The organism is Chromobacterium sp. S0633, assembly GCF_024158805.1.
Classification (GTDB): Bacteria; Pseudomonadota; Gammaproteobacteria; order Burkholderiales; family Chromobacteriaceae; genus Chromobacterium.
The window spans coordinates 1-57,536 of sequence record NZ_JAMZGH010000008.1 but is presented as its reverse complement, the minus strand read 5'-3'; the positions used below and the strand labels follow the sequence as shown (position 1 = coordinate 57,536).

The 57,536-nt window shown below is 64.6% G+C and carries 49 protein-coding genes and 1 tRNA gene (1 of these 50 running past the window's edge); 23 read left to right on the top strand and 27 right to left on the bottom strand.

The genetic code is table 11. The annotated features are described in order from the left end of the window. The 3 genes from NK214_RS07980 to NK214_RS07970 form a co-directional block, all read right to left on the bottom strand. A protein-coding gene (locus NK214_RS07980) for a hypothetical protein (protein WP_253314169.1) crosses the window boundary here: on the bottom strand, positions 1–413 show its 5' portion. It extends 799 nt beyond the left edge of the window; 413 of the gene's 1,212 nt are visible here — the first part of the coding sequence; its start codon is at positions 411–413; its stop codon lies off the left edge, out of view. Between the two features lie 153 nt (positions 414–566). Beyond that, entirely contained in the window at positions 567–755 is a 189-nt protein-coding gene (locus NK214_RS07975; protein WP_107800784.1) for a YbdD/YjiX family protein, read from the bottom strand. Next, the gene (locus NK214_RS07970) at positions 755–2,815 is read right to left on the bottom strand and encodes a carbon starvation CstA family protein (RefSeq protein ID WP_253314168.1); all 2,061 of its coding nucleotides are present in this window, start codon (positions 2,813–2,815) and stop codon (positions 755–757) included. Before NK214_RS07970 ends, NK214_RS07975 begins: the two co-directional genes overlap by 1 nt. Before the next feature lie 245 nt (positions 2,816–3,060). On the opposite strand from NK214_RS07970, the gene NK214_RS07965 reads away from it, so the two are divergent. The 4 genes from NK214_RS07965 to NK214_RS07950 all read left to right on the top strand — a co-directional run bounded on the left by NK214_RS07965 (position 3,061) and on the right by NK214_RS07950 (position 7,340). Next, positions 3,061–3,780 (top strand): response regulator, encoded by a 720-nt coding sequence (locus tag NK214_RS07965; RefSeq protein ID WP_081549203.1) that lies wholly within the window; start codon positions 3,061–3,063, stop codon positions 3,778–3,780. Positions 3,781–3,783: 3 nt separating this feature from the next. Further along, complete coding sequence (locus tag NK214_RS07960) at positions 3,784–5,130, top strand: ATP-binding protein (RefSeq protein WP_253314167.1); 1,347 nt, start codon at positions 3,784–3,786, stop codon at positions 5,128–5,130. 338 nt (positions 5,131–5,468) lie between these two features. Further along, a complete protein-coding gene (locus tag NK214_RS07955; RefSeq protein WP_107800787.1) occupies positions 5,469–6,290 on the top strand; it encodes a carboxylesterase in 822 nt (273 codons plus the stop codon). Positions 6,291–6,749: 459 nt separating this feature from the next. Next, entirely contained in the window at positions 6,750–7,340 is a 591-nt protein-coding gene (locus NK214_RS07950; protein WP_227105341.1) for a porin family protein, read from the top strand. 65 nt (positions 7,341–7,405) lie between these two features. Here the strand turns inward: NK214_RS07950 and NK214_RS07945 are convergent, their stop codons facing one another. Further along, entirely contained in the window at positions 7,406–8,026 is a 621-nt protein-coding gene (locus NK214_RS07945) for a glutathione S-transferase N-terminal domain-containing protein (RefSeq protein ID WP_253314166.1), read from the bottom strand. 97 nt (positions 8,027–8,123) lie between these two features. Between NK214_RS07945 and hemF the strand changes: the two genes are divergently transcribed. The 8 genes from hemF to NK214_RS07905 all read left to right on the top strand — a co-directional run bounded on the left by hemF (position 8,124) and on the right by NK214_RS07905 (position 16,436). Continuing rightward, positions 8,124–9,035 (top strand): oxygen-dependent coproporphyrinogen oxidase, encoded by a 912-nt coding sequence (hemF, locus tag NK214_RS07940; RefSeq protein ID WP_253314165.1) that lies wholly within the window; start codon positions 8,124–8,126, stop codon positions 9,033–9,035. Positions 9,036–9,162: 127 nt separating this feature from the next. Next, on the top strand, positions 9,163–10,833 hold the full coding sequence (locus tag NK214_RS07935) for a glycosyltransferase family 39 protein (RefSeq protein WP_253314164.1): 1,671 nt from the start codon (positions 9,163–9,165) through the stop codon (positions 10,831–10,833). 28 nt (positions 10,834–10,861) lie between these two features. After that, the gene (locus tag NK214_RS07930) at positions 10,862–11,233 is read left to right on the top strand and encodes an SMR family transporter (RefSeq protein ID WP_107800792.1); all 372 of its coding nucleotides are present in this window, start codon (positions 10,862–10,864) and stop codon (positions 11,231–11,233) included. A gap of 154 nt (positions 11,234–11,387) precedes the next feature. Beyond that, a complete protein-coding gene (locus NK214_RS07925) occupies positions 11,388–12,515 on the top strand; it encodes a DegT/DnrJ/EryC1/StrS aminotransferase family protein (protein ID WP_107800793.1) in 1,128 nt (375 codons plus the stop codon). Positions 12,516–12,521: 6 nt separating this feature from the next. Beyond that, on the top strand, positions 12,522–13,469 hold the full coding sequence (locus tag NK214_RS07920; protein WP_107800794.1) for a glycosyltransferase: 948 nt from the start codon (positions 12,522–12,524) through the stop codon (positions 13,467–13,469). Beyond that, entirely contained in the window at positions 13,466–14,368 is a 903-nt protein-coding gene (locus NK214_RS07915) for a formyltransferase (protein ID WP_253314163.1), read from the top strand. Before NK214_RS07920 ends, NK214_RS07915 begins: the two co-directional genes overlap by 4 nt. A gap of 68 nt (positions 14,369–14,436) precedes the next feature. Continuing rightward, on the top strand, positions 14,437–15,480 hold the full coding sequence (locus NK214_RS07910; RefSeq protein ID WP_107800796.1) for a bifunctional UDP-4-keto-pentose/UDP-xylose synthase: 1,044 nt from the start codon (positions 14,437–14,439) through the stop codon (positions 15,478–15,480). A 56-nt stretch (positions 15,481–15,536) separates the two neighbouring features. After that, complete coding sequence (locus NK214_RS07905) at positions 15,537–16,436, top strand: 4-deoxy-4-formamido-L-arabinose-phosphoundecaprenol deformylase (RefSeq protein ID WP_107800797.1); 900 nt, start codon at positions 15,537–15,539, stop codon at positions 16,434–16,436. Positions 16,437–16,638: 202 nt separating this feature from the next. Here NK214_RS07905 and NK214_RS07900 read toward each other — a convergent pair whose 3' ends face one another. From NK214_RS07900 to NK214_RS07880, 5 genes are all read right to left on the bottom strand, one after another. Then, positions 16,639–19,020: an ATP-binding protein gene (locus NK214_RS07900; RefSeq protein ID WP_158274356.1), complete on the bottom strand. Its 2,382-nt coding sequence runs from the start codon at positions 19,018–19,020 to the stop codon at positions 16,639–16,641. 2 nt (positions 19,021–19,022) lie between these two features. Then, positions 19,023–19,679 (bottom strand): response regulator transcription factor, encoded by a 657-nt coding sequence (locus NK214_RS07895; RefSeq protein ID WP_146176722.1) that lies wholly within the window; start codon positions 19,677–19,679, stop codon positions 19,023–19,025. Between the two features lie 74 nt (positions 19,680–19,753). Next, positions 19,754–21,007 carry an EAL domain-containing protein gene (locus NK214_RS07890; protein ID WP_227105357.1) on the bottom strand — a complete coding sequence of 418 codons (1,254 nt, stop codon included), beginning with the start codon at positions 21,005–21,007 and terminating at the stop codon, positions 19,754–19,756. An 883-nt stretch (positions 21,008–21,890) separates the two neighbouring features. Then, positions 21,891–22,901: a nucleoid-associated protein gene (locus tag NK214_RS07885; protein ID WP_253314162.1), complete on the bottom strand. Its 1,011-nt coding sequence runs from the start codon at positions 22,899–22,901 to the stop codon at positions 21,891–21,893. 77 nt (positions 22,902–22,978) lie between these two features. Then, positions 22,979–23,872, bottom strand: coding sequence for a LysR substrate-binding domain-containing protein (locus NK214_RS07880; protein ID WP_235086081.1), 894 nt, complete (start codon positions 23,870–23,872; stop codon positions 22,979–22,981). 140 nt (positions 23,873–24,012) lie between these two features. On the opposite strand from NK214_RS07880, the gene NK214_RS07875 reads away from it, so the two are divergent. Next, positions 24,013–25,125 carry an S-(hydroxymethyl)glutathione dehydrogenase/class III alcohol dehydrogenase gene (locus NK214_RS07875; RefSeq protein WP_370445221.1) on the top strand — a complete coding sequence of 371 codons (1,113 nt, stop codon included), beginning with the start codon at positions 24,013–24,015 and terminating at the stop codon, positions 25,123–25,125. A 19-nt stretch (positions 25,126–25,144) separates the two neighbouring features. Next, positions 25,145–25,978 carry an S-formylglutathione hydrolase gene (gene fghA, locus NK214_RS07870; protein WP_253314226.1) on the top strand — a complete coding sequence of 278 codons (834 nt, stop codon included), beginning with the start codon at positions 25,145–25,147 and terminating at the stop codon, positions 25,976–25,978. Between the two features lie 50 nt (positions 25,979–26,028). Here fghA and NK214_RS07865 read toward each other — a convergent pair. Then, positions 26,029–26,113: transfer RNA gene (locus NK214_RS07865), tRNA-Tyr, on the bottom strand. A gap of 195 nt (positions 26,114–26,308) precedes the next feature. Here NK214_RS07865 and NK214_RS07860 point away from each other — a divergent pair. Then, on the top strand, positions 26,309–28,558 hold the full coding sequence (locus NK214_RS07860; protein WP_253314161.1) for a M9 family metallopeptidase: 2,250 nt from the start codon (positions 26,309–26,311) through the stop codon (positions 28,556–28,558). A gap of 350 nt (positions 28,559–28,908) precedes the next feature. Beyond that, on the top strand, positions 28,909–29,694 hold the full coding sequence (locus NK214_RS07855; RefSeq protein WP_253314160.1) for an AraC family transcriptional regulator: 786 nt from the start codon (positions 28,909–28,911) through the stop codon (positions 29,692–29,694). A gap of 189 nt (positions 29,695–29,883) precedes the next feature. Here the strand turns inward: NK214_RS07855 and NK214_RS07850 are convergent, their stop codons facing one another. Further along, positions 29,884–30,501 carry a TetR family transcriptional regulator gene (locus NK214_RS07850; protein ID WP_107800805.1) on the bottom strand — a complete coding sequence of 206 codons (618 nt, stop codon included), beginning with the start codon at positions 30,499–30,501 and terminating at the stop codon, positions 29,884–29,886. A 153-nt stretch (positions 30,502–30,654) separates the two neighbouring features. On the opposite strand from NK214_RS07850, the gene NK214_RS07845 reads away from it, so the two are divergent. Then, positions 30,655–32,031 (top strand): MATE family efflux transporter, encoded by a 1,377-nt coding sequence (locus tag NK214_RS07845; protein WP_227105367.1) that lies wholly within the window; start codon positions 30,655–30,657, stop codon positions 32,029–32,031. A gap of 444 nt (positions 32,032–32,475) precedes the next feature. Next, positions 32,476–33,555 (top strand): calcium:proton antiporter, encoded by a 1,080-nt coding sequence (locus tag NK214_RS07840; RefSeq protein WP_107800807.1) that lies wholly within the window; start codon positions 32,476–32,478, stop codon positions 33,553–33,555. A gap of 219 nt (positions 33,556–33,774) precedes the next feature. On the opposite strand, the gene NK214_RS07835 is transcribed toward NK214_RS07840, so the two are convergent. The 3 genes from NK214_RS07835 to NK214_RS07825 form a co-directional block, all read right to left on the bottom strand. Then, complete coding sequence (locus NK214_RS07835; protein ID WP_227105369.1) at positions 33,775–34,197, bottom strand: nuclear transport factor 2 family protein; 423 nt, start codon at positions 34,195–34,197, stop codon at positions 33,775–33,777. Between the two features lie 39 nt (positions 34,198–34,236). Beyond that, on the bottom strand, positions 34,237–34,941 hold the full coding sequence (locus tag NK214_RS07830; protein WP_305883547.1) for a DsbA family protein: 705 nt from the start codon (positions 34,939–34,941) through the stop codon (positions 34,237–34,239). Between the two features lie 181 nt (positions 34,942–35,122). Next, a complete protein-coding gene (locus tag NK214_RS07825) occupies positions 35,123–36,004 on the bottom strand; it encodes an MBL fold metallo-hydrolase (protein WP_043635428.1) in 882 nt (293 codons plus the stop codon). Between the two features lie 128 nt (positions 36,005–36,132). On the opposite strand from NK214_RS07825, the gene NK214_RS07820 reads away from it, so the two are divergent. Next, positions 36,133–37,047 carry a LysR family transcriptional regulator gene (locus NK214_RS07820; RefSeq protein ID WP_107800809.1) on the top strand — a complete coding sequence of 305 codons (915 nt, stop codon included), beginning with the start codon at positions 36,133–36,135 and terminating at the stop codon, positions 37,045–37,047. A 932-nt stretch (positions 37,048–37,979) separates the two neighbouring features. Next, positions 37,980–38,429, top strand: a complete 450-nt coding sequence (locus tag NK214_RS07815) for a hypothetical protein (protein ID WP_253314159.1) — start codon at positions 37,980–37,982, stop codon at positions 38,427–38,429. A gap of 370 nt (positions 38,430–38,799) precedes the next feature. On the opposite strand, the gene NK214_RS07810 is transcribed toward NK214_RS07815, so the two are convergent. Continuing rightward, entirely contained in the window at positions 38,800–39,705 is a 906-nt protein-coding gene (locus NK214_RS07810) for a LysR family transcriptional regulator (protein ID WP_107801872.1), read from the bottom strand. Positions 39,706–39,972: 267 nt separating this feature from the next. Between NK214_RS07810 and NK214_RS07805 the strand changes: the two genes are divergently transcribed. The 3 genes from NK214_RS07805 (at position 39,973) to NK214_RS07795 (ending at position 44,621) form a co-directional block, all read left to right on the top strand. After that, entirely contained in the window at positions 39,973–40,986 is a 1,014-nt protein-coding gene (locus NK214_RS07805) for a zinc-binding alcohol dehydrogenase family protein (protein ID WP_253314158.1), read from the top strand. Between the two features lie 577 nt (positions 40,987–41,563). Next, entirely contained in the window at positions 41,564–42,256 is a 693-nt protein-coding gene (locus tag NK214_RS07800) for a response regulator transcription factor (protein WP_227105374.1), read from the top strand. Positions 42,257–42,260: 4 nt separating this feature from the next. After that, positions 42,261–44,621: an ATP-binding protein gene (locus NK214_RS07795; protein ID WP_253314157.1), complete on the top strand. Its 2,361-nt coding sequence runs from the start codon at positions 42,261–42,263 to the stop codon at positions 44,619–44,621. Here NK214_RS07795 and NK214_RS07790 read toward each other — a convergent pair. From NK214_RS07790 to NK214_RS07735, 12 genes are all read right to left on the bottom strand, one after another. Beyond that, positions 44,573–44,869 (bottom strand): acyl carrier protein, encoded by a 297-nt coding sequence (locus NK214_RS07790; RefSeq protein ID WP_227105378.1) that lies wholly within the window; start codon positions 44,867–44,869, stop codon positions 44,573–44,575. The two genes, NK214_RS07795 and NK214_RS07790, sit on opposite strands and share 49 nt — an antisense overlap. Next, the gene (locus NK214_RS07785; RefSeq protein ID WP_253314156.1) at positions 44,853–48,011 is read right to left on the bottom strand and encodes a hypothetical protein; all 3,159 of its coding nucleotides are present in this window, start codon (positions 48,009–48,011) and stop codon (positions 44,853–44,855) included. The genes NK214_RS07790 and NK214_RS07785 overlap by 17 nt, the downstream gene beginning before the upstream one ends. 229 nt (positions 48,012–48,240) lie before the next feature. Then, on the bottom strand, positions 48,241–49,428 hold the full coding sequence (gene sctA / locus NK214_RS07780; protein WP_227105380.1) for a type III secretion system needle tip protein SctA: 1,188 nt from the start codon (positions 49,426–49,428) through the stop codon (positions 48,241–48,243). Between the two features lie 140 nt (positions 49,429–49,568). Further along, entirely contained in the window at positions 49,569–50,825 is a 1,257-nt protein-coding gene (locus NK214_RS07775; protein WP_253314155.1) for an IpaC/SipC family type III secretion system effector, read from the bottom strand. Between the two features lie 16 nt (positions 50,826–50,841). After that, entirely contained in the window at positions 50,842–52,587 is a 1,746-nt protein-coding gene (locus NK214_RS07770) for a type III secretion system needle tip complex protein (protein ID WP_235086044.1), read from the bottom strand. Beyond that, positions 52,584–53,087 carry a type III secretion system translocator chaperone SicA gene (gene sicA / locus NK214_RS07765; RefSeq protein ID WP_019103389.1) on the bottom strand — a complete coding sequence of 168 codons (504 nt, stop codon included), beginning with the start codon at positions 53,085–53,087 and terminating at the stop codon, positions 52,584–52,586. Before sicA ends, NK214_RS07770 begins: the two co-directional genes overlap by 4 nt. Positions 53,088–53,353: 266 nt before the next feature. Continuing rightward, a complete protein-coding gene (locus NK214_RS07760; protein ID WP_255701193.1) occupies positions 53,354–54,496 on the bottom strand; it encodes an EscU/YscU/HrcU family type III secretion system export apparatus switch protein in 1,143 nt (380 codons plus the stop codon). Between the two features lies 1 nt (position 54,497). Beyond that, positions 54,498–55,274, bottom strand: a complete 777-nt coding sequence (gene sctT / locus NK214_RS07755) for a type III secretion system export apparatus subunit SctT (RefSeq protein ID WP_235086041.1) — start codon at positions 55,272–55,274, stop codon at positions 54,498–54,500. A 5-nt stretch (positions 55,275–55,279) separates the two neighbouring features. After that, a complete protein-coding gene (locus NK214_RS07750) occupies positions 55,280–55,540 on the bottom strand; it encodes an EscS/YscS/HrcS family type III secretion system export apparatus protein (RefSeq protein ID WP_019104573.1) in 261 nt (86 codons plus the stop codon). A 138-nt stretch (positions 55,541–55,678) separates the two neighbouring features. Beyond that, entirely contained in the window at positions 55,679–56,338 is a 660-nt protein-coding gene (locus NK214_RS07745; RefSeq protein WP_107798946.1) for an EscR/YscR/HrcR family type III secretion system export apparatus protein, read from the bottom strand. Then, entirely contained in the window at positions 56,328–57,221 is an 894-nt protein-coding gene (locus NK214_RS07740) for a YscQ/HrcQ family type III secretion apparatus protein (RefSeq protein WP_253314154.1), read from the bottom strand. The genes NK214_RS07745 and NK214_RS07740 overlap by 11 nt, the downstream gene beginning before the upstream one ends. Further along, a partial coding sequence (locus NK214_RS07735) for a type III secretion system needle length determinant, SpaN/EivJ family (RefSeq protein WP_305883546.1) occupies positions 57,221–57,536 on the bottom strand: 316 nt, incomplete at its 5' end. The genes NK214_RS07735 and NK214_RS07740, both read right to left, overlap by 1 nt.

Sequence of the window (57,536 nt, the reverse complement as noted above, 5' to 3'; positions counted from 1 at the left end):
GCGCACCCCAAGCCCCAAGCCAGCTTCCCGCGCCATGTCGTCGCCTTTTGTTGCTGGAGCAGCGCCAATTCCAGCTCCAGATCCTGGTTGTATTCATCCACCGCCTGCCTGCGCACCGCATTGGACGTGAAACCTTCGTCCGCATCCGCCTTGGCTTCGATTTCAATCATTTGCTCAAAGCTCAGCACTTCCTCCTCTTCCAACCAGTCCAGGCCTCCGCCCAAGGTGGAGAAGGGCTCCGCGCCCTGCTCGCGCAGTTTGTCGCGCGCGGCTTCGTAAATCGCCTGGTCAATCACTCCGCCCGCCAGCAGACGGTCAAGAATCGGGCTTGCAAACGTGGAATCGCTCATATCGTCCATCAACGGCGCGCATTTCGCATACGCAGCCGGGCTAGTGGAAAGGGCGTTCAGCATAACCCACGCCTAAAACTCAAGCCAATTTGGATTTAAAATCCACAAAAAAATGCCAAAAAAATAGAAACACAATTTCCACGGAGCGCGCCCGCGCATGCAATGAAAAACGCCCGGCCAAGCCGGGCGCTATCAAGTATGACTAACCGTTAGAACTCAGCACGGACACTTCTTCATGCTCTTGCCGCCATAGCGTTCGTCCTGACAACGGCGGAAGAAAGCCTCGCGGCTCATCACCTCCGCCTTGGGATCGAAGCGGCGGCGGCTGGCGACGTAAGCGTCGTAATCCTTGACCCCCACCATCAGCCGGGCGGTTTTCGCCCATTGTTGCCATAGCTTGCCCATCACGCGCCCTCCTCCCGGAACATGGCCGGCACCTCCTTGGCGGTGGACCATTTCACCGCCAGGGACTTGCGCATCACGTTCAGCGCAAACGCCAGCATGGCGATCACCACCGCCATGAACAGCGCCGTCAAAGTGGCGTCCACATAGTCATTGAAGATGATCTGATGCATTTGCGCCATATTCTTGGCCGGCGCCAGCACCTCGCCCTTGGCCGCGGCGGCGGAGAATTTTTCCGCGTGGGCCAGGAAGCTGATCTTGGGACTGGCGTGGAACAGCTTCTGCCAGCCGGCGGTCAGCGTCACCACCAGCAGCCACAAGGTGGGCACGGCGGTGACCCAGATGTAGCGGGTTTTCTGCATTTTGATCAGCACCGCGGTGGCCAGAATCAGCGCGATGCCGGCCAGCATCTGGTTGGCGATGCCGAACAGCGGCCACAAGGTGTTGATGCCGCCCAACGGATCCACCACGCCCTGGTAGAGGAAGTAGCCCCAGCCGGTCACCGCCAGGCCGGTGGCGATCAGGTTGGCCGCCCAGGATTCCGTGTTGGCCATAGGCTTGACCACCAGGCCCAGCAGATCCTGGATCATGAAGCGCAGCACACGGGTGCCGGCGTCGATGGTGGTCAGGATGAACAGGGCTTCGAACAGAATGGCGAAGTGATACCAGAAGGCCATCATCGCCGGCCCGCCTATCACATTGGACAGAATGTGCGCCATGCCCACCGCCAAGGTCGGCGCGCCGCCGGCGCGGGACAGGATGGTGCTCTCGCCCACGTCCTTGGCCATCTGGGTCAACATGTCCGGCGTGATGAGGAAGCCCCAGCTGGAAATCACCTGGGCGGCTTCCTCCGCGGTCTTGCCTATCACTGCCGCCGGGCTGTTCATCGCGAAGTACACGCCCGGATCCAGCACGCAGGCGGCGATCAACGCCATGATGGCGACGAAGCTTTCCATCAGCATGGAGCCGTAGCCTATCATGCGGGCGTGGGTTTCGTTCTCCAGCATCTTGGGCGTGGTGCCCGAAGCCACCAGCGCGTGGAAACCGGACACCGCGCCGCAGGCGATGGTGATGAACAGGAAGGGGAACAGATTGCCGGCGAACACCGGGCCGCTGCCGTCGATGAATTTGGTCACCGCAGGCATGTGCATATTGGGCGCCACGATCATGATGCCGATGGCCAGGCCGACAATGGTGCCGATTTTCAGGAAGGTGGACAGGTAGTCCCTCGGCGCCAGCAACAGCCATACCGGCAGCACCGAGGCGACGAAGCCGTAGCCGATCAGCGTCCAGGCCAGCGTGGTGCCGCTCAGGGTGAACAAGGGCGCCAGGGTTTCGTTCTTGGCGATGTCGCCGCCGTAAACAATGGCCAGCATCAGCAGGATGAAGCCGATGACGGAGATCTCGCCGATCTTGCCCGGCCGGATGTAGCGGGTGTAAACGCCCATGAACAGCGCGATCGGTATCGTGGCGGCAATGGTGAAGGTGCCCCACGGGCTGCCGGTCAGCGCCTTGACCACCACCAGCGCCAGCACCGCCAGCAGGATGACCATGATCATCAGGATGCCGATGGAGGCGATGACGCCGGGGATGGCGCCCAGTTCGGTGCGGATGATCTCGCCCAGCGATTTGCCGTCGCGGCGCACCGACAGGAACAGGATCAGGAAATCCTGCACCGCGCCGGCCAGCATCACGCCGACCAGAATCCACAGCGTGCCCGGCAGATAACCCATCTGCGCGGCCAGCACCGGTCCCACCAGCGGCCCGGCGCCGGCGATGGCGGCGAAGTGGTGGCCGAACAACACCCATTTATTGGTGGGCACGTAGTCCAGGCCGTCATTGTATTTTTCCGCCGGGGTCAGCCGGCGAGCGTCCAGTTCCAGCACTTTGTGGGCGATGAAGCGGCCGTAAAAGCGATAGGCGATGGAGTAGACAGACACCGCCGCCACGATCAGCCAGACCGCGTTGACCGGCTCGCCGCGATTGAGGGCCACCACGGCGAAGGCCGCCGCGCCCGCCAGGGCGACGGCCAGCCACACGGCCCATTCTCTTATCTGTTGCATATGGCAAGTTCCTATTCTCTTTATCCCGTTTTAATTCATCGGTCCCTGGCGGCAACGGCGGCCACGGCCGGCTTTTTGTGCCTGACCGATTCTGGATTGATAGCGCCGGAAAATCAAGCAAGCCAAATCATTTGCAAAAACTATCGATAGTTTATGACGAATAGCAGTCACGATAATGCTAAAGTCGCCGGCAAACCTCGCGTGCTAATATTTTGATTTGAACCACCGAAATCCCGTCGACGGACATGAACAGCGATACCCCCCATATTCTCATCGTCGAAGACGACGTGAGACTAGCCGAATTGATAGGCGCTTATCTGAGCAAGCACGGCTATCGCATCTCCCAGCACGGCCGCGGCGACACCGCGCCGGCCATCATCCTGGAAGAAAAGCCGGACCTGGTGATCCTGGACATCATGCTGCCGGGCAAGGAAGGCTTCGACGTCTGCCGTGAAATCCGCCCGCGCTATAACGGCCGGGTGCTGATCATGACGGCGCGCGACGAGGACGTGGACGAAATCCTGGGGCTGGAACTGGGCGCCGACGACTACCTGGCCAAGCCGGTGGAGCCGCGCCGCTTGCTGGCGCGGGTGCGCGCGCTGCTGCGCCGCGGCGGGCCGGGGGCGCAGGCCGACGGAGAGGCCGGCGACGAAGACAGCTTCACCTTTGGCCAGTTCTGCATCAGCCAGGCCACGCGCGAAGCCACGCTGAACGGGGAGCTGATCGATCTGACCACCGCCGAATTCGACCTGCTGTGGCTGTTGTCCTCCCACGCCGGCCAGGTGCTGTCCCGCGACGACATCATGAGCGAGCTGCGCGGCATCGGCTTCGACGGCTTGGACCGCTCCATCGACGCGCGCATTTCGCGGCTGCGCCGCAAGCTGGGCGATAATCCCGACGCGCCGGCCCGAATCAAGACCGTGCGCGGCAAAGGCTATCTGTTCTCGCGCAGCGACTGGGAATAAGGCATGAGCACTCGTCGTTTGCGCGGCTGGCTCAAGCCGTCGCTGGGCACCCTGTTCGCCCGTTATTTCTTCGCCACCATGCTGGTGGAGCTGATCATCATCATCGGCTTCGGCTTCCTGGTCTCCAAGCTGTACGAGAACAGCGACCGCAACGGCAAGCTGCAATTCATGAACGGCACCGTGAGCCTGATCCGCGAGCAGCTGGCTCAGACGCCGCATCGGGACTGGGACCGCAAGCTCGCCGACATCGCCCGCGCCTTCAGCTATCCGGTCAAACTGATCGCCCATCCTCCCGACGATTTCGAGCCGGAAGGCCACGCCGCGCTGCAAGGCGGCCGCCCCTATCTGGATTTCGACAACCAGTTGCTCTACATGCCGCTGCCCCATGATCCGCGTCTCTTGCTGCTGGGCCCGCTGGAAGCCCCGGCCAGCAACAGCAGCTGGATCAGCGAAGACATAGAAATCCTGCTGTTGTGGATTCTGCTGACCGGCACCACGCTGGGTACGCTGATCTACTTCAGCCTGCGCCCGCTGTGGAAGGACTTGCTGGAAGTGCGCCGCAAGGCGGAGGTGTTCGCCGACGGCGACTTCAGCGCCCGCGCCCAACCGTCCAAAAGCCGGCTGCTGGCCCCCCTGTCCCTGGCCTTCAACAGCATGGCCGCGCGGCTGGAGCGGCAGATGGAAACCCGCCAGGCCCTGTCCCACGCCATCGCCCATGAGATCCGCACCCCGATCGCACGGCTGCGCTTCGGTCTGACCATGCTGGAGGAAGAAGAGGACGAACAGGAATGGCGGCGCTACCGCGAAGGCATGGAGCGCGATATGCAGGAGCTGGAGGAGCTGTTCAACACCAGCATGGAGTTCGCCAAGCTCAACCGCAACGAAGTGCCGCTGCACTGGGAAACCGTGGACCTCTACGACTGGTTCGACGATCTGGTCGACCTGGTGACGCCGCTGAAACCACCGGGCCTCGCGCTGGAGCTGGACTGCGCGCTGGGCAACGGCGCGTTCGACCGCAAGCTGATGTATGTGGCCAGCCGCAACCTGCTGCTCAACGCCTTCAAATACGCCAACGCTCAGGTCCGGCTGACCGTGTGTCACAACGCTTCCGGCCAGCTGCTGATTCATGTCGACGACGACGGCTGCGGCATTCCCGAGGCTGAACGCGACAAGGTGTTCGAACCCTTCCTGCGGCTGGACCGCAGCCGCGACCGCGCCACCGGCGGCTATGGCCTGGGGTTGTCCTTCGTCAAGCTGATCACCGAACACCACGGCGGCCAGGCCAGCGTGAGCGCCAGCGAACTGGGCGGCGCGCGCTTTACTCTGCGCATCATGCAACCACAGCAATAAGACCCGCTAAGCCAACCCCTGATCCTGCGCTGCGCGGTTTAGTTAGCGGCTCTATGAGCGGCTCAGCGCCCGCTTGCGATCCGCGGGACCTCACGCGGCGAACACGGCTTCAGAACGCGCATCGACCGCTTCTCCGCTTCTTCCTTGTCCCGCTCTTGCCCGCGAGACTTTGAAGGGACAGCCAAGAACGCCGGCGCCGGCGAAAAGTAAAGCCGCAGTTTGTTAAGCAATCTGAATGGGGTCACGCGCCGTCACAAAGCGGGGACAGGAAGCCAACAGACCCCAAGCCGCCGCGTCGGGATAATGCCAGCATCTCAACTTGGATTCGGGTATTTCCCATGGTTTCTTCACGACCGGCCGCCCTGCTGGTACACGGTCTGGGCGGCAGCGCATACGACCTTGGCGCGCTTGGACGCACGCTGGAGGAGGCGGACATCGTCACGCACACCCCGCTGTTGCCGGGACATGGCGGCGAGCCGGAAGATCTGCTGTCCGTCCGCTGGCAGGACTGGGTGGAAACCATACGCAAGGAATACCTGGAACTGAAGACGCGCCACAAGGTGGTGCATCTGGCCGGCGTTTGCCTGGGCGGCCTGGTGGCGCTGGAAGTGGCGCGGCTGGAAAACCATCAGGACGGCCTCGCCTTGTACGCGCCGCCGCTGTTCCTGGACGGCTGGAGCCTGCCCAAGCTGACCTGGGCGCGCCACATCGTCTACCGCATTCCCGGCCTGGCCAAGAAGATGCGCGTGCCGGAAGTCGAACCCTTCGGCATCAAGAACGCCCGCATCCGCAAGGCCATCCAGCAGCGCTTCGAACGCGGCGAACGCTTCCACTACGCCTACATCCCGCTGGCCTGCATCCGCCAAGTGGATGGGCTGCGCCGCCAGCTGATGTCGCGGCTGGAAGAGATCACCTGCCCGACGCTGATCGTGCATGCCGACGAGGACGACATCACCAGCCCGCGCTCGGCCCGCTATCTGCAGCGCTATCTGGGCGGCAAGGTCGACTTCATGCCCTTGTCCAATAGCTACCACATGGTGATGGTGGACAATGAACGCGGCGAGGTGCTCAAGCGCAGCCTGAAGTTTTTCAACCAGCGCGCCCAAGCCCGGGCCGCCGCCGCTGAACACGCCGACTGGGCCGTCTTCGCCGCCGCCTGAGCGCCGCGTCGCCGCCATCAGGGCAAGCCTCAGGCTTGCCTTTTTTCTTGCCTGCGCCAGCCGCGCCCGCCCCTTCTTCAACTAAAGTTGCAAGCAATCACAACTAAACATTGAATTTAACAGCTGCGCAAACTTCCCGGCCGCCCCGTCATCAACCGTCATCAAGCCAGAACACAGCGACAATGGAAGACGAGGACCGGCTGAAGCAAACTGTTTGCACGAGCCGGATCGGCCCCCCGCCGGTCTTGCAACGGTTCCGTTCTCTTTTCCCTTTGTGTGACTTTGCGTGCCCGCCGGCTCCGGTGGGCATCTTTTCTTTGCCCTGCCCGTCCCGCTTTGTTACAGATCGTTACACAAGCCCTCCATCGATAACACAAAGAGCGTTTACAAGCTCAACAGACTGACTTGGTTCCTGTTCGCACAATATCGCAGTTATCAACAAAGCAAACAGTCGCAAAAATGAAAAAACTGATTACCGCTTCCGTGCTGAGCCTGGCAGCTCTGACCGCACACGCCGCCGACCCGGGCTTCTACGTCTTCGGCAACACCGGTTACAACTTCTCCAAGCCGGAGTCCGGCAACCGCAACATCGTCCTGAAAGACGCCAAGGCCGCCGGCACGGTATGGGAACTGGGCGCCGGTTACCGCTTCAACCAATACCTGGCCACCGAGCTGTCCTACGCTGACTTCGGCAAATCCACGGCCAACGGCTCCTTCAGCGGCCGCACCGGCAACGGCTCCGTCGCCACCAAGGCCGAGCGCATCGCCGTGCTGGGCATCCTGCCGGTGACCCAGGATTTGGAAGTTTTCGGCAAGGCCAGCCTGAACAACGTGCACACCAAGCTCAAGATCGACCGAGTTGCCAACAAAACTTTCAACGACACCCGCTTGGGTCTTGGTTTCGGCGCGCAGTATCAGCTGCACAAAAACCTGTCCTTGCGTGGCGAATACGAATACATCGCCGGCACTGACTTCCAGATGGCGGGCCAAAGCGTGGTCAAGACGTCCGGCACCAGCGTGCTGAAGGCCGGCATCAGCTACCACTTCTAATCTCAGCCTTGCCACGCCCTTCCATCGCCAGCCGCGGCCCCTGTGTCCGCGGCTGGTTTTGCGTTTCAGGCCGCCGGCACCGCCATGCCGCGCCGCACCGCCGGCCGCTCGCCGACGCGTTGGAACCAATCGCTTACCCGCGGAAACGCCGCCAGATCCACCTGATGCCAATCATGGCGCGCCGCCCACGGATAGAGCGCGATATCGGCGACGCCGTACTCGCCGGCGACGTAATCCCGCCCGGCCAACTGCCGGTCCAGCACGCCGTACAGACGCAAGGCCTCGTCGTGGTAGCGCTTCTGCGCATAGGGAAGGCTTTCCGGCGCATAGCGCAGGAAATGGTGGGCCTGCCCCAACATCGGTCCGAAGCCGCCCATCTGGAACATCAGCCATTGCAGCGCCTCGTAGCGCGCCGCGCCCGCCGCCGGCAGCAGGCGGCCGTGCTTTTCCGCCAGGTATTGCAAAATGGCGCCGGACTCGAACATCGCCAGCGGCCGACCATCCGGCCCCTCGCTGTCGACGATGGCCGGAATCTTGTTGTTGGGACTGATGGCCAGAAAGGACTCGGCGAACTGCTCGCCCTTGCCGATATCCACGGTGTGCACGGCGTATGGCAGCTCCAGTTCTTCCAGCATGATGGAAATCTTGCGCCCATTGGGCGTGCCCCAGGTATACAGATCAATCACGATGCGCGTCTCCCATGTTCAAAGCCCGGGCGGCGCGCCTGCGCGCGCCGCCCCGTCTGCTACAATGCAGCCCATTTCAAGCCTTCAGGATACTGCGATGAGCCAGCCGCGCGTCAATGATGTCAAAGCCTTTCTCTTGGACCTGCAAGACCGCATTTGCGCGGCGCTGGAGCAGGCCGACGGCGGCGCTCAATTCGTCGAGGACGCCTGGCAGCGTCCGGGCGGCGGCGGCGGACGCAGCCGGGTCCTGACCAAGGGCACGCTGTTCGAGCAGGCCGGCGTCAATTTCTCCCATGTCCACGGCGACGCGCTGCCCGCCTCCGCCACCGCCCACCGGCCGGAGCTGGCCGGCCGCGGCTTCCAGGCCATGGGCGTGTCGCTGGTGATCCATCCGGAAAACCCGCACATTCCCACCAGCCACGCCAATGTCCGCTTCTTCATCGCGGAAAAAGAAGGGGAAACGCCGGTATGGTGGTTCGGCGGCGGTTTCGACCTGACCCCGTTCTACCCGGTGGAGGCCGACGTGGTGCACTGGCACCGCGTGGCCCGCGATGTGTGCCGGCCCTTCGGCGAACAGGTGTATCCGGACTACAAGCGCTGGTGCGACGAGTATTTCTTCCTGAAGCACCGCCAAGAGGCGCGCGGCGTCGGCGGCCTGTTCTTCGACGATCTGAACGCCTGGGGCTTCGACTCCTGTTTCCGCTTCATGCAGGCGGTGGGCAAGGGCTTCACCGACGCCTACCTGCCCATCGTCGAGCGCCGCAAAGGCGATAGCTGGGGCCATCGCGAACGTCAGTTCCAGCTTTATCGCCGCGGCCGCTATGTTGAATTCAATCTGGTTTGGGACCGCGGCACCCTGTTCGGTCTGCAGTCCGGGGGACGCACCGAATCCATCCTGATGTCGATGCCGCCGCTGGCGCGCTGGGAGTACGATTATCAGCCGGAGCCGGGCAGCCCGGAAGCGGCGCTGACCGAGCGCTTTCTGGCCCCGCGCGACTGGCTGGCCTAAGCGCCGCGGCCAAGCCGGATGCCGCCGCTTTCTCCAGCCCGCACATGAGTTTAGCCAATCACAAGGACGGCGAAATCGGGTATCCTTGCGCAGCTGTCCATAATAATCCAATGACTATCCGTTCCGCATGAATCAACCCCATTTTTCGGCCGGGCTCTCCGGCCCCGCCGCCCGTCCCTGGCTGGAGCCGGCGCTGTGGCTGCTGTTCGCCGTCGTCTGGTTCGGCTCCCTCGGCTACCGCGGGCTGATTCACGCCGACGAGGGCCGCTACGCCACGCTGTCGCTGTTCATGTTGCACAGCGGCGACTGGATCACGCCGCGGCTGAACGGCCTGCTGTATTTCGAAAAGCCGGCGCTGCAATATTGGATGGGCGCGCTGAGTTTCGCCGCCTTCGGCGTCAACGAGTTCGCCGCCCGCTTCTGGCCCGGTCTGACCGGCTTTCTGACGGTGGCGATGTGCGGCTTCACCGCGCGCCGGCTGTGGGGCGTCGACGCCGGCCGCTACGCGGCGCTGGCCGCCGGCAGCTGCGCCTGGATCGTGGCCAACAGTCATTTCCTGTCTCTGGACATGGGCGTCAGCTTTTTCCTGACCGTGGCGCTGTGCGGCTTCCTGCTGGCCCAGCGCGACGACGCCGGCCCGCGCGAAACGCGCCACTGGATGTGGCTGACCTGGGCGGCGATGGCCGCCGCCACGCTGAGCAAGGGGCTGATCGGCCTGCTGATACCCGGCGCCACCCTGGTGCTGTACAGCCTGCTCAACTGGCAATGGGGCTTCTGGAAACGCATGCACTGGCTGAGCGGCCTGGCGCTGTTCCTGCTGCTGACCGCGCCGTGGTTCATCCTGGTGTCGCAGCGCAACCCCGACTTCGCCCATTTCTTCTTCATCCGCGAGCACCTGGAGCGCTTTCTCACCACCGAGCACAAGCGCACCGGCGCGCCGTGGTATTTCGTGCCCTATCTGCTGCTGGGCCTGCTGCCCTGGACCAGCCTGCTGCCGGCGCTGTGCCGCGACGGCTGGCGCGAGCCGGGCGCGCGGCTGCGCGCCGGCCGCCTGCTGCTGATCTGGTCGGTCTTCATCTTCGCCTTCTTCAGCAAGTCCAGTTCCAAGCTGCCGTCCTACATCCTGCCGCTGTTCCCGGCGCTGGCGCTGCTGCTGGCGCCCACGCTGCTGCGCATGCCGGCCGCCGCGCTGAAGAAGCACCTGCTGCCGGCGCTGCTGCTGTGGCTGGCCGCGCTTGGTCTTTACCCCTTCGTCGACCGCTTCGCCTCGGTGGACACCCCGCTGGAGGTGCTGCATGGCTTCGCTCATTTCGTCGCCATCGCCGCGCTGCTGTTCCTGGCCTGCGCCGTCGTCGCCTGGCGTTTGCTGGGCCGCGAGCGCAAACTGGCCGCGCTGTGCTGGCTGGCCTTCGGCAGCCTGCTCGCCGTCAGCGTCGCCGCCGCCGGCCACGACAGCTACGGCCGGCTGAAGGGCAGCAAGGAAATCGTGCGCCAGATTCAGCCCTATCTGGGGCAGGACACCCCGGTGTTCTCGGTGCGCTATTACGATCAGACCTTCCCCTTCTACCTGGGCCGCCCGGTCACCCTGGTGCAGTTCGTCGACGAGTTCGAGTTTGGCGAAGGTCAGGAGCCGCAGCGCTGGATGCCGCGGCTGGAACAATTCGTCGCCGCCTGGAAGGCCGCGCCGCGCGCGCTGGCGATGACCGACCCCGCCACCTATCAGGAACTGCAAGCCCAGGGCCTGCCGATGCGGGTGGTCTACCAAGATCCGCGCCGCCTCGTCGTGGCCAAGCCGTGAAACCGCCAACCTTTGGACCCCTTCTAATATGAAGTTGATCGAATTCGGCCTGATTCTGCTCGGCGTGCTGCTCAACGCCGCCGCCCAGCTATGCTTGAAGGCCGGCGTGCGCCAAATCGGCCACTTTGACTTTTCCGCCGCCAACGTGTTGCCGATAGGCTGGTCGCTGGCCACCAATCTGCCCATCGTCGGCGGCCTGTCCTGCTACGTGGTCAGCGTGGTGGTCTGGATCATGGCGCTGTCGCGGGTGGAGGTCAGCATCGCTTATCCCATGCTGTCCATCGGCTACGTGGTCAACGCGCTGCTGGCCTATTGGCTGTTCGGCGAGGCCTTGAGCGCGCAGAAACTGATCGGCATCGGCGTCATCATCATCGGCGTGGTGCTGGTGGCACGTAGTTAAGGCTTATTTTTGCCACGGAAACACACGGAATGACACGGAAAATAAAACGCCCGCTCAGCAGCCGACAAGATTCAATGGCGCAAAACGAATTTGAATGACTGTTTTTGTCCGTGCATCTCCGTGTGCTTCCGTGGCTAATTTTCAGGGTTTGAATATGGATTTTCTACCGTTTACCCGCCCGGACATCGACGAAGCCACCATCGCCGCCGTCGGCGAGGTGCTGCGCTCCGGCTGGATCACCACCGGTCCCAAGTCCCGCCAACTGGAAGCCGAGTTGTCCGCCCATGTCGGCGGCCGCCCGGTGCGGGTGGTGGCCTCCGCCACCGCCGCGCTGGAAATGGCCTTGCAGGTGGCCGGCGTCGGCCCCGGCGACGAGGTGATCACCTGCCCGCTGAGCTGGGTGGCCACCGCCAACGTCATTCTAAAGGTGGGCGCCAAGCCGGTGTTCGTCGACGCCGACCGCGCCAGCCGCAATATCGATCTGAACCTGGTGGAAGCAGCGATCACGCCGCGCACCCGCGCCATCATCCCGGTGGACCTGGCCGGCCTGCCGGTGGACCGCGACCGCCTGTACGATATCGCCAAGCGCCACCGTCTGCGCGTGGTGGAGGACGCCGCCCAGTCCATGGGCGCCAACTGGCGCGGCCGCCGCATAGGCAGCGACGGCGATCTGGTGTCCTTCAGCTTCCACGCCAACAAGAACATGACCAGTGGCGAAGGCGGCTGCCTGGTGCTGAACGACGAGAACGAGGCGCGCCTGTTCGAGAAGCTGCGGCTGCAGGGCGTGACCCGCCACGCCGACGGCGGCATGGACGTGGACGTGCTGGGCGGCAAGTCCAATATGACCGACATCGCCGCCGCCATCGGCCTGGGCCAACTGCCGCGGCTGGAAGGCTTCAACGCCCGCCGCCGCGAACTGGCCGCGCTGTATTTCCGCCATTTCGACCGCGAGCTGGGCTGCGAGCTGCCGCTGGAGGACATGGCCCAGAGCAACTGGCATATGTTCCAGCCGCTGCTGCCGCTGGATCGGATGAGCATGGACCGCGGCGAATTCATCGCCCGGATGAAAGACCTGGGCATAGGCGTGGGCGTGCACTACCCCGCCATGCATTTGTTCACCCTGTTCCGCGAGATGGGCTTCCAGCCGGGCGACTTCCCGGTGGCGGAAGACATCGGCCGCCGCACCGTCACCCTGCCGCTGTTCCCGGCCATGGCCGACGAGGACGTGGAACGCGTGTGCGCCGCCGTGAGCGGCGTGCTGAAGCCCGTGCTGAGCGTATAAAACATTATGAAAAGCGTAATCGATCTTTCCGTCGTCATCCCGGTATACAACGAGCAGGACGTGCTTCCGGCGCTGTTCGACCGCCTCTACCCGGCGCTGGATGCGCTGGGCGTACGTTATGAAGTCGTCTTCGTCAACGACGGCAGCCGCGACAAGAGCCCGGCCATGCTCGCCGCGCAGTTCGACCTGCGCCCGGACGTGACCCGGGTAGTGCTGTTCAACGGCAATTTCGGCCAGCATCGCGCCATCCTGGCCGGCTTCGAATACAGCCGAGGCGAGCGGGTGGTGACGCTGGACGCCGACTTGCAGAACCCGCCGGAGGACATCAAGCTGCTGCTGGCGGAAATGGACAAGGGACACGACTACGTCGGCTCCATCCGCCGCCAGCGCAACGACAGTCTGTGGCGCCATCTGGCCAGCCGCGCGATGAACCGCCTGCGCGAGAAGCTGACCCGCATCAAGATGACCGACCAGGGCTGCATGATGCGCGCCTACAGCCGCCGCATCATCGACACCATCAATCAGTGCAACGAACTGCACACCTTCATCCCGGCGCTGGCCTATCAGTTCGCGCAGAACCCGACCGAAGTCACCGTCGGCCATGAAGAGCGCTTCGCCGGCGAATCCAAGTATTCGCTGTACAGCCTGATCCGCCTGAACTTCGACCTGATGACCGGCTTCTCCATCGTGCCGCTGCAGCTGTTCTCGCTGCTGGGCATGCTGGTTTCCGCCGGCTCCGGCGTGCTGGTGGTCTATCTGGTGCTGCGCCGCCTCATCGTCGGACCGGAAGTGGGCGGCCTGTTCACCCTGTTCGCCATCGCCTTCCTGCTGATCGGCATCGCGCTGTTCGGCATCGGCCTGCTTGGCGAGTACATCGGCCGCATCTACCAGGAAGTGCGGGACAGACCGCGCTATGTGATCGGCGCGGTGCTGGAGCAAAAGGACAAGCCATGAAAGCCGTGGTCTTCGCTTATCACAATGTCGGCGTGCGCTGCCTGAAGGCGCTGATCGGCGGCGGCGTGGAAGTGGCGCTGGTGGTCACCCACCGCGACAATCCCAAGGAAAACATCTGGTTCGCCAGCGTGGAGCAAGTCACCCGCGACTACGGCATTCCGGTGATCACCCCGGACGACCCGAACACGCCGGAAACGCTGGCCCAAGTGCAGGCCGCGCGGCCGGACTTCCTGTTCTCTTTTTATTACCGCCACATGCTGAAGGCCCCGCTGCTGGAATCCGCGGCGCGCGGCGCCTTCAATATGCACGGCTCGCTGCTGCCCAAATACCGCGGCCGGGTGCCGATCAACTGGGCCATCATCCACGGCGAAACCGAAACCGGCGCCAGCTTGCACGTGATGAACGTCAAACCGGACAACGGCCCCGTCGTCGACCAGATGGCGGTGCCCATTCTGCCGGACGACAACGCCGACGAAGTGTTCGCCAAGGTCACCGTGGCCGCGGAAATGGTGCTGGCCCGCAGCCTGCCGGCCCTGCTCGCCGGCCAGACTGAATTCCGCCAGCAGGACTTGAGCCTGGGCGGCTATTTCGGCGGCCGCAAGCCGGAGGACGGCCGCATCGACCCGCTGGCCGGCGCCGCCCAGCTGCACAACTTCGTGCGCGCGCTGAGCCACCCGTTCCCGGGCGCCTTCGCCGACACCGAAGGCGGACGGCTGGTGATCTGGAAAACCCTGCGCGCCGGCGGCCACGGCCAGCAATTGCAAGCGGCCCGGCTACACTCAGAACACGGCGCGCTGTGGCTGGACGCCGTGGACGGCGACCGCCTGAAGGTTCTGTCCGCCACGCTGGACGGCGCGGCGCTGGATCCGGCGACGACACTGACGCTGACGCTGGCCTGAGGCGGCGGACTCACGGAATACACATGCAAATCACAGCTCCCTTCCGGGGGGCGATGAAGGAAATCTCAATGAAAAAAGTACTGATCCTCGGCGTCAACGGCTTCATCGGCCACCACCTGACCAAGCGCATCATCGAAACCACCGACTGGCACATCTACGGCATGGACATGCACGATGACCGCGTGGCCGAGTGGAAAGACCATCCGCGCTTCCACTTCTTCGAAGGCGACATCACCATCAACAAGGAGTGGATCGAGTACCACGTGAAGAAGTGCGACGTGGTGCTGCCGCTGGTGGCCATCGCCACCCCGTCCACCTATGTGAACAATCCGCTGCGCGTGTTCGAGCTGGACTTCGAAGCCAACCTGCCCATCGTGCGCCAGTGCGTGCAGTACAAGAAACACCTGGTGTTCCCGTCCACCTCGGAAGTCTACGGCATGTGCCATGACGAAGAGTTCGACCCGGAAAACTCCGAGCTGATCTGCGGCCCGATCAACAAGCCGCGCTGGATTTACTCCTGCTCCAAACAGCTGATGGACCGCGTGATCCACGCCTACGGCATGCAGGAAGGCCTGAACTACACCCTGTTCCGCCCGTTCAACTGGATCGGCGGCGGCCTGGACAACATCAACACGCCGAAGGAAGGCTCCAGCCGCGTGATCACCCAGTTCCTGGGCCACATCGTGCGCGGCGAAACCATCAAGCTGGTGGACGGCGGCCATCAAAAGCGCGCCTTCACCTATGTGGACGACGGCATCAGCGCGCTGATGAAGATCATCGAAAACCAGGACGGCAAGGCTTCCGGTCAGATCTACAATATCGGCAACCCGGCCAACAACTACTCCATCCGCGAACTGTCCGCGATGATGCTGGACCTGGCCCGCGTCTACCCGGAATACCAGCTGAACGCCGACAAGGTGAAGATCGAGGAAACCACCTCCGGCGCTTACTACGGCAAAGGCTATCAGGACGTGCAGAACCGCGTGCCCAAGATCGCCAACACCATGGCGGACCTGGACTGGAAACCGAGCGTGACCATGGCCGACGCGCTGCGCGGCATCTACGACTACTACCGCGACCAAGTAGCAGCCAGCCGCGACCTGTCCGAGTAAGCGGCTCCCGGCGCCAGGCGAGATAGAAAGCCCGGCGCCGGTTTCAGAGATACCCCATGAAAAAACTCGCCCTTAAAATCGACGTCGACACCTGGCGCGGCACCCGCGACGGCGTGCCGCGGCTGATGCATATGCTGCAGCAGCATCACGCCAAGGCCACGTTTTTGTTCAGCCTGGGCCCGGACCATACCGGCCGCGCGATCAAGCGGGTGTTCCGTCCCGGCTTCCTGTCCAAAGTGTCCCGCACCTCGGTGGTGGAGCACTACGGCATCCGCACCCTGCTCTACGGCACCGTGCTGCCCGGCCCGGACATCGGCAAGCGCGAGGCGGAACTGATGCGCGAAGTGCGCGCGCAGGGCTTCGAGGTCGGCATTCACACCTGGGACCACATCAAGTGGCAGGATTACGTCGCCGGCAAGGACGCCGCCTGGACCCGCGCCGAGATGCGCAAGGCGGCCGAGCGCTTCGAACAGATCTTCGGCGAGCCGGCGCGCACCCACGGCGCGGCCGGCTGGCAGATCAACGACGCGGCGCTGGCCTATGAGCGCGAACTGGGCATGCTTTACGCGTCCGACGGCCGCGGCAGCCACCCCTTCCAGCCGGTGGACGCCGCCGGCCAGCCCCTGGGCGTGCCGCAGCTGCCCACCACGCTGCCGACGCTGGACGAATTGATAGGCCTGGACGGCCTCACCGCCGACAACGTCCATCACCATATCCTGGCGCTGACCGAAGAAGCGCCGGCCACCGGCCATGTGTACACCCTGCACGCCGAGCTGGAAGGCCTGCGTCTGGGCTATACCTTCGAGCATCTGCTGGTGGGCTGGCAAGCCCAGGGCTATCAGCTGTGCAGCTGCATCGAGCTGTTCAGCAGCCTGGACGCGGCCGCGCTGCCCGCCGGCCGCGTGGTGATGGGAGAGATTCCCGGCCGCAGCGGCACGCTGGCGCTGCAAGCCTAAGAACCTGTTACGATCTGCTGCGCGTCGTGAGACGTGGCACGGCGAGTACGGCTTCGAAATGCTCATGTACCACGCGTACATTCCGCTTTCTCAGCCGCAACGCCTTGTCTCGCCTTAGCTCGCGAGATCGTAAACACGTTCTAAGAACCCGTGTTCTATCTTTTAGGGCTGAAACGATAGCCCACCCAGCCGCCGCCCGGTTTCATTTCCCGGCCGGCGGCGTCTGCGCGGCCAGTTGGTCCAGCATCGCGCGCAAAGCGTCCATGCGTTCGTCCAAGCCTTCCGCGCCGCCCTGCAACAGCATGCCCTCCAGTTCCCGCGCCAATTCCGCCAGCTCGCGCTGCTCCATGGTCAAGGCCGCGCCGGAGATCCGGTGCAGATGCTGGCTGGCCGTGGACCAGTGAGCATGCTGGACCGCCCGCACCGCCTGGCGGTAATCGCGCTCGTTATGCTCGATGAACATCTGCCATAGACCGCTGACCTGAGGCGGAGATTCGACGGCCTCGGAGACCGGCGCCGCGTCCGGCAGCCACATGAGCAAGATATGCTGCAAATCCCTGAGCCGCAGGGGCTTGACCAGCACGCCGTTCATGCCGCTGTCCATGCACCGTTCCCGGTGCAGATCGTCATTGGCCGCGGAAATCGCCACGATGGGCAGCAAGGCGCCGCCCTCCTCGCGCTCCCATGCGCGGATGCGCCGCGTCGCCTCGTAGCCGCTGATGTCCGGCAGGCTGCAGTCCATCAGGATCAAGCGCACCTCCGGGTGTTCCTTCAGGATGGACAAGCTGCTCATGCCGGTGCTGGCCACCGTGGCGCGGCAGCCCAATTGGCGCAGCTGCTCGCAAATCATCAGCTGATTGGCCGGATGGTCTTCCACCACCAGCACCAGCTGCCCCTGCCCCACCGCCTGCGGCGGGCCGGAGGCTTCTTCCTCCGCCGCCTCCTTGACCAGCGCCGGCCCCAAACGCACCGGCAGCTTGATGGTGAGAATGGTCCCGGACGCGCCGTCGCTGTCCAGCGTGATGCGCCCCTGCATCAACTCCACCAAGCGCTTGCAGATGCTCAGCCCCAGCCCCGAACCGCCGAACTTGCGGGTGGCGACGGAATCCGCCTGCACGAAAGCGTCGAAAATATTCTTCTGCGCCGCCAGCGGCACGCCTATGCCGGTGTCTATCACCTGGCACACCAGCACGCCGCGCTTGCGGCTTGATTTTCCGCGGCGCAAGTCCGCCTTCAGCGTGACCGTGCCCTTGTCGGTGAACTTGATAGCGTTGGACATCAGATTGTGCAGCACCCGCTGCAAATGCGAAGCGTCCAGCCAGAAGGCGCGCTCCGGCAGTGCATGGACGTAGCGCAGCTCCAGCCCTTTCATCTTGGCCGCCAAGGCGTACAGCCGGACCTGGTCTTCCAGAATGGAGCCGACGTTGACGAAGGACGGGTCCAGGCTTTCCTGGCCCGCGTCCAGCCGCGAGGCGTTGAGAATATTGTTGAGCAGTTGCAGCAGGCTGCTGGCCGCCAGATTGGATTGCAGCACCAGCTCCCGCTGTTTCTCGCCCAAGGACATGGTCTGCAGCAGTTCGCCGGCGGCGATGATGGCGTTCATCGGCGTGCGGATTTCATGACTGACCACCGCCAGAAACTCGCTCTTGGCCGCTTCGCCCGTCCTCGCCTTGCGCAGCAGCAAGGTGGTGGTGCGTATCACCAGCAGCAGGACGAAGAACAGCAGCACCAGCAGGGTGCCTTCGCCGGCGTAACTCCTGAACACGCTGGAGACGGACGGCCGCGGCGCTACTTGCTCCTCCCAGGCGGAGCGGGCGGCGTCGACGTCGTCGGCCGACATCGTGTCCAGGCTGCGCCGCAGGATGGCGTAGAGCAAGGGCTGGTGCTTGCTGACCCCCATCCGGTAAATGGCGTAATAGCCGGGCAGCGCGCCGGAGCTGCTCAGATCGGGGAAACGATAATTCAGCAGGAAGCGCGCGTAGCTTTCCGGCACCAGCCCGATGTCCGCCCTCCGGTCCTGGATCGCCAGCAAGGCCTGAGTGGGCGTCTCCGCCGCCACCAGGTCCGGGTTGGCGTGATCGCCCAGCAGCCAGGAGCGCGAGTTGTCGTTGAAGATGAAGGCGAGCTTGCGCCCGTGCAGATTATCGTGGTCGAACACCACCGGGTAGTCGCGGCGCGTGATCGCCATCAAGGGCTGCGAGGAATACGGCTGGGTGAAGTAGTAATTCTTGTTCAGGTTCAGTTCGCCGATCGCGTCCTGATTGATGCTGGCCAGCATCATCGCCCGCCCATTGCCGCTGGCCTCGATCAGGGCCTGCGCCGAATGCACTTGCACGATATTGAAGCGCAAACCGCTTTTCTCGCTGACGTACTGCAGGAAAAAAGCCTCGACCCCCTTGTAATGGACGTTGCTGTTCTTGCGCTTGGCCGCCGGTTTGGACCTGAGCACGTACACGTCCACCACCGGATTCCGGCTGACCCAGGCCTCTTCCTCCCGGCTCAGCGGGATCTTGCTGCCCTGGTCGGCGCAAGCGGACAAAACGCCGCACAGGACGAGCAGGCCGCTCAAATGTTGAAATCGCACCGCTACTCCAATTTGGAGTTCAATAAAAACAACTCCCTGTCCGTATTGATGCCCAGTTTCTGGAAAGCCGCTTTTTTCTGAGTGCTGACCGTCTTGATGCTGCGCGAGAACTTCTCCGCGATCTGGCTGGTGCTCATGCCGTCCAGACAGCAGCGCACCACCTCGCGCTCCCGCGGCGACAAACGCGCATACGGGTCCAGCGTCCGCCCCTCCTCCAGCTTGATGTCGCCCGACAGCAAGAGATTCATCTCGCTCATCATCTTGACGGTCAGATACACCCGCCCGGCATAAACGCTGTGGATGGCGCCCGCCAGCGCGTCCACCGGCTGCGACTTGCTGAAAAAACCCCTGGCGCCCGCGCGCAGCATCAGATTGACCGTTCCTACCAGGTCCACCGACGACAGCACCAGGACCTTGCACTCCGGATAACGGACATTGATGGACTGAATCAGGTTCAGCCCGTCCACCTCGTTGCTGCCCAGGGAGAAATCCATCAACAAGACATCCGGCAGCCGCTTGCGGAAAACCGCCAGCAACTGGGTGCTCTGCGCGAAACTGCCGACAATCTCGAACTCCGGGTATTGCTTGAGCTTGGCCTCCAGCCCCACCCTGACCACGTCATGGTCATCCAGAATCATCAGCGATATTCTTTTTCTCATGCCGTTCTCGTTAAAGTTGACCAATTCGCTTCCCGCCGCATCCCCTGTCCCGGCGGAACGCCTTGGGGCCGCGCCTAATCGCCCGCGCCGCGCGCGCTCCACTCCTCCGGCGCCTGCCGCGCCAGCTCTATATAACGCGACGGCGCCATCGGGCGGTACAGGCCGAAGCCCTGGCCGGTCTCGCAGCCCATCTCCCGCAAGGCCTTGACGTGGCGTGTGCTCTCCACGCCCTCGGCCACCACCTGCAGATTCAACTCCTTGCCCAGCAGGATGGAGGAGCGGACGATTTCATAATGCCGCGAGCTCTCCAGCATCGAGGCGACGAATAATTGATCAAGCTTCAAGGACGAAAACGGCATGGCGGACAACATCTTCAGCGAGGAGATGCCTATGCCGTAATCGTCGCAGGCAATGTCGAAACCATTGGCGCGCAGCTGGTTCAGCGCCACCATCAAATCGAGTCCGATTTCCGGCTCCAGGTTTTCCGTCAGCTCGATCACCAGCAGCGAGCGTTCCAGCTTGGTCTTGTCCCAGCGCATGGTGATCTCGCGCACGAGATTGGGCGACGCCAGGGTAGCCGCCGACGCGTTGATGGAAATCGGCAAGCGCACGCCCTTCGCGTTCAGCGCCTGCTGGGTGGAGATCACCCCGCTGAGCACATGGAAGAACAGCAGCAGATCCAGGCCCAGCTTGCTCACCACCGGCAGAAACACCGATGGCCGGATATTGCCCCGCGTCGGATGCATGCAGCGCGCCAGCGCCTCGGCACCGACCACCACCCCGTCGCTCAAGCGCACCTGCGGTTGCAGGTCTATCGAGATATTGCCTTTGGAGCACAAGGCCTCGATCACCTCCTGCTCGCTGAAAGGCCGGGTTCCCAAGCGCCCCGGCACGCCGTTGACTCTGGCCGCCTCGGCCATGGCCGCGCGCGCCAGTTCAACCTGGCGCAAAAACTGCGCGCATTCGCCGTCGTCCATGGTCGGATGCGCCGCCCAGACGTAGTTGAAGCCGGCCTCGCGCGCCAGCCTGACGTGCGACTCCTGCAACAGCTTGCCCGCGGCGCTGTGCCACAACAGCATGGGCGCGTCGGCCAGTTCGCCGCGACGCACGCCGGCATGCACCTTGGCGATCAATTCGGCGCCGCCGCCGTCCGGCATCTGAATATCGCACACCAGCAAATCCACCGGCTCGCGCAGCAATTGCTGTTCCGCCTCGCGAATATGGCCGCAATGGCGAATATTGCGAATGCCGGCCTGCGACAGCATGCGCTGAAGGCGCTCATTGTCCCGCGATGATCCGGACACCACCATGACATTAAGATTTTCCATGGATTCCCTACCATTTGGAATACCGACAGCTGAATATCCGCCACGCCCGCGTTGGCGCGCTGTCACGTTTCAACATCCCAAAAAGCATACGATTGATCAGCTTAATTTCCGGACTTGCTTTAGCTAATTCGATAATGACAATGTGGCGGCACATTGCCGGAAGGACGCGGCCAAGGTCAATGAATCTAAAAAAATCATTCAAGGCCGAAAACCCGGTCCGGCAAGCTTCTCCGCCCTCGCCCGGCAGCGGCGGGAAACCGCGCTGCCGCTGCCCGCTTAATTGACATCGCCAAGCAAGAGCCGTCATTCAATGAGCCGGCCATATCGGTTCAATTCACAGCGCGCAGCACACCCGCGCGTCCTATGGTCATCGTTCCGGAGACGCCTGCTCGGGTGTGGAATCAAACTGAATCACGCCGTTCTATTTAGGGCTTGTAGACGCCATGATAAGAAAATCCGCTGAAATCAAATATAGGATTTATCTTAAAAACAAATCCAATTGTCATTTTTGTTTTTTAAATATATTTACAATATAAAAACAGGAATCAATTAAACATTAAAAACCGGCATCATCACGAATGGAAAGCGTCAAACGCGCACGCGGACTCCAAGCGGCATGGACAAACGCGACCGGCAATGGATTGGGAAAGGGAAACAATAAGCGCTGGCGAGCGAGCGCAAGACCAGGCCTTATGGCGCAGCAAGCGGAATCACAAGGAGGGAATGGGCATGGCTAAGCTGAACTCGCCGTGCAAGGCTTTATCCGCGCAGCGGGCTTTGAACAGCTTAGCGCAGGACCTGGCGGCAACGCCCCCTGGCCTGAAATCAGGCGAACGGTTTCGCGCCGGGCCTCTAGCCCGGCGCGGCAAGACTCCGCGGGCGGTCAGCCGCGCTTGTTCAGGCGCAGGGTCAAGGTCAACTCGCCCTCGCCGTCGTTCTGCGACTGGATATTCTTCAAAGTGATGCCCGTGGGCAGCAGCACGCTGATGCCGTGGCCGACGCCGTACTTGGACAGGGTTTTCTCCAGCTGCCGCGCCATGCCCTTGGCCGGCAGCTTCGCCTCCTCGTCCAGCGCGAAGCCGTAGGATTCAGCGGCGGAGCCCATGGCCTGGTCCACCTGCTCGCGCGGCACGAACTTCTCGGCGGCGCTGGCCAGTTGGCGGGCCGACACGTCTTCCTCGCTGCTCACCAGATTGAGGAATTCATCCTTGAAGCGCGCCTGTTGCAGCGGGTCCTCTATCTCCTCCGACAGCTGCTCCACCACGCTGGCCATCATCTTGCTGCTGGACGCCTTGTCCGGCACCCGCATCGCTTTCAGGAAATCGTCCAGCCAGAACTTGGCCTCGCGGCTGAGCCGGTCCACCGCGTACACCGTGGGGCCGTGCTCCAGGATCAGCGCGCCCTTGTCGATCAAGCGCGGATTGATGCCGGACGCGTGGCTGATGTCGAACACGTCGCCGGACTCCACCACGGTGAGGAAGTCGTCGCGGATTTCGGACTTGAACACCCCCAGCGCGCGCAGTTCGCGATCGCCGTCGTTGAGACCGGAAAACAGGATCACCAGCAGATCGCCGGCGTTGATGTTGGGATGCTGCGAACGCGCGTACAAATGCTTGGCGATGCGCTGGGACACCGCCAGGAAATCCAGCTCGCCGCGGAAGAACTGGCGGGTGTAATGGTAGATTTCGTTCAGATTCAGGTCGGACTCATGGAAAAACTGATGCTGGCGCTTGTCCGACACAATGTTCTTCAGATAACCGCCCAGCAACAGCGAGGACACTTCCTCGTCCACGGAGCTGGTCCGCTCGGACAGGCGCGCGCCCTCGCCGCGCGCGGCATTGCCCACCCGGTGCACCACCAGCCGCTCCACCCTGCATTCGCCAATCGCCAACATTTCCGCGCTCCCGCCTAAAAATCGAATGCGCGATTATTGCCACTGCGCCCGGGCTTGGCAACCGCGAAAGCGGCCGGCTATTCCGGCAAGGCCAGCGGATCGTCGGTCAGGGAGTCCGCCAGAAAGTCCATCAGCAGCCGAACCTTGGGCGACAGCTGACGGTTATGCGGCGTCAAGGCCCAGATGCCCTCTTCCGGCTCGCGGTAATCGGCCAGCACCTCGATCAGCTCGCCGCTGCTCAAATAGGCGGCGACGTAGTAATCCGGCAATTGCGCCAGCCCCAGGCCCAGCCGCGCCGCGTGCGCCAGCGCGTGGCCGCTGTTGCAGCGCAGGCTGCCCTTGATCCGCACCTGCCGCCTGCGGCCGCCGTCCAGCAGATGCCAGTGTTCGCCGCTCAAAGACAGGCAGTTGTGGCGCTCCAGGTCCGCCGGCTCCAAGGGCGCGCCGCAGCGCTCCAAATAGGCCGGCGCCGCGCAGACATGGTGCCGGCGCGAGGCCAGCCGCCGCGCCATCAGCGTGGAGTCGCTCAGATGGCCGATGCGGATCGCCAGATCGTAACCGTCCTGCACCAGGTCCAGCACCTCGTTGGACAGGTTCAAGCTCGCCTCCAGCTGCGGATGGCGTTGCAGGAAACGGGTCAACAGCGGCGCGATATGGCTTTGGCCGTAAGCCAGCGGCGCGGTCAGCTTGAGCTTGCCCTGCGGCTGCGCCTGATGGCGCGAGATCGCCTGTTCCGCCTCCTCCAGCGAATCCAGCAGCTGCCGGCAGTGGCGCAGATACAACGCGCCGATCTCGGTCAGCGCCTGATGGCGGGTGGTCCGGTACAGCAATTTGGCGCCCAAGCGCTGCTCCAGCTGCGTGACCTGGCGGCTGACCTGGGCGACGGAAATGCCCAGCGCCAGGGCCGCCTTGGTGAAACTGCCCTGTTCCGCCACGCTGACGAATTCGCAGATGCCTTCCCAACCCAGCATTATTCCACCTCGGAAAAAATCATTTACCAATTGCCACGATTATCTATTCAAACCCGAGAAATACAATCAAAGTTTTGCCGTCGCCCGGCCTATGGCCCGCGGCGGCTATCCAACACCAAGGAGGGCTCATGAGCCAGGACATCATCAAGTGCAAGGCCGCCGTGGCCTGGGCCGCCGGCCAGCCGCTGAGCATAGAAGAAGTGGAAGTGCAGCCGCCGCGCGCCGGCGAGGTGCGGGTGAAGATGGTGGCCACCGGCGTCTGCCACACCGACGCCTTCACCCTGTCCGGCGAAGACCCGGAAGGCGTGTTCCCCTGCATCCTGGGCCATGAAGGCGGCGGCATCGTCGAATCCGTCGGCCCCGGCGTCAGCAGCGTGGCGGTGGGCGATCACGTGATCCCGCTGTACACCCCGGAATGCCGCGAGTGCAAATTCTGTCTGTCCGGCAAGACCAATCTGTGCCAGAAGATCCGCGCCACCCAGGGCAAGGGCCTGATGCCGGACGGCAGCACCCGCTTCTCCAAGGACGGCAAGCCCATCTATCACTATATGGGCACGTCCACCTTCGCCGAATACACGGTGCTGCCGGAAATCTCGCTGGCCAAAGTCAATCCGGCCGCGCCGCTGGAAGAGGTCTGCCTGCTGGGCTGCGGCGTCACCACCGGCATGGGCGCGGTGATCAACACCGCCAAGGTCAAGGCCGGCGACAGCGTGGCCATCTTCGGCCTGGGCGGCATCGGCCTGTCCGCCATCATCGGCGCGCGCATGGCCGGCGCCGGCCGCATCATCGGCATCGACATCAACGAGAGCAAGTTCGAACTGGCCAGAAAGCTGGGCGCCAGCGATTGCGTCAACCCCAACGATTTCGACAAGCCCATCCAGGACGTGATCGTGGACATGACCGACGGCGGCGTCGACTTCTCCTTCGAATGCATAGGCAACGTCAAGGTGATGCGCGCGGCGCTGGAGTGCTGCCACAAGGGCTGGGGCGAATCGGTGATCATAGGCGTGGCCGGCGCCGGGCAGGAAATCTCCACCCGCCCGTTCCAGCTGGTCACCGGCCGGGTATGGCGCGGCTCCGCCTTTGGCGGCGTGCGCGGCCGCAGCGAGCTGCCGGACTACGTGGAGCGTTATCTGAAGGGCGAATTCCGCCTGGACGACTTCATCACCCACACCATGCCGCTGGAGCGCGTCAACGAAGCCTTCGATCTGATGCACGAGGGCAAGAGCATCCGTTCCGTGATCCATTACTGAGCCGGAGAGCCGCGTGAACCTGGAAAACATCAGCGCCAACAAATCGTTTGGCGGCTGGCATCGGCAGTATCTGCATGATTCGACGACGCTGGGCTGCCGGATGCGCTTCGCCGTCTACCTGCCGCCGCAGGCCGGCGCCAACCGGCGCGTGCCGGTGCTGTACTGGCTGTCCGGCCTGACCTGCACCGACGAGAACTTCATGCAAAAGGCCGGCGCGCAACGCGTCGCCGCGGAACTGGGAATGGCCATCGTCGCGCCGGACACCAGCCCGCGCGGCGCGGAGGCGGCGGACGACGAAGCGTTCGATCTGGGCCAGGGCGCCGGCTTTTACCTGAACGCCACCCAGGCGCCGTGGGACCGTCACTACCGGATGTACGACTACGTCAGCCGGGAACTGCCGGCGCTGATCGAGGCCAACTTCCCCGTCACCGGGCTGCGCGCGGTGGCCGGCCACTCCATGGGCGGCCACGGCGCGCTGATCTGCGCGCTGAAGCGGCCGCAGGACTATGTCTCGGCATCGGCGTTCAGCCCCATCTGCCACCCGGTCAACGCGCCCTGGGGGCAGAAGGCCTTCGCCGCCTATCTGGGCGAAGACCGCGCCGCCTGGGAAGCCTGGGACGCCAGCCTGCTGCTCAAGCACGCGCCGCGGCAACTGCCCCTGCGCGTGGACATTGGTCTGGCCGACAGCTTTCTGGACGTGCAATTGCAACCTGAGGCGCTGGAGAAGGCGGCGCGGGCCTGCGGCTACCCGCTGGAACTGCACCGCCACGCCGAGTACGACCACAGCTATTACTTCGTCGCCAGCCTGATCGAGGAGCAGTTGCGCTTCCACGCGCGCCACCTCGGCTTGTGAGACGGCGGAACGCAAAAAAGCCAGGCAGAGCCTGGCTTTTTTGTTGAATCTGGTGGAGGGAGAAGGATTCGAACCTTCGAAGGCAGAGCCGTCAGATTTACAGTCTGATCCCTTTGACCGCTCGGGAACCCCTCCAGAGAGAGGCGGATAATATAGCTCCGCGGCGACGGCGTCAATCACCTGCGTGCAATCCCCTCCGCCGACGCGCCGTCTCCAGCCGCGGATTTGGCAAATCTGCGCGCGCGGACGCTCAAGCGCGCCAAGAAAGCGCGCCGTGCCATTGGCATGATCTCGCCATCGGGGACACGCCCCGACATACGGAGACAAGCCATGCAGACCCTTTCTCTCGCCGCCCTGTGCCTGAGCCTGGCCGCCGCCTTGCTGGCGCAGCCGGCGCTGGCCGCGCCCAAGCTGCAAAAAGCACCGCACCAGGCGCAAGCCCGGCCGAAACAAGCGCCGCCGCCGCGGCAATGGCAACAGCGTCCGCCAAGCGACGCGCAATCCCGCTACCAGTTGCCGGACGAGCGCACGGTGATCGGCAAGCCCAAAAGCAAGCTGATCCGACGCGCCGCCGTCGCGCAATGCCCGGATGTCGGCGCCATGGCCGGCTACAGCGGCGCGGCCTTGGCCAACTACCTGGCCGGCCTGCCCGACTACACCTGCACCTACGGCCTGTTCTCGCTGGACAACAAGCTGGCCGCCACGCTTTACAGCGCGGCCAACCTCAACGCCGTCGCCGGACGCTTCGCCCAGGAAGCCGCCGCCTACAACGCCGGCTCCATGGCCCTGGTCAACCTCACCCTCTACCTGCGCGCCGGCTACTACCTGGCCAGCGGCGGCGCCTTGCCGGCGCTGGACCCCAATCTGCTCGCCGTGCTGCGTCCCGGCATCAAGCAACTGGCCGACGGCAACGCGCTGTTCTCCGCCAACGCCCAGGCCTCCACCACCGCCGGCGAGGTGATGAAGCTGATCACCAATATGGCGGACGAGGCCTATTACCTGCCCAGCATGCGCGCCATCGTGCAGCGCTACACCAATAGCGCCAGCCAGCCCAACGCCGCCCAGTCCCTGCGCGAAACCACCGCCAACCAGGGCTTCACCGGCGCGCTGACCGTGTTCTTCTACGCCCACGGCCGCGCCAACGCCGCGCCGCTGCTGCAGAACGACGGCAGCTATTCGGCGGCGCTGACCCGCTTCGCCCTGGCCAACAAGAGCAGCCTGCTCGGCACCGAAAGCGCCTTCCAGCTGGGCGACGCCACCCGCGAAGGGCTGCGCTTCATGCAATACCCGGCGCTGAAGCCGGCGATCAAGCCGCAAGCCCAGGCCATACTGTCCGGCAGCAGCATGAGCGGCAACGACAACGAGCTGTGGCTGGCCGCCGCCGAAGCGGTCAAGTATTACGACGCCGCCAACTGCGCCGACTACGGCACCTGCAATTTCGAAACCCGGCTCGCCGACGCCATCCTGGTCAACCGCTACACCTGCAGCGCCAGCATCCGCATCCGCGCCCAGGAAATGAGCGCCGAGCAACTGCAGTCCTCCTGCGCGCTGCTGCAAAAAGAAGAGTCCTATTTCCATCAGATGCTGCAGACCCGCAAGCAGCCGGTGGCCAACGACAACAACAGCTCGCTGGAAGTGGTGGTGTTCGACGACTACAACAACTACGCCAAATACGCCTCCATCATCTACGGCATCAGCACCGACAACGGCGGCATGTATCTGGAAGGCGACCCGGCCGCGGCCGGCAACCAGGCGCGCTTCATCGCCCACGAAGCCTCCTGGCTGCGCCCCGCCTTCAAAGTCTGGAACCTGGAGCACGAATACATCCACTACCTGGACGGCCGCTTCGACATGTACGGCGACTTCGGCGCCAGCACCCGTCTGCCCACGGTCTGGTGGATTGAAGGGCTGGCCGAATACCTGTCGCTGGGCAACGGCAACCAGCCGGCCATCGACGCCGCCCGCAGCGGCAACTACACCTTGAGCCAGATCTTCGGCAACACCTACGACATGACGGACTACGTGACCCGCGCCTATCGCTGGGGTTATATGGCCACGCGCTTCATGATGGAGCGCCATCGCGGCGACGTGGACGGCTTCCTCGCCCGCTTCCGCAGCGGCGATTACAACGGCTACCGCAGCCAGATCCAGCTGATAGGCAGCCGCTACGACGCCGAGTTCGCCAGCTGGGCGCAAAGCGCCACCACCGCCGGCCAGCCGCCCTTGCCGTCCGAGCCCGGCCTGCCGCCGTGCAAGGAGGCTTCGCCCAGCTATCTGGGCAAGAACTGCTCCATCGGCGGCCTTTCCGCCTCCGCGTCCGGCGCGGCTTACGCCACCATCCTGCTGCCGGCCGGCGCGCGCAACCTCAAGCTGTGGACCAGCGGCGGCAGCGGCGACGTCGATCTCTACGTGGCGCTGGACCGCTACCCGACGCCCGGCAATTACGACTACGCGTCCGCCGTCGCCGGCAACGAGGAAAGCGTGGCCATCGCCGCGCCGCAAACCGGCCGCTGGTACTACCTGACGCTGCAGGCGCGTCAGCCCTTCGCCAACGTCACGGTCAGCGCCAGCTACGACTAAGAGTCCGTTTACGATCTGAGGCGCGGGGCCTTACGCGGCGAGTACGGCTTTGAAACGCTCATGTGCCGTTTGCACATCCCGCTTTCTCGGCGGTTCTCGCCTTGCCCCGCCCTCGCTCGCGAGACTGTGAGCAGGCTCCCAGGCCGGTTCAAAGCCCGGCGCCCGCCTCGCCAAACCAAGCCGCCGCGGCCCGTCCGCGGCGGACTTGCAAAATGAGTTGAATTAATGCATTTTGTTTTCAAACAATGCTTAATGAATGACATCAAGATTGGATAGCCCGGTCCGCCTCAGGCGGCCGGCTGTTTCCTTGGAGCGCAACACACCGTAAACCGCTTAAAAGGCCGCCCGCCATGTCCATGCCGCCGCAACGCCCCTACATCGTCAGCGATCTGAACGCCATGCAGGCGATGGCGGCCTTGTTCGATCAGTTGCCCGACGTGGTGTTCGCGGTCAAGGACCTGGACAGCCGCTACCTGGCCTTAAGCGAGGGCTGCGTCGGCCGTTGCGCGCTGCGCAACAAATGGCAGGCGGAAGGCAAGACCGCGCACGAATTGTTTCCCAGCGCCATGGCCAACCGCTACCGCAGCCAGGATTTGCAGGTGTTCTCTGAACGGCGGCCGGTGCGCAACCGGCTGGACCTCACCGTCTACCACGACCGCGCGCCCGGCTGGTGCCTGACCAACAAGCAATCTCTGCACGACCCGGACGGCCGCCTGCTCGGACTCGTCTGCATCTCCAAAGACCTGACCGAACTGACCCGCGAAAAACTGCTGGACGAGCGCTTCGCCGCCTGCGTCGATCACATCCAGACCCATTTCGACCGCCCCTTGCACCTGGAGGAGCTGTGCGATCTGTCCGGCCTCAGCGTCGGCCAGATGGACCGCCGCATGAAGCGGGTGTTCCAGGCCAGCGTCGGCGAATTCATCCGCCGCACCCGGATGGAAGCCGCCTGCCACGCCATCCAGCACAGCGGCCGGCCGCTGGCCGACATCGCCGCCAGCTGCGGCTTTTCCGATCAAAGCGCGCTGACCCGGCTGTGCCGGCAAATGTTCGGCCTCAGCCCGCGCCAATTGCGGCTGCGGACGCCGCCCGCCGCGGCGACCATGGGCGCGGCCGCCTGGGCCGCCAGCCCCTGACCAGGCCGTCGCGCGACGGACTTCGCACGGATTTCCGGAACGGGTTTACGGTCTCGCGAGCTAAGGCGGGACAAGGCGAAAACCGCTGAAGGAGCGGAGCGCGCATACGGCGCGTAAGCATTTCGTAGCCGGTTTCAACGCCCTTTATCTATCCATTCCGCCGACGCGCAGCAGACATCGAACGGCTTCTCAGGCCCCGCCCCGCCAGGCCGCCACCGTCGCCACGCTCTGCCAGGCCGCGCGCAGAATGCGCTCGCAGGCCGCAAACGGCGCCTTGCCGCCGTCCAGCATCCCGTACATGCCCTCGAACAAGCGCACCAGGAACTCCGCGGCGATGCCCACCTCGATATCCCGCGGCAGCTCGCCCTGGGCGATGGCGCGCCGCAGCTGGCGGCGCACATAGTGCATGGTGGCGCGGTCCATCAGTTCGCGACGGCGCAGGATGCCGCGGTTCTCCCGGTTGCGCTCGCACTTGTGGTACAGAAACTCCGTCACCCGCTGCGCCGGCCCCGGTTCGTGGAACTGGCGCAGGTAATACATGCCCACCGCCACCAGCGTCTCGCCCGCCGACGCCCGCTCCGCCGGGAAACGCAGCGCGTCCAGTTCGAACACGCGGTCCACCATGGCCCGGCACACTTCCATCTTGTTGTCGTAATGCCCGTAGACCGCGCCGCGCGACACCCCCGCCTCGTCGGCGATTTGCGCCATGGTGGCGTTGGCCACGCCCTGCCGCAGAAACACCCGCTCCGCGCCGTCCAGGATCGCGTCCCGGGTTTTTTGCGATTCTTCCTTGGTTTTCCTGGCCATATCCGCCTCTGAACTTTTCCCCGAATGCTACCTCAAAGGATTAATTAATCAAGCGTGATTGATTAATTAAACGGACGACACTCGACGCGCTCAAGGCAAGGCGCGCCGGCCTGGCGCCCCTCGATCTTTTGAAACTCTTCTTAGGCACTACCCATGTCACACACAACGACAAACCACCGCGATCTGGACACGTTGCCGGTGTCCAAACTGTTCTGGCAATACACCATTCCCTCCCTCGCCGGCATGCTGGCCACCGGCCTTTACGTGGTCATAGACGGCATCTTCGTCGGCCACTTCGTCGGCAGCCACGGCCTGGCGGCCATCTCGCTGGCCTACCCGCTGGTGATGATGCAAGTGGGCCTGGGCGCCATGCTGAGCATGGGCGCGGCCACCCGCATCGCCATTTTGCAAGGCGGCGGCGACTATGATCGCGCGCGCTCCACTCTGCTGGCGGCGCTGGCGCTGCTGGCCCTGATCAGCCTGGCCATCCCGCTGCTGGGCCTTACTTATCTGGACACCCTGCTGCAATGGCTGCAAGCCGACAAGCAGCCTATCGTGATGGCGGAAGCGCGCAACTACCTGCAATGGATGCTGGGCGGCGCGCTGTTCACCATGGGCCAGATGGTGGCCACTTATCTGCTGCGCAACGACGGCCGCCCGCGGCTGGCCACGCTGCTGATGGTGATAGGCTCGCTGTTGAACGTGGTGTTCAATTACCTGTTCGTCGGCGTGTTCAAGCTGGGTCTGGCCGGCTCGGCCCAGGCCACCTTGCTGTCCGAATCGGTGGTGATGCTGGGCGGCCTCGGCTATTTCTTCACCCGCCACGCGCGGCTGCGCCTGCGCTTGACGCACCTGCGGCTGGACTGGCGCTGCTGCGGCCCCGTCCTGGCGCTGGGCCTGTCCAGCCTGCTGATGGAGTTCAATCTGGCCTTGCTGATGTTCGCCCACAACTTCCAGCTGCTGCGCTGGGGCACGGACCTGAGCGTGGCCGCCTACGCCACCGCCGGCTACAGCGAGGCCTTGTTCACCCTGGTGGTGCACGGGCTGGCGGTGGGCCTGCAGCCGCTGCTCAGCCACTCCACCGGCGCCGGCCGGCCGGAACGCACCCGCGAAGCGCTGCGCTACGGCCTGCGCGTCACCCTGCTGCTGGGGTTCACCGCGCTGGCGGCGGTGCAGCTCTTCCCCACCCTGATCGTGCGCATGTACAACAGCGAAGACCTGGCGCTGATCGCCGCCGGCAGCCACGCGCTGCGCCTGCACTTGCTGGCCATGCCCTTCGACGGCCTGGTGATCATCGGCATTCTCGCGCTGCAGGCGATGGCGATGACGCGGGCGGCGCTGCTGCTGACCATAGGCAAGACCCTGTTGCTGCTGCCGGCCTTGTGGCTGTTGCCGCTGTGGCTGGCGCTGGACGGCGTCTGGCTGGCGATGCCGCTGGTCAATCTGCTGCTGGGCACGGCCGCCGCGCTGGCCTTGTGGAGCGCCTTGCGCCGGCTGAAACGCGAAGAGAAGCCGGCGACCGCAGCCTGATCGCTTCCGTTCTCAACCAATGGCCGGATTTCCGGCCATTTTTTTTAGACATTGGCGAACCGGTTCCAATTGCCATTGTCTATATCCTTCGCGCGCACGTCGCGCCTCCTTGCTCTTGCCCCCCGCTTCGGCCCCCGGCCGCGCCCCGCCGCGCTTAAAGCCTGCTCCACGTCTCAGACAAGGCGTTGAACAGCTTCTTAAGGCGTGTTTACGATCTCGCGAGCTAAGGCGGGACCAGACCTTGCGGCTGAGAAAGCGGAATGTACAGGGGATACACGAGCATTTCGAAGGCGCACTCGCCGTGTGACGTCTCACGACGCTCAGCAGATCGTAAACAGGTTCTTAGGGGTCGCGGGATCCCGGGCCGATTCGTATAGTGATAGCACCCGTCTGTCGGCGCCCGCGCCGCGGCTTGACTCCAACCCGTCAATAACAAGGAAAACAATGTCTCTGACCACCATTCCCCGCTGGACCGTCGCCGCCCCGCTTGTCGCCTGGGCCGCAATCGTGGCAGCGCCCACCTTTGCCGCCTCCGCGCTGTTCACCGCCTTGCTGGCCGTCTTGCTGGCCGGCACCGTCTTCGCCGCCGTCCATCACGCAGAAGTGGTGGCGCACAAGGTGGGCGAACCGTTCGGCACGCTGATCCTGGCGCTGGCGGTGACGGTGATCGAAGTGGCGCTGATCGTCTCCTTCATGCTGGCCGGCGGCGAAAGCAAGCTGGCGCTGGCGCGCGACACCATTTTTTCCGCCATCATGATCACCTGCAACGGCATCGTCGGCATCTGCCTGCTGCTGGGCGGCCTGCGCCATCGCGAACAGAACTTCCAGCTCAGCGGCGCCAAGGTGGCGCTGACCGTGCTGGCCGCCATCTCCGTACTGGCGCTGGTCTTGCCCAATTACGGCACCAGCGAGCCCGGCCCGCTGCTGTCCTCCTCGCAACTGGCCTTCACCGGCGTGGTGTCGCTGGTGCTGTACGGCGCCTTCGTCTTTGTGCAGACCATACGCCACCGCGACTACTTCCTGCTGGAAGGCAGCCGCAGCGAGGACGAGCACGCGCCGCCGCCGTCCGTCAAAGTCACGCTGACCAGCCTGGCGCTGCTGCTGGTCTGCCTGGTGGGCGTGGTCAGCCTGGCCAAGCTGCTGTCGCCGTCGATCGAAGGCTTCGTGGCCGCCGCCGGCGCGCCGGCCGCCGTGGTGGGCATCATCATCGCCGCCCTGGTGCTGCTGCCGGAAGGCCTGGCCGCCGCCAACGCCGCGCGCGCGGACCGGGTGCAGACCAGCCTCAACCTGGCGCTGGGCTCGGCGCTGGCCTCCATCGGCCTGACCATTCCCACCGTGGCGATGATCTTCGTGGCGATGGGCGAGCCGCTGATCCTGGGCCTGGAAAACAAGGAAACCATCTTCCTGGTGCTGACCCTGCTGGTCAGCTCGATGTCGCTGGCGGTGGGCCGCACCACCATTTTGCAGGGCATCGTCCACCTGGTGATCTTCGCGTCCTTCGTGTTCTTCGCCATCAGCCCCTGAGCGCCTGCTGTACGCAAAACAAAACCGCCAACCGTTGCCGGCTGGCGGTTTTTTCATTGGCGGACCTGGTTCTCAGAACCGGTTCATGATCTCGCGAGCTAAGGCGAGACAAGGCGAAAACGGCTGAGAAAGCGGAGTGTACACACGGTACATGAGCATTTCGAAGCCGGTACTCACCGTGTGACGCCTCACGACGCGCAGCAGATCGTAAACCGGTTCTCAGACCGACATCGCTTCCAGCACCTTGGCGCTGTCCACAATCTGCACGAACTTGACGATCTTGCCGTCCCGCAGCGTGTAGATGTGGGCGAAAGAGGCGACGAAGCCCTTGCCGGTGGCGCGGTAAACGCCGTGGTAGAAGCCCTGGGCGATCACATGCTCGCCGGCGTCGTAGAAGCTGTCCACCGCCGCGCGGTAGCCTTCCCACTCGCGGCCCAGCCGCTCGTGCACGTTCTTGACGATGGACTCCGCGCCGACATAGGTGCCGGCGTAAGGGAAGCCGGCGGCTTCGGTCCATTCCGCGTCCGGCGCCAGCGCGGCCAAGAGATTGCGGCCGTTGGCCTCGGAATCGCCTTCATAGGTGGCGCGGACGATGTCCACATTGCTCAGGTGGCCCTGGCCCGGGGTTTGATTAGCGTTCATGGTGTTCCATCCAAAAATCGGTTTGCTCATGCCCTTCCTTCATTGCGGCAACACACAGCTGTCCGGCCCGCAAGCCAGCGTCTCCGCCGCGGCCGGCGCCGCGCTGGACGCGGCCTGGCTCAGGCGGGCGCGCCAAGCGTCCGGCCGGCCCAGATAAGCGCCCAGGTCCAGCACCGTCAGCCGGCCGTTTTCCTCCAGCGCCAGCGTGGGGAAGCCCTGGCCGCCCACTTGGGCCAACAGCCGGCGGCTTTCCTCGAAGTGGGCGTCGGTGGCCGAGCCTTCCAGGCGATGGTAAGCCGCGGCGAAAGCCTCCGCGTCCAGGCCGATGTCGGCGGCCAGTTCGGCCAGCACCGGGAATTCCGCGATACGGCGGCCTTCCACGAAGTGGGCGCGCTGGATGCGATGCAGCAGTGCCAGCCCGCCGCCGGCCGCTTCCTCCGCCGCCAGCACGGCGGTGGTGGGCGGCGCGGAATCCATCACCGCGCCGTGGTCCTTGAGCAGGCCGTCAAAATACGCTTCGCCGAAAGGCTGGCCGGAGACTTCCGCGATGCGGCGGTCGTGCGGCAGCACGAATTGACGCCACTCCGGGCTGACCTGGCGGCGATTGGCGCCCACCATCATGCCGCCGCCGTGCAGCGCCACCGTCAAGCCCGGCACGCCGCGCGCGGCTTCCAGCAAGGGCGCGGCGCCGTAGCACCAGCCGCAGAGCGGATCGAAAATAGTGTGCAAAATAATGCCGGACATGGCGGTTTCCTTTCTTGCGCCACCCGCAACGCGGGCGGCCATACATTCAAATCATCAGGCGTAGAAAATATAAAGGGCGGCAAACAAATCCTGAGGCAAGGCGCGCCGACGCCGGCTGTACATGGAGTACGGCAAGTCGGCGCCGCGCAGCATCAGGACTTCGCTGGCTGCCCTCAGAGCCTTATTGCGGCCACTTCATCTCGCCCTTGAGCACCTTGGCGCTCAGCTCCAGATCCGCCACGCCTTCCAGCTTCGGATAGCGCTGCTTCATCGCCGTCACCAGTTCGGCCGAGTTCTTGGCCTTAGGCAGTTCCGCTTCCAGCGTTTTCAGGTAGTCGCTGGTGAACTTCACCGAAGCCAGGGTGTGCGGCGCATTGTTCAGGAAATGGCCCGGCACCACGACCTTGGGCTTCAACGCCTGCAGGTTCTTCAGCGACTTCTGCCAGTCCGCGCGGTCTTTCGGGGTTTGGGTGTCCGCGGTCCAGACATGCATATTGCCGTAGGTCAGCACGCCGCCCATCGCGGTCTTGATCGACGGCGCCCAGATATAGGTGCGGTCCGGAGTCGGGCCTTTCAGACCCATCACTTGCAACTTCTGGCCGTCCACTTTCAGGGTGTCGCCCTGGATGGGTTCCGGCACGATCACGGTCTTGGGCGCGTTGTCCTTCAGGATCGGGCCCCAGTAAGCCATCTTGCCGTCCTTGGAAGCCTTGATCGCCTCAATAGTGGAGGCGGTGGCCAGCACCTTGGCGTCCGGGAAAGCGGCCTTGATCACATCCAGGCCAAAGTAGAAGTCCGGGTCCGGATGGGAGATGAACACCGTGGTCAGCTTCTTGCCGCTGGCCTTGACCTTGGCCACCAGGGCCTCGGCGTCGTTGCGCTGGAACTGGGCGTCGATCAGCACGGCCTCGCTCTTGCCGGTGACCAATTCCGAGGACACCGGGAACAGGCTCTTGGCGCCGGGGTTGTAGACATCGACTTTCAAAGCGTCGGCTTGGGCGAAGGCGGCGGACATCAACAGGGCGCCTGCTACAAAGCTGCCGGAAATGCGGTGTTGGATCATGATGGTTTCCATTTGGTGAATTTGAGATCGGTCGGCTTGGTAGCAAGCCTGATGTGAATCATAGATTGCTATTTTCGAATCAAAAACCGGATAATAAGCAATGGTTAGTTGCATGAATCGAGCGAATCATGGATAGGATCACCGCGGCGCAAGTGTTTGTGACCATTACCGAACGCGGCAGCCTGGTGGCCGCGGCGGATACGCTGGACATGTCGCGGGCGATGATCACCCGCTATCTGGCGGAAATGGAGGAATGGGCCGGCACCCGGCTGCTGCACCGCACCACCCGGCGGCTGAGCCTGACTCCGGCCGGTGAGGAGACGCTGGCGCGTTGCCGGCAGATGTTGGAAATCGCCGGGCAGATGCCGGCGGCCAACAGCGCGGACCCCGGTCAGCCGCAGGGCCTGCTGCGCATCAGCTGCGCGCAGTCTCTGGCTCAGGACGCGCTGGCGGCGGCGGTGACCGAGTTTCTGCGCCGCTATCCGCAAACCGCCATCGATCTGCAGATCAGCAACCGCGCGGTCAATCTGGTGGAAGAAAGAATCGATCTGGCCATCCGCATCACCAATGCGCTGGACCCCAGTCTGATCGCGCGGCCGCTTGCCAGTTGCGCGTCGGTGATCTGCGCCTCTCCCGCCTATCTGGCCGCCCACGGCGCACCCAAGCGGCTGGAGGATTTGTCTCTGCACAACTGTCTGACCTATTCCTATTTCGGCAAGAGCTTGTGGCGTTTCCAGCGTCACGGCGAGCAGTTGGCGGTGCCGGTCAGCGGCAATCTGAGCGCCAATGAGTCCATGGTCTTGTTGTCCGCCACCGCGGCCGGCGCGGGCATCGCCTTGCAGCCCTTGTATTCCGCCGCGCCGCTGATCGCCAGCGGTCAGTTGGTGGCTTTGTTGCCGGAGTACCAGCCGCAGGAGTTGGGCATTTACGGTATTTACGCTTCGCGCCGGCAGATGCCGGCCACCTTGCGGGCGATGCTGGATTTTCTGGTGGAGCGTTTCGCCAGCGATCCGGCCTGGCAGGCGCGTACCGCTGGCGGCTGAGTGGGGGACTGTGAACGCTTCGCTGAGCCGAATATGGCAGGTGCAGCGTTTTTTAATGATTAATCTGTTGAATCCGCTACGCGGATATTGATTTAGGTGCCGCTTTCCGCGCGGCAAACGGGGAGGGGGCGGGCCGCCGCCCCCTTCCAGCCCCCCCTCGTCCCCCAGGACGCGAAACCCGGAGCGCGCCCCGAGGGGACACTTGGGCGCTACACAAGGTGGTCTTTTTGAATATAGAGAGGTGGTTTAGCGAAGTGGGTCATTTCTGTGAATAACTTGACCTCATTGCTCTTGTCTGTGGATAAGCCTAGCTCCCTAAAAGAAAGCATGTATCCGACGCGCCCCTGGTCCCTTCAAGCCTGCCGCCGGGTGGCAGGCCCGAGGTTTTAAGCGGCTGCCCTGTTTGAGCGATTTGACGTTAGCAAATCGCGAGTTCAGCCGCGCCTCGGGCCTGACGGGACCCGGCGGGAAGCCGTAGGCCAGGCTTGCAGGGCGGCCTTTGGGGTGTCTACGTGCGAATCTTTGATTCGCTCAGTGATAGGGAATTTGGCCGAGTTGTTCCCCTTCCTGCCCGCCGGGCAGCCCCGGTAATGAAAATCATCATCCGCGCAGCGGATTCAAAACCCACCCACCTAGCCAAAGCAACCGCCCCACCTTGACCCCACCCGCCCCCTCGGCAACAATCCCCACGTTGCCGCCCACACGCGGCACACGGGATTGGCGTCCCGTCGCTAGCATTACCCCCAGGCCTACGCAGCGTGCTGCGTGGGCTGCTTTGCCATGGCAGTGCCATTCGGCAGGTGCGTGGGAGGAGAGTGCCATGCACTCGCCGGTTTAATGCTAGCCCGGTACGCCAATCCGCTCACGCGCCTGCCAATACCTCAGCCTCACCCGGCAGGTGGTTTATCTTGTGTCACAGCAGGAGAAACACCATGCAACACGCTCAAACCTTCCCCCGTCGTCGTCGCTACAAACTGCACTCGCTGGAACAGCAAGAAGCCTTGCTTCCCTTTGTTCGCTTCTGCCCCGGCCGCACCTATCGGCATTACTGGCAAATGCCCACGCCCAGCAAGGATCTCCTCGCCGACCACGCCTATGGCCGCGAATGCGCGGCCCACCTGCTGCAATGGCTGAAGGACAACCGCGAGTACGTCGGCAAGGGCCTGCTCAGCCGCGTCGCGCGCGACATCGATTTTGACGACCGCGCCGGTCGCGGCCAGTGGATGGGCTTTTTCAACTATCTGGAAATCATGATGCTGCTGGGGGCCGACCGGGTCCGGGTTTACCGCCATGTAGACAGCCAACACCAGATCTACCTGGCGCTGGGACAGCGCTTCAGCCTGGAGGCGCGCTTCCGCCGCATCCGCCTGCGAAACCGCTAAGCGTCTTGCGGTGGGTATCGCTGCGCTTCACCCACCCTACGGCGGATGGTTTGGTCGGGGGTATTTGTAGGGTGGGTGGAGCCGAAAGGCGATACCCACCAAAACCCGCCGCCAAGACCCAAGCATCAATCCCATCACGTTTCCGCGTGGGTATCGCTGCGCTCCACCCACCCTACGGTGGACGGTCTTGTAGGGTGGGTGGAGCCGATAGGCGATACCCACCAAAGCCCGCCGCCAAGACCCAAGCATCAATCCCATCGCGTTTCCGCGTGGGTATCGCTGCGCTCCACCCACCCTACGGTGGACGATCTTGTAGGGTGGGTGGAGCCGTAGGCGATACCCACCACACTCCTCCACCGAAAACCAACGCTCAAGGCGCGGCCAGGTAATCCTGCAGGCATGCCTGCAAATGCTCGCGCAGCGCCGCCACCGCCGGCGACAGCATCAGACGATGCGGGATCACCAGACACAGCGGCGTGGCCTCGGTCTGCCAATCTTCCAACAGCGGCAGCAAACGGCCGGCGCGCAGATCGTCCAGCGCGTCCAAACGCGATTTATAGGCGATGCCCAAACCCTCCAGCGCCCAGCGCCGCACCACCTCGCCGTCGTCGCTCTGGCGGCGGCCGTCCACTGTCACCTGCTCCCGCAGCGGACCCTGGCTGAAACTCCAGCGCTCGTGCAAGGCCGCGCCCAACACCAGCCGCAGGCATTGATGGCGGCGCAGTTCCTGCGGTGATTGCGGCCGGCCGTGGCGCGCCAGATAGTCCGGCGACGCGCACAGCACCCGCCGGTTGTCCGGCGCCAGCGGCAGGGCCACCAGGCTGGAGTCTTCCGGCACGCCGTAGCGCAGAGCCACGTCCACCGGCTGCCGGTACAGATCCGCCACCCGGTCGCTGATCCGCAATTGCAGGCGCAGGCCGGCGTGGCGCTCCAGAAAGGCGTCCAGCCAGCCGCGCAGCCGGCTGCGCCCCAGGTCCGACGGCATGGACAGCGACAGCTCCCCGCTCAAAGCCTGACGCTGCAAGGCCAGCGCCTGGCCGCCGGCCTCCACCGCCTCCAGCGCGGCGCGCGCATGGGCCAGGTAGCGCTCTCCGGCCAGGGTCAGCCGCAGGCTGCGGGTGGAGCGCGCCAGCAATTGCGCGCCCACGGTTTTTTCCAGCCGCTTCAGCGCCGCGCTGGCCACCGCCGGGCTCAGATCCAGCTGGCGCGCGGCGGCGGACAGGCTGCCGTTGTCGGCGGCGCGGACGAATACCTGCAAATCTTCGAAACGGACCATGATCGTCAAAATTTTTTTGAAACTGAATCGAATTTTAGCCGGCTTTTCGTTGGGTCGAATAGGAATAGCATAAGCACCATCAAGACCGGGCCTTAGAACCTGTTCAAAGTCTGCTGCGCTTCGGCGATACGGCGTTGAAAACAAGCTCAAAATGCTCATGTACCACGTGTACATTCCGCTTTTTCGCTCGTTTTCGCCTTGTCTCGCTCTTGCTCGCGAGACTTTGAACAGACTCTTATCGGCCCACACGCTATGGAGCATACCAAGATGAAAGCCGTCGCCTATTACCAGAATCTGCCGATCGAGCACCCGGAATCGCTGCAGGACGTGCAGCTGCCCGAGCCCGCCATCGGCGAGCACGACCTGTTGGTGGAGGTCAAAGCCGTTTCAGTGAACCCGGTGGACACCAAGGTGCGCGCCGGCGCGGCGCCGGAAGCCGGCCAGCCCAAGGTGCTGGGCTGGGACGTCGCCGGCGTGGTGCGCGCAGTGGGCGACAAGGTCAGCCTGTTCCAACCCGGCGACAAGGTGTGGTACGCCGGCGCGCTGCACCGCCCCGGCGCCAATAGCGAATTGCACGCGGTGGACGAGCGCATCGTCGGCCGCATGCCGCACAGCCTGGACTTCGAACAGGCCGCCGCCCTGCCGCTGACCGCCATCACCGCCTGGGAACTGTTGTTCGACCGGCTGCAAGTGCTGGACAACCGCGCGCCCAGCGGCCGGAGCCTGCTGGTGGTGGGCGCGGCCGGAGGCGTCGGCTCCATCCTGGTGCAGCTGGCGCGCCAGCTGACCGGGCTGACCGTGATCGCCACCGCCTCGCGGCCGGAAACCCAGGCCTGGGTCAAGGAGCTGGGCGCTCACCATGTGATCGACCACCGCCTCCCGCTGAGCGAGGAGCTCAAGCGCATCGGCTACCCCAGCGTCGATTACGTGGCCAGCCTGAACCAGACCGACGCCCACTTCAAGGAGATCGCCGCCGCCATCGCGCCGCAGGGCAAGCTGGCGCTGATCGACGATCCGGCGGCCCTGGACGTGCGCGAGCTGAAGCGCAAGAGCGTGTCGCTGCACTGGGAGTTCATGTACACCCGTTCGCTGTTCCGCACCGACGATCAGATTGAGCAGCACCGCCTGCTGAACCGGCTGGCCGAGCTGGTGGACGCCGGCCTGATCCGCAGCACGGTGGCCGAGCGCTTCGGCCGCGTCGACGCCGCCAATCTGAAACGCGCCCACGCCTTGCTGGAGAGCAACCGGGCCAAGGGCAAGATCGTGCTCTCGGGTTTCTAAGAACCGGTTTGCGATCCGCTGCGCGTCGTGAAGCGTTGCACGGTGAGGACGAGCTCAAAATGCCCATGTACCACAAGTACATTCCGCTTTTTCGCTCGTTTTCGCCTTGCCTCGCTCTCGCTCGCGAGAGCGTAAACGCCTTCTAAGAACCGATACACGCCATCGCGCCGGCGGCGGCGCCTCGCCGCCGGCCTCATGCCAGCGCGCTAAGCGTCGCCGTCCGTCGCCGAAATCGCTTCACAAGGCGCAGCCGGCGCGGAATAATGGCCTGCTGGCTGTCTTTAACAATCCGGGGAACGAGATCACGAATGCGCACGCTTTCGCCTCCGGCCCCGCCGCAGGCGACGCCGGCCGCGCAGCAGCGCCTGGCCCGTCCCGCCATTCCACCCTCCGTTCCCTCAGCCGGCCAGACCGGCGGCGCAAGCGCTCCCTGCCGCCAAACCTTTGCGTAATGGCCTATACCAAGCCTGAGGCCGAAGCGAAACCGGAGCCGCCGCCCGCGCAACAGAATACACAGGTTCAGAGACATAACCATGGCGCAAGGCGCAGCCGCGCCGCCATCTGTTGGGATACTCATATGCCTGATGCCAAATCATTGCGGAGCCAGCCGATACAGATCACCTTGCTGGACGATCACCTGATGGTGCTGAACAGCCTGGCCGGCCTCCTGGCCGATGAAACCGACTTGAACGTAACCGGACAGTTCACCAGCAGCGCGCCGCTGATTCAGCATCTGAAGCAGCACGACGGCGTCGACGTCGTGGTCACCGACTACGCGCTCAGCCCCGGCGACATCGACGGTTTCAGCCTGATCCGCGGCCTGCGCCGGCGCTTCGCCCGCGTGCGCATCCTGGTGATGTCGGCCTATTACACCCCGGCCACGGTGGCGCTGGCGCTGCGCTGCGGCGCTCACGGCTTCATCGGCAAGGAGCAGAGCCTGGACGAACTGGTGGCCGCCATCCGCCTGCTGGCCGACGGCCACAGCTATCTGAGCCCGGACATGAGCGCCGCGCTGAACGAAAGCTGCGCCAACCTGCCGGCGCCGCAAAAAGCCATGTTGCGCAGCTTGCTGGACCATCCGGAACTGTCCCCGCGCGAACGCGAGGTGCTGCGCTGCTGCCTGGACGGCATGACGGTCAGCGATATCGCCGTCAAGTTCTCGCGCAGCATCAAGACCATCAGCAATCAGAAGCAGTCCGCGCTGAAAAAGCTGGGCCTGCGCAGCGACAACGAGCTGTTCCAGCTGCAAAGCCGGCTGGCCAGCCACTGACGCCATGCGCGCGCGCTCCTTTCTGCTCTCCTGTCTGCTGCCGGCCTTCTGCCTGTCCGGTCTGAGCCACGCCGGCTTCAAGCCGGCGGAACGCGCCTGGCTGGCCAAGCACCCGGTGGTACGCTACGCGATAGACCCCCACGGCTGGCCTATCGAATACATGGAGGACGGCGAGCACCGCGGCCTGACCCAGGCTTATCTGAACCGCATTTCCGAGATCAGCGGCCTGCGCTTCGAGCTGGTGCCGGTGGCCAACCGCCAGCAGGCGGTGGACATGATGCTGAGCGGCCGCATCGATCTGCTCACCGCGCTGTCCTCCGGCCTGATTCCGCCGGAGGTGGGCCGGCGCATCCGCTTCAGCGACCCCTATTTTTCCGGCAGCACCGTGCTGGTCACCCAGCCGGACAAGCCCATCGTGTTCAACACCTCCAAGCTGGCCAACAAGACCATCGCGGTGGAAAGCGGCGACCCTTACGAATACTTCCTGCGCGAAAACTTTCCCGCGGTGGACATCGTGGCCACGCCCACGCCGCTGGCGGCGCTGGACGCGGTGGCGGACGGCAAGGCCTACGCCGCGGTGGGGCTGGACGCGGTGATGCAGTCCGTGATCCGCCGCCGTTATTACGGCTCGCTGCGCATCGCCGGCAGCGTCAGCGAAATGCCCAGACTGGTGTCGATGGCGGTGAACAAGGACCAGCCGCAACTGCTGTCCATCATCAACGGCTCGCTGGCGCGGCTGACCGCGGACGACACCCAGCACATGCTGGAAGACTGGTTGCAGACCACCGACTACGGCGCGCCGTCCTGGCGCTCCATCGCCCGTTATTACGCGCTGGAGCTGTCCGGCGTCGGCCTGGTGCTGCTCTTGCTGCTGCTGTTCGCCCAGCGCGCCCACGCCGCACGCCGCGCCGCCCAGCGCAGCGAGGCGGAAAAATCCACCTTTCTGGCGGTGATGAGCCATGAAATCCGCACGCCGATGAACGCGGTGCTGGCCTCGGTGGAGCTGCTGCGCCAGGCCGAGCTGCCGCCGCGCGAACGCGAGCTGGCGGCGCTGGCCAACGCCTCGGCGGTGAATTTGCTGGAGCTGCTGGACAATGTGCTGGACGTGTCCAAGCTCAACGCCAGGCGGCTGCGGCTGGAGCCGCTGGCCACCGACGCGGCGGCGCTGTCCAGCGGCGTGGCGGCGATCTACCGCGCCTGCGCGGAAAAGAAAGGGCTGGAACTGCGGCTGGAGCTGCTTGGCCTGTGCGGCCGCCTGCTGGTGCTGGACCCGGTGCGCCTGCGCCAGATCCTGAGCAATCTGCTCAGCAACGCGGTCAAGTTCACCCGCCAGGGCGAGGTGTGTCTGCGATTGGAACTACAGGAAATAGAGGAAGAGCGGGCGCTGCTCTGCGTCCAGGTCAGCGACACCGGCATCGGCATCGCGCCGGAACAGCAGGCCCGCTTGTTTCACGAATACGCGCAGGCGGACCATACCCAGCAACGCTACGGCGGCACCGGGCTGGGCTTGTTGATCTGCCGGCAACTGGTGGAGCTGATGTCCGGCCGCATCGCGCTGGACAGCCAGCCGGAACAAGGCACCACGGTGACCTTGTGGCTGCCGGTGCGCCATGCGCCGGCCGAGCCGGCAGCGGCCGCCGAGCCGGACGTCGCCAGCCCGCCGGCCGCCCTCAAGGAAGCCTGCGATCCCATCCTGGTGGTGGAGGACCAGCCGGCCAATCGCTTCATCATCGCCCAGCAGCTGCTGCAACTGGGCTACCGCGCGGTGACGGCGGACAACGGCGCCGCCGCGCTGGGCTTGCTGGATCAGGGCCAGCGCTTCGCCATGGCGCTGCTGGACTGCAATCTGCCCGGCATCAGCGGCTATCAACTGGCGCTGCGGCTGCGCCGCCACCCGGCCTTGCAGTGGCAGCCCTATCTGCCCATCATCGCCATCTCGGCCACCACCGGCATAGAACACCAGCAGCGTTGCCTGGACAGCGGCATAGACAGCTGCCTGACCAAGCCCTTGCGGCTGGCCCAGCTGGAACAGATCATGACGCTGTGGCTGGATCACCGCCCCGGCCCGGCGCCGGCCGCGCCGGTCCCGCCCGACGGCGAGCTGACGCAGTTGCTAAGCCACAGCTGCGACGCCGACGCCGCCGCCTTGCGCCAGGCCTTGCTGGCGCGGGACTGGCCGCAGGCGGAACACTACGCGCACCGCCTGCACGGCGTGGCGCTCAGCGCCGGCCTGCCGCGCCTGCCGGCGCTGGCGGCGGACATGCAGACCGCGCTGCGCCAGCCGCAGCCGGACGCCGCCCGGCTGCAAGACCTGCTTCAGGCGCTGGAGGCGGCGCTGCCGCAAGCGGAGCCGAGCGGCGACTGAGCGAGGCGCCCCGCCAGCTGCCGCTCCACCACCTGGCAGACATGGGCCACGGTCTTGATGTCGACGATGTCGTCGACTCCGATCTCGATGCCGAACTCATCGTTCAGCAAGAGCACCATGTCCAGCAGCTCCATCGAGTCCGCGTACAACTCGTCCACCAGCCGCGCCTGCGGCTGCAGCTTGGACTCCTCCACCGATAAACAGCAGGCCATCACCGCCACCACTTGTTGCTCAAGACTGATTGCCACGGTTGCGCTCCCGGATGCGGTTGGGATCGAGATGCAGGCCGTCGGTGGTCAGGGTGACGCCCGAAGACGAGCTCAAGGCTTCGCCGCGCCGCGCCTCCGCGGCCGCGTCTATGCTCAGCCCGCTGAGCAACGCCGTGACCAGCGGGTTGGCCGGCTTGCCGCGCGGCAATAGATTGGCCTCGCGGATCAAGGTGCGCGCGAAGCTGCTCAGCGCCTGGCGCTGTCGCTCCAAACCCGGATGCTCGGCCAGCACTTGCCGCAACTGCGCGGCATCGTCGCCCAGCGTGCCCGCCTTGCCGTCGGCGAAGTCCTTCAGCACGCCGCTCTGCTGGGTGCTGTTGCCCGGCAACACGCGGTTGCGCAACGCTTCAAACTCGCGTCGTTGCGCGAAGGGCTGCGTCGCGTCGGGCTCCAAGGCGCCGCGCACCGCGCGGATCAGCTCGCTGCCGGCGTCGAGCGCGAAAGCGCGGCTACGCAGATAAGCCTGGGTCGGCAGCGTGTACAGGTTGCCGTCGCGGAACTTGAGCCCGCCGAAGCCTCCGGCCCCTTCAGCCGCCTGAGCCGCGTCCGCCGTCGGCGCGCGGCCAAGCTGAGACGCTTGTCCATTGGCCTCCGGTTCGCCGGCCGCGCTCTGGCCGGCGGCGGCGTTCAAGACTTGGGATAAGCCATCCGCCACCTGTCGCGCGGCCTGATGCAGACTCGAGCCGGCATCGGCGGCCGGCGCGTCTCCGGCCGACAAGCGAACCGCTTGGTCCAACGGCGTGCTGGCCGCTTGCTGGATATCGACGCGTTCGGCCCGCAACTCGCCTTCCACGCGCCGGCCGGCCGCGGTGTCCAGCACCTGGGACAAGCCGTCGGCTACCTCGCGCGCGGCCTGATGCAGACGAGCGCCGGCATCCGCCGCCGGCGTGTTGCGCGGCTGAAGACCCAAGCCGCTCAGAAACTCGCCCAACAAGGGATTGGCGCGTCCGCCCGGCGGCAGCAAATTGGTTTCCCGGATCAGGGTTTGCGCAAAACCGCCCAGCGCCTGGCGCTGACGCTCCAGGCCGGGGTGCTCGGCCAGCACCCCGCCCAGCCGGCGCGCGTCGGCGGCCAGCGTTTCCGGCGCGCCGTCGGCGAATTGCTGCAGCAAATCGTCCTGCTGCGCGCGGCCGCTGGGCAACATCCGGTTGCGCAAGGCTTCGAACTCGCGCCGTTGCGCGAAGGGCTGCGCCGCGTCGGGCTCCAGCGCGTCGCGCAGCGCCTTGATCAGCTCCCGGCCGGCGGCATGGCCGTCCAAGGTCGAATGGAAGATCTGGCTGCGCAGATAGGCCTGGCTAGGCAGATTGCGTAGCGGGCCGCCGCGGAAGGCCAGCTCGGCGAACTCCCCGCCTAGGCTGGCGGTTTGCGGCTGGGCTGCCGCGTCGAGCCGCGCCTGACGCGCCGTCGCCTCCAGCTTGCCCGCTTGCGCCGCGCCGGGAATGGGCGTCGCCAGCGTTTCCTCGCCCAAGGCCGTGTTCATCAGCTCGGACATGGCCGTCGACACCTGGCTGGCCGCGTCGCGCAAAGCCTGGCCGGCATCGGTCTGCGTGCCCTGTTCCACGCCGGACGGCACGCCGCCGAGAGTCGCGGACTGCGGCGTGGCCGGCTGGCTGAGCCGCGCCTGACGCGCCGTCGCCTCCAGCTTGCCCGCCTGCGCCGCGCCGGGCGTGGGCGCCGTCAGCGTTTCCTCGCCCAGCGCCGTGCCCATCAGCTCGGACATCGCCTCCATCACCTGGCTGGCCGCGTGATGCAAAGTCTGGCCGCCATCGGTCTGCGTGCCCTGCTCCACGCCGGACGGCGCGCCTCCCAGGATTGCGGATTGCGATGCGGCCGGCTGGCTGATCCGCGCCTGACGCGCGGTCGCTTCCAGCTTGCCGGCTTGCGCCGCGCCGGGCGTGGGCGCCGTCAGCGTTTCCTCGCCCAGCGCCGTGTTCATCAGCTCGGACAAGGCGCCCGTTACCTGGCTGGCCGCGTTCAGCAAGGGATGACGCGTTTCCGACACGGTGGCCTGCTGCGGCTTGGGCAAGTCCTGGCTGCGGGCGACTTGCGGCGCCGGCATGCGCAAGGACGTCACCAGGCGCGAGGGCGCTCCGCCTTGATGGCGGTTGCCCTTGTTCACATCGCCCAGATACATGTCGCCGCGCTTGTCCCAACGCCGGTTGTCCTGACGATTGTCCTGACGATTATCGTTATTGGTGGTGTAGTAGTTATTCACCACCATCGGCTGCTGCGCGCCCCCCGGCTCGGTCGGGCCTGGTTGAGGGCCCGGGCCGGGATCGGGCTGATCGGCGCGGACCGGCTCCGGCCGTTCCGGGTCTTTCGGGCCCTGGCCCAAGCCCTCCAGCAGGCTGCGCAGCAATTGCGGCAGGATGGCGACAGTGTCAAGGTCGCGCGCCAGCGTGCCCACGCTGACGCCGCGCTGCTCTATCAACTCGCCGCGCCGCTGCCGCAGTTCTTCAAAAGCCTTCATCGCCGCGCTGTCCACCAGTTCGGTCAGACGCTGGCAGGTGCTCTCGTCCAGCTGACGCCCCAAGTGGGACTCGACGCGGGACAGGATGAAAGGCACCACCTCGCGACGCATGAAGTCATTGCCCAGCTGCAACACGCCGCCCGGACATTGACGCTCCATCATGGCGGCCAGCTTGTGCTCCAGCTTGCTGCGCTGCTGATAGTGCTTGTCGGTTCTCGGCGTCCACGGGCCAAAAGCGGATTTTTCGCCCAGGCCGTCCTTCAATATCTTGTCGGTGTACTGCTGCGCCAGCCCGTCCAGCGTTTGGCGCGCCTGTTCGCTCAGGCCCTCCTGCCGGCTCAACTGGCTGTAGACCTTGGCGAATTCGGCGATTTCCAGCTTGGCGTAGCGGTTGGGCGACTCCTGATACAGCTCGCCCAGACGCTGAGACTGCGACGAGGCGGCGAACAAGGCCGCCACGCTGTCGCGGCTGTAGTCCGCCTTGTAGCTGGCCAGATCCGCCAGCGAGTGGCGACGCGGCGGCGCGGCGTCGCTGCTGCGCGCCTCGCTCAGCCGTCGCGCCAAGGCGCTGGCCGGCCGCGCCGGTCCATTCAGCAGCGCGGACAGGTCCGGGCAGGAATGGGCGCGTGATAATCCGGAAAGTCCCGGCATGTTGCTCTCCTAAGAGCCTGTTCACGATCTTGCGAGCAAGAGCGAGACAAGGCGAAAACGAGCGAAAAAGCGGAATGTACTCGTGTACATGAGCATTTTGAGCTTGTTTTTAACGCCGTATCGCCACAGCGCAGCAGTTCATGAACAGGTTCTAAAATGTTGATGACGGTTAACGACAAGCTGAGGACAGGGGCGTCGGCGCGCCCGGCCTCAAGCGTCAAACCGCTGCTTAGCCTTGCAGGAAGGACTTGGCGGTTTCCGTGCAGCTGCTGATGGTACTGCTGAGCACCTTGACCAGGTTGTCGTACAGCGAATTGGCGTTGCTGTATTTCTGGGTCAGCGTCTGCAGGGTGTTTTTCAGGTTTTCTTCCTGCGCCTTGAAACCGGACTGCCAGGCCTGGAATTTGGCGTTGTCCATTTCCACCGCCGAGCCACTGCCCAAGGCGCCAACGTCGCGGATCATGGTGTCGACCGGCGTCATGTCGATCACCACCACCCATTTGCCGTCCGCCGACTTCTGGACGCAGGAATCCGGCAAACCCATCTCCTTGGCCCACTTCCTGGCGTCCTCTTCGCTGCCGCCCTTGATCGGATCCGCCGATTTATCCTGCGAGGGGAAAAGCACCGCCGCTTTCTTGGGCAGGGAGAAATCCGATTTCAGCTTCTGCAGCGCGGCCTTGAGCGCATCGACGTCCAGCTTGACCTTGTTGCCGTCGCCGCCGGGTTTGATCCAGTTCGCCATCTGCGACAGGATGTCGCTGAACGCCTTGTAGAACTCGGTGTACTGGGCCACCACGTTTTCGTACACGCCCAGATAGCCGTCCTTGATGTCGCCGATGGCCTTGCTGATCATTTCCCACAATTCGCGGTCGGAAATCATGTCCTTGGCCGCGCCCGGCGCCGTGTACAACATCGGCGCGGCAAATTCCCGCGCTGTGGGCGGAGCGTCGGCGAACACGTCGGCGATATCCGCCTGCAGCGTCGACTTTTGCTCGGCGGACATCACATAGCCGCTTTGCGCCAAAGCGCCCAGACTGCTTTTGAGTTGCTGAGTATTCAGCGTCTGCATGTCGCGGGCCTGGTCCTGCGCCCGCGTCAACGCGCCGCGCTGGAAATTAAGCCGCTCGGCCGCCGGCTGCTCGCCGCCGGCAATCGCCGCCTGCCAGCGCTGGTCCGCCAGCTTGCTTTCATAGGTGGTCTGCCCTTCGACGGTGCGGCGGGCGGCCTCGTTGGCCTGGCGCAACGCGTCGGCCTTGTTCTGAGCGGTATTGAGCGCGGACAGCTCCGGCCCTTGCGGCGCGGCGGCGCGGGTTTCAACGGCGACGCCGCCGGTATCGGCTCGCGGCGCGGCGGCCGGGGTTTCCGTCGTTTGCGGCAGCGTCAGCGGCAAGGAGGATGTGGTTTGAATGCCGTTCATGGGAATTCCCCTGCATGGCCAGCGCCGAGGCAGGCGCCAAGGCGCTGGCGGAATGAATGGTGTGGAAGGCCGGCCCGACCGGGATGGCCGGGCCGGCGGGCGGCGCCAGGGACGGCGCCGCCCGGTTCCGGGCTAGCGGATCAGGCGCGGATGTTGCCGGCCACAGCCCCCATGGCCGCGCTCTTGGATTGGCTGATGCTGTCCAAGGTGCGCAGCAGCTCCTGGATGAAGCTGTCGGACTTGCGGCTGCTCTCGCGGGTTTCCTCGGAGGCGGTATTGGCCACGCGGCTGGAAGCCTGGCTGATCTGCTGCTCGGACTGCTCCAGCGTGGAGGCGTAGCGGCCAGAGCCGCCGGCGATATTGCTGGCCGCGGACGAGCTGTCCATGATGGCCCGACCGGTGGTTTGCTTGGCCTGAGCCTTGAGCTTGGTGTCGTCCATCGTTTGCTGCTCGATCGAGCTCTTCACCGACAAGTCCTCGCTGGCACTGCCCAAGGCGGTTTCATGCGGCTTGCCCAGGTTCTGGTTGCTGGACTTCAAACCGATCTTGTCACCGGCCATGCCGTCCGCCACGCTGCCTGCGGCGTTGGACTGCGTGCCCGGCTCGCCTGCGCCCAACTTGGCCGCGCCCGGCTGCGACTTCAGGCCCACATGCTTCAGGCTGTCGGGCTCCGTGCCCAGCTTGACCGTGTTCTGACGGTTCAGCGTGGTTTGGATATTGCGACTCTCGTCGCCGGCCTTGGCCAACTTGGGCGCGTTGTTCTTCAATGCGCCGCGTTCGGCGTTGAGGCCGTTCAAGCTCTTCTTGGCTCCGACGCCGGTAATGGCCATCTGGCCCACGCCCTGAGCAATACTGCTGGACAGGTTGGCGATGCCTTCGCGCACCATGGAGGCGGCGGTGGCCTTGGTGGCGTCGAAGCTGACCAGCGACAACTTGGTGCTTAAAGCGTTGTCGGCGGTGCGCAGCGCCGACATCAAGACGATGGCGGCCACCAGCAGCGCCACCCCGCTGGGCGCCATGCCGCTGATGTCGAAGGATTTACCCTGTTCTGCCTGTTCCTTGACCTTGTCGTTCATCAGCTTGTTCACGCCGGATTCGACCTTCTGATACACCGCGCCCAGATCCTGAACAAACTCCGGGTCCTTGGCTTTTTCGCTCAGATAGGCCTTCAGGCCGTCGGTCACCTGCTTGCTCACTTCGGCGGACGGCGGACGCAGTTCCGGCCCGCTCATCACCTCGGCCAGCGCCTTGCCGTCGCGGCCGGCGCTGTTCAGGATGGGCAGGATGTCCTTGATGTCCACCAGCGACTTGGCCGCCAGCGATTTATCGGCCGCGCCGGATTCCGCCGTAGCGGGGAAAAGAGTATGGACGGACGTGGTGTTGATAGTGTTCAGCATGCTATTTTCTCCTGACTCAAGCGTGGCTCTGACGCAGTACGAAGCGGCCGGCTTCAGCGTTCTGCTGCAGCGCGGAAGACATCATCGTGGTCAGTTCCTGAGTAATTTTCTGAGTGTTGGCGAAGGCTTCCACCGCCTGCTTCAGCCATTGCTCGATCTGATCCATCGCGGCGCGCGCCAGGGTGAAGTCGGCCAGCGCGTCGCTGGCGTTCTTCATGAACACGCCCTGCGCCACATTGCCGCCGGCCTGGGTGGTGGCTTGCGCCACTTCCCCGCCCACCACCACGCGGTTGAGGGTGTTGGCCATCAGCTGTTTGGAGGCGGCATCGGTGCGCAGACCCAGGCTGTTGGCCAGGCGCTGGAAGCCCTGGGTCAACATCTTGCTGCCGTTCTTGGCCAGTTCCTTCAGCACATTGGGCACCATCTTCTTGATGGCGTCGCCCATCAGCTTGCTGAGCGCGCCGCCCAGCTTGCTGGCGGCGCCCTTGCCCACCACGGCCACCACCACCATCACCGCGACCATGGCCACCGCGGCCAGCACCGCGCCGATGATGGAGCCGGCCAGCTCGGCGGTCTTCTTGTCCACCCCCATGCTTTCCAGCGCCTTGGTAATGGCTTTGCCTATCAGGTCCATCAAGGGTTTGAGCACCTTGTCCATCAAGGGCTTCAACGCCTCTTCCATGAAAGACACCCCGGTGGTGGCCTTGACCACCTCGTCCGCCACCATCAGCGCGACGCCCACCGCGGCCAGCGCCAGGCTGGCGCCGCCGGTGAATGCTGCGGCCACGACGCTGACCACGGTCAGCAACGCGCCTAGAATCTTGCCAATGCACCCCATGGTGCGATTGAGTTCTTCCGCCTTGCGCACTTCTTCCTGGTACTCGGCGGATTTTTTGTCCATTTCCTTCTGGCGGCCTTCCTGCAAGGCCTGGAACAATGCCAGATCGTTTTTCAGACTTTCTTCGCTGTTCTTGCCCACCAGCTCGACGAACATCGCCATCAACATGGTCAGCTTGGCCACATTGGACAGGTTGTCCTCGCCGGTTTTGCGCGCGACATCGCCGCCCACATTGGCGCCTTGCACCTTGCCGGCCAGATCATCGGCGATCTTGCCCTTTTCCACCGCCACCACGCGGGCCTTTTCCGCCACCTCGAACGCCTTGTCGGCTTTCTGCTTGGCTTGCGCGGCTTCGCCGGAGGCTTGCTGGCTGGCGGCCTGGGCGTCGGCGTAACCCGGATCGTCCGGCGACATGCCGTTCAGCTTGGCCAGGGCCGCATCGGCTTTCTTCTGGGCGGCGTCCGCGGCCTGTTTGGCGCTGTCGTAGTTGCCCACCGCGTCTTTCAACGCCTCGGTGGCTTCGCTCGCCGCCTTGAACGCGTCCTGGAACTCTTTGGACAGTTTCTCGCCCATCGCCACTTGCGCTTCCATCATCGCGCGCCAGGTGGCGATGCGGCTTTCCAGCTGCGACAGCGAGACATTGCCCAGCAAGGACATCAACTGTCCCAGCAGCAGCGTCAGCTTGCCCGCGCCGTCCAGCTCTTCCTTGGCCTTGGCCGTGGGCTGGGTCAGCGGCGGCGTGTTCAAGTCGCTGCGCGGCTTGGCGGCGCCGGCGTCGTCGCTGACGCGCATCGTGAACAGCGCTTGCGCCGACTTCTGCGCGGCGTCGACGAATTTCTCGCTCGCCTGGGTGTTACCCGATAGCGCTTTCGCCAGCTTGGCACTGTCAAGATTGAAGCTTTGACCGATAGTGTTACCGCTCATGCTTGCTCCTTTTCCTGCTGACGGGATTGCTCGGCCTCCGTCTCCTGCAAACTGTCCAGATACACTTGGGCCTTGGCGCGCAGCGACTCGTCGTCGCTTTGTTCGCACACCAGCTCGAAACACTGCCTGGCCTTGGCCGCCTTGCGCATGAACAGCTGGCACTGCCCGGTGAAGAACACCGGCCGGTAGTCGTTCTTGCTCAGGGCGAAGGCCACCGCGTACAGATCAGCGGCCTTCTGGAACTGTTTCTTGAGCTGGCACACGGCGGCCAGCCCCATGATGTAGTCGGGGTTGTAGAAGTCGTAGATGCACAGAAAGCGGAAGAAGGTTTCCGCCTCGTCGAGCCTTCCCTTGTTGTAAAAATCGTAAGCGTGGGCGTACAGGCCTTCCATCATGTCCGGCGGAATGCCGTGCACGTCTTTCAGGGTGGCGCCCGCGCTTACCGCTTCCCAGACCATCTCTGCCAGGCGGTCGTCGCTGACACTGTCTTCAGGGTTCATCAAACTTCTCCTAGTCGCTGTCACCAACCCGGCAGAGCTGGCTAGAGACGACGGTTGTCTTGGGTGTGAAATGACCGTCGTCGCTGTCATTTAACAGCGGTCGGCGGGGGGAAACATTCAGGAATCGCTCATGGCGACGGCGCATCGGCTATCCGGGCGTGTTCAATATGGCCTTGCGGGTTTTGAGGCCGCCGCCGCGCGGGGAAAGATTGGCGTTGCCGGACCTTCCCGGCGGGCGGGAAGGCTCTTGGGCCACGTCTATGCGCTCAGCCTTCCTGGTCGTTTTGTTTATCCACAGAGGCGGGCTTGGTGGCGTTCGCGTCCTTCCCCTGTTGCTCCGCCGCTAGCCTCGATGGCTCCGGCTCCGGCTCCGACGCCTGCGCTCCGGCGTTTTCCACCTGCTCCAGCCACATCAGCAAGCGCAGCACTTCCTCCACCTCGTCCAGGCTGACCAGGGAATAACGGCGGTGGCTGGCGAAAATGCGCCGCGCCAGCGGGATGTCGCGCACCACCGGCACGCCCACTTTTTCCGCATAGGCCCGCACCGCCAGCGCGCGCTGATTGGTCTCCATCACCGAGATGAAGGGGATGGGCAGCAGCTCGGGCTTGAAATAGATGCCGACGGCGATATGGGTGGGGTTGGCCACGATCAGGCGCGAGTTTTCGATGTCGGACTTCACCTGCTCGGACAGGATCTCCATATGCGCCTCGCGGCGGCGAGACTTGATCTCCGGATTGCCCTCCTGCTCCTTCATCTCGCGTTTGACCTCCTGCTTGTCCATCTTCATATCCTTCATGAACAGGAAGTACTCGGCGATGGCGTCCAGCACCAGCACCGCGACGATGCAGCCCAGGCAGGTCAGCACCAGCGCCAGCAGCAGTTCGCGCCAGATCGCCGCCATGCCTATGGGGTCGCCGTTGAGCTGGGCGAACAGCAGGGCCTTGTGCTTGTGCCACAGCACCAGCACCGCCACCACGAAACTGGCCAGGTAAAGCAAGGCCTTCACCGCCTCCTTCACCGTGCGCAGGCTGAACAGCTTCTTGAAGCCGTTGACCGGGTTCAAGGCCTCCAGATTGAGCTTCAAGGCCTCGCTGGCCAGCACGAAGCCGCTTTGCAGCAGGGAGGGCAAGGCGGAGGCGACGATGCACAGCAAGAAGATGGGCAGCAAGAGCTTGATGCCCAGCCAGGCCACCGCCTGGGCGTAGCCCTGCATGTCCTGCTGGAAGCCGCCGGCGATCACCTGGCGGAAAGCGCCCATCAGTTCCACCAGCGAGCCGAAGGACACCAGATAGGCGACGCCGCACAGGGTCAGGCAGGCCACCACCAGGTCGCGGCTCTTGAAGGACTGGCCTTTCTTGGCCGCGTCCTGCAAGCGCTTGCGCGTGGGTTGTTCGGTCTTGTTCGACATCTCAGCGCACCGGCGCGCTCAGCCAGCCGGGCAGCGCCGTCGGCGGGAAGGCCAGCCGCATCACCGTGTCGGGCAACACCGGGCCGAAATACATCAACATGATCAGCAAGGCCGCCGCGCTCTTCACCGTCAGCGACACCGCGAAGGCGTTCATCTGCGGCGCGAAGCGCGACAGCAGGCCCAGCACCACCTCGGACAGCAGCAAGGCCGCCACCACCGGGCTGGCCAGCACCACCGCCTTGCTGATCACCTGATTGAGCAGGCTCAGCGTCGGCTGCAAGGCCGGCGCGCACACGCCCAGCGGGTCGCACAGCTGATAGCTCTGACGGAACAGGTCCAGCATCAGGCTCATGCCGCCGCCTTGCAGATAGACTGCGGCGGCGAACAGATTGAACATATTGGCCAATTCCGAAGTGTCCACGCCGTTGGCCGGGTCTATGCTGCTGCTCAGCGTCGCGCCGCGCTGGTTGTCTATGATGCTGCCCAGCGCGTGGAACACCCAGAACGGCCAGGCCAGCAGGCAGCCCAGCAGCAGGCCCACCGCGGCCTCGCGCGCGATCAGCGCGATAAAGGGCAGCGCCTGAAAAGCCGGCAGCGCCTCCACCGGATGCGGCCACAGCCCCAGCGCCACCAGCATGGTGGCCGAGGTGCGCACCACGCCGCTGAGCACATTGCTGTTCAGGAAGGGCAGGATGAAGAACACCGGCGCCACGCGGGCGAAGCCGAGCGCGGCCGAGGCCACCCAGCCGTGGATTTCGAAGAACAGGCCGAACTGCATCCGCCTCAGCCCCGGGCCAGCGCCATGCGCATCACCTCCCGGCCAAAGCCGAGCAGGGTTTCGCCGTACCAGCCGGACAACAGGAACAGGCACAGGCTGACGCCGAACAGCTTGATGCCGAAGGGCAGCGTCTGTTCCTGCAACTGGGTCACGGTCTGGAACAGGCCCACCAGCAGGCCGATGGCGGTGGCGACGATGATGGGCCAGGCCGACATCAGCAGCACCAGGTACAAGGCCTTGTTGCCGGCGAACACCAGATCATTCATAGCAAAACTCCAAAGTTGAGGCGGGCGGCATGGACAGCGCGGTACTCCGCCCGCTCCATGAAAGCCATTCGCTCCGAGACGCGGAAAGCAAAACCAAACGCAGCGCCATGCCGTGGCGGGACGGTTTGCTCCGCCCGGCTAGGTCGCCAAATCCAGGTACTGCAACACCAAGCCCTTCGACAACAAAGTCCAGCCGTCCAGCGCCACGAACAGCACCAGCTTGATCGGCACCGAAATCGTCACCGGGCTCATCATCATCATCCCCAGCGCCAGCAAGATGCTGGAGATCACCAAATCCACCACCACGAAGGGCAGGTAGAGATAAAAGCCGATCTTGAACGCGCTCTTGATCTCGCTGAGCGCATAGGCCGGCAGCAAGGCGAAGAGGGACGGCTGTTCGTCCTCGGCCGCGTTGCCGGTTTCGCGCTCGGTGCGCTGCGCCTGGGCTTTTTCAAAGAAACTCACCAGTTCCGGATCGGAATACTTCTGCAAATAGCCGCGATAACCGTCCAGGCCGTTTTCGACGAAGTTGCTCACCGATTCCACGCTGTTGAAGCTGACCTGTTCTTCCTGGTAGTGACTGTAGGCCTGCTGCGCGATCGGCAGCATCACGAACATCGACAGCATCAACGCAATGCCGTTGAGCGTCATATTGGACGGCACCTGCTGCAGGCCCAGCGCGTTGCGCACCATCACGAACACGATGGAGAACTTGATGAAGCAAGTCCCGGAAGCGATCAGGAAAGGCAGCAGCGTGGCGAAGGCCAGCAGCGCAATCAGCGAAATATCATTCGACATCGGCGGCTCCGCCCAGCCACTCCGTCACTTCCACCCCCAGATGGCCGGCCAGCTGCACCAGTTCGCCGCGTCCCAGCAGCGCGCCGTTGGCGCGCACTTCCACCCGCCGCTCCACGTCCGCCGGCAGGTTCAACAACTGGCCCCGGCACAAGTCCTGCAGCTCCGTCAGCGTCACCCGCCCGCGGTGCAGCACGAATTCCAGCTCCACCGGCAGCTGTCCCATGTCGCGCGCCGGCGCTTCCTGCTCCGCCGCCTGTTGCGATTCATCCCATTCCATGACGATTCCTTCCTCATACGTTTGATAAGTGCCCAGCGCGCGGTCGTGGCAGCGCACCGCCGCCGCCGGCTCGCGGATTAGCAGCACGTCGCCGCGCGTCACGCCGCGCAACAAGCCCAGGCTGATGCGGCTGTCGCCGATGACGAAGCGCAGCGGCCAGCTCAACAAGGGCGCCGGGTCCGGCGCGTCTCCGGCCTCGAACGCCGGCGCGCGCTCCAGCCACAGCGGCCCCTCGGCGCACATCACCCGCAGCAGCGGCTGGCGCGGCAAGGCGTCGCCCGGCCCCGCCTCGCCCAGGCTCAAGCGCTGGTAGGCCAGCTCCGGCATCGGCGGCGTCAGCGGCCGTTCCGCCGCCGCCAGCCATTGCGCCGCCTGCGCCTCCACCCCGGCGGACAAGGCCAACCGCGCCAGTTCCGGCGCGGCGTTCTCCAGCCAGGCGCGCGCTTGCAGCCAGCCCTGCCAACGCTGGTCCGCATCGGCCACCGACAACCACAAGCCGCCGCGCGGCGGCGTTTCCAGCGTCGCGTCCCAGCCCTGGCGCCGCCAGGCGGCGGCGGCAAGGCTCAAGGCGCGTTCACGCGCGTCGATTTGTCTGAGCGCCAGCATCAGGCGTCCTCCTCCTCATCCCGCTGCGGCTGCTGCCGGCCCTGCTCGCGGCCGTCGTCGCGGGCCATCTGCCATTGCTGCGGATTGCCGGACTGCCATTGCTCGCCCAGCCGCTGTTGCACCAGGCTGTCCGAGGGCTGCAGGCTGAGCACGCCGCCGGGCTGGCTCTGCACGTTCACCGCGTGTTCGCCGCCCCAGCGCTGAAAGCGGTAGGTCAGGCCCGGCTGGGCCGGCTCCGGCGCGCTGGGCGCGGACGGCGTCGGCTGGCTCAAGGCCGGGTCCTGCCGCGGCCGCGCCTGCGGAGCGGCTTCGCGC

Excerpts from the sequence above, each read along its gene's own strand:
- NK214_RS07815 (WP_253314159.1), top strand. The coding sequence starts at position 37,980 with ATGCAACACGCTCAAACCTTCCCCCGTCGTCGTCGCTACAAACTGCAC.
- NK214_RS07915 (WP_253314163.1), top strand. The coding sequence starts at position 13,466 with ATGAAAGCCGTGGTCTTCGCTTATCACAATGTCGGCGTGCGCTGCCTG.
- NK214_RS07840 (WP_107800807.1), top strand. The coding sequence starts at position 32,476 with ATGTCTCTGACCACCATTCCCCGCTGGACCGTCGCCGCCCCGCTTGTC.
- NK214_RS07950 (WP_227105341.1), top strand. The coding sequence starts at position 6,750 with ATGAAAAAACTGATTACCGCTTCCGTGCTGAGCCTGGCAGCTCTGACC.
- NK214_RS07850 (WP_107800805.1), bottom strand. The coding sequence starts at position 30,501 with ATGGCCAGGAAAACCAAGGAAGAATCGCAAAAAACCCGGGACGCGATC.
- NK214_RS07795 (WP_253314157.1), top strand. The coding sequence starts at position 42,261 with ATGCGCGCGCGCTCCTTTCTGCTCTCCTGTCTGCTGCCGGCCTTCTGC.
- NK214_RS07905 (WP_107800797.1), top strand. The coding sequence starts at position 15,537 with ATGAAAAAACTCGCCCTTAAAATCGACGTCGACACCTGGCGCGGCACC.
- NK214_RS07835 (WP_227105369.1), bottom strand. The coding sequence starts at position 34,197 with ATGAACGCTAATCAAACCCCGGGCCAGGGCCACCTGAGCAATGTGGAC.
- NK214_RS07970 (WP_253314168.1), bottom strand. The coding sequence starts at position 2,815 with ATGCAACAGATAAGAGAATGGGCCGTGTGGCTGGCCGTCGCCCTGGCG.
- NK214_RS07770 (WP_235086044.1), bottom strand. The coding sequence starts at position 52,587 with ATGAGCGGTAACACTATCGGTCAAAGCTTCAATCTTGACAGTGCCAAG.
- NK214_RS07925 (WP_107800793.1), top strand. The coding sequence starts at position 11,388 with ATGGATTTTCTACCGTTTACCCGCCCGGACATCGACGAAGCCACCATC.
- NK214_RS07830 (WP_305883547.1), bottom strand. The coding sequence starts at position 34,941 with ATGTCCGGCATTATTTTGCACACTATTTTCGATCCGCTCTGCGGCTGG.
- sctT (WP_235086041.1), bottom strand. The coding sequence starts at position 55,274 with ATGCAGTTCGGCCTGTTCTTCGAAATCCACGGCTGGGTGGCCTCGGCC.
- sctA (WP_227105380.1), bottom strand. The coding sequence starts at position 49,428 with ATGAACGGCATTCAAACCACATCCTCCTTGCCGCTGACGCTGCCGCAA.
- sicA (WP_019103389.1), bottom strand. The coding sequence starts at position 53,087 with ATGAACCCTGAAGACAGTGTCAGCGACGACCGCCTGGCAGAGATGGTC.
- NK214_RS07860 (WP_253314161.1), top strand. The coding sequence starts at position 26,309 with ATGCAGACCCTTTCTCTCGCCGCCCTGTGCCTGAGCCTGGCCGCCGCC.
- NK214_RS07975 (WP_107800784.1), bottom strand. The coding sequence starts at position 755 with ATGGGCAAGCTATGGCAACAATGGGCGAAAACCGCCCGGCTGATGGTG.
- NK214_RS07930 (WP_107800792.1), top strand. The coding sequence starts at position 10,862 with ATGAAGTTGATCGAATTCGGCCTGATTCTGCTCGGCGTGCTGCTCAAC.
- NK214_RS07880 (WP_235086081.1), bottom strand. The coding sequence starts at position 23,872 with ATGCTGGGTTGGGAAGGCATCTGCGAATTCGTCAGCGTGGCGGAACAG.
- hemF (WP_253314165.1), top strand. The coding sequence starts at position 8,124 with ATGAGCCAGCCGCGCGTCAATGATGTCAAAGCCTTTCTCTTGGACCTG.
- NK214_RS07890 (WP_227105357.1), bottom strand. The coding sequence starts at position 21,007 with ATGGAAAATCTTAATGTCATGGTGGTGTCCGGATCATCGCGGGACAAT.
- NK214_RS07960 (WP_253314167.1), top strand. The coding sequence starts at position 3,784 with ATGAGCACTCGTCGTTTGCGCGGCTGGCTCAAGCCGTCGCTGGGCACC.
- NK214_RS07740 (WP_253314154.1), bottom strand. The coding sequence starts at position 57,221 with ATGCTGGCGCTCAGACAAATCGACGCGCGTGAACGCGCCTTGAGCCTT.
- NK214_RS07825 (WP_043635428.1), bottom strand. The coding sequence starts at position 36,004 with ATGATCCAACACCGCATTTCCGGCAGCTTTGTAGCAGGCGCCCTGTTG.
- NK214_RS07785 (WP_253314156.1), bottom strand. The coding sequence starts at position 48,011 with ATGCCGGGACTTTCCGGATTATCACGCGCCCATTCCTGCCCGGACCTG.
- NK214_RS07910 (WP_107800796.1), top strand. The coding sequence starts at position 14,437 with ATGAAAAAAGTACTGATCCTCGGCGTCAACGGCTTCATCGGCCACCAC.
- NK214_RS07775 (WP_253314155.1), bottom strand. The coding sequence starts at position 50,825 with ATGCTGAACACTATCAACACCACGTCCGTCCATACTCTTTTCCCCGCT.
- NK214_RS07920 (WP_107800794.1), top strand. The coding sequence starts at position 12,522 with ATGAAAAGCGTAATCGATCTTTCCGTCGTCATCCCGGTATACAACGAG.
- NK214_RS07745 (WP_107798946.1), bottom strand. The coding sequence starts at position 56,338 with ATGTCGAATGATATTTCGCTGATTGCGCTGCTGGCCTTCGCCACGCTG.
- NK214_RS07935 (WP_253314164.1), top strand. The coding sequence starts at position 9,163 with ATGAATCAACCCCATTTTTCGGCCGGGCTCTCCGGCCCCGCCGCCCGT.
- NK214_RS07800 (WP_227105374.1), top strand. The coding sequence starts at position 41,564 with ATGCCTGATGCCAAATCATTGCGGAGCCAGCCGATACAGATCACCTTG.
- NK214_RS07750 (WP_019104573.1), bottom strand. The coding sequence starts at position 55,540 with ATGAATGATCTGGTGTTCGCCGGCAACAAGGCCTTGTACCTGGTGCTG.
- NK214_RS07760 (WP_255701193.1), bottom strand. The coding sequence starts at position 54,496 with ATGTCGAACAAGACCGAACAACCCACGCGCAAGCGCTTGCAGGACGCG.
- NK214_RS07805 (WP_253314158.1), top strand. The coding sequence starts at position 39,973 with ATGAAAGCCGTCGCCTATTACCAGAATCTGCCGATCGAGCACCCGGAA.
- NK214_RS07895 (WP_146176722.1), bottom strand. The coding sequence starts at position 19,679 with ATGAGAAAAAGAATATCGCTGATGATTCTGGATGACCATGACGTGGTC.
- NK214_RS07955 (WP_107800787.1), top strand. The coding sequence starts at position 5,469 with ATGGTTTCTTCACGACCGGCCGCCCTGCTGGTACACGGTCTGGGCGGC.
- NK214_RS07820 (WP_107800809.1), top strand. The coding sequence starts at position 36,133 with ATGGATAGGATCACCGCGGCGCAAGTGTTTGTGACCATTACCGAACGC.
- NK214_RS07810 (WP_107801872.1), bottom strand. The coding sequence starts at position 39,705 with ATGGTCCGTTTCGAAGATTTGCAGGTATTCGTCCGCGCCGCCGACAAC.
- NK214_RS07885 (WP_253314162.1), bottom strand. The coding sequence starts at position 22,901 with ATGTTGGCGATTGGCGAATGCAGGGTGGAGCGGCTGGTGGTGCACCGG.
- NK214_RS07845 (WP_227105367.1), top strand. The coding sequence starts at position 30,655 with ATGTCACACACAACGACAAACCACCGCGATCTGGACACGTTGCCGGTG.
- NK214_RS07855 (WP_253314160.1), top strand. The coding sequence starts at position 28,909 with ATGTCCATGCCGCCGCAACGCCCCTACATCGTCAGCGATCTGAACGCC.
- NK214_RS07965 (WP_081549203.1), top strand. The coding sequence starts at position 3,061 with ATGAACAGCGATACCCCCCATATTCTCATCGTCGAAGACGACGTGAGA.